The organism is Soonwooa buanensis (assembly GCF_900167905.1).
Lineage (GTDB): Bacteria > Bacteroidota > Bacteroidia > Flavobacteriales > Weeksellaceae > Soonwooa > Soonwooa buanensis.
The window spans coordinates 115,344-173,014 of the sequence record NZ_FUYZ01000005.1; the positions used below are offsets into that span (position 1 = coordinate 115,344).

The 57,671-nt window shown below is 35.0% G+C and carries 45 protein-coding genes, 1 tRNA gene and 1 pseudogene (2 of these 47 cut by a window edge); 32 read left to right on the top strand and 15 right to left on the bottom strand.

All coding sequences use genetic code 11. The features are described from left to right. From B5X62_RS08660 to B5X62_RS08705, 10 genes are all read left to right on the top strand, one after another. A protein-coding gene (locus tag B5X62_RS08660) for a glycosyltransferase family 117 protein (protein ID WP_079667037.1) crosses the window boundary here: on the top strand, window positions 1-2,093 show its 3' portion. 1,396 nt of this gene lie to the left of the window's left edge; the window shows 2,093 of its 3,489 coding nt (coding positions 1,397-3,489); its start codon lies beyond the left edge, outside the window; it ends in the stop codon at window positions 2,091-2,093. A gap of 70 nt (window positions 2,094-2,163) precedes the next feature. Beyond that, window positions 2,164-3,639, top strand: a complete 1,476-nt coding sequence (locus B5X62_RS08665) for a hypothetical protein (protein ID WP_079667038.1) — start codon at window positions 2,164-2,166, stop codon at window positions 3,637-3,639. Between the two features lie 192 nt (window positions 3,640-3,831). Next, on the top strand, window positions 3,832-4,359 hold the full coding sequence (locus tag B5X62_RS08670; RefSeq protein WP_079667039.1) for a DUF1697 domain-containing protein: 528 nt from the start codon (window positions 3,832-3,834) through the stop codon (window positions 4,357-4,359). A gap of 4 nt (window positions 4,360-4,363) precedes the next feature. Further along, window positions 4,364-5,173 carry a 3-deoxy-8-phosphooctulonate synthase gene (kdsA, locus tag B5X62_RS08675; RefSeq protein ID WP_079667040.1) on the top strand — a complete coding sequence of 270 codons (810 nt, stop codon included), beginning with the start codon at window positions 4,364-4,366 and terminating at the stop codon, window positions 5,171-5,173. A gap of 281 nt (window positions 5,174-5,454) precedes the next feature. After that, window positions 5,455-7,869: a TonB-dependent receptor plug domain-containing protein gene (locus B5X62_RS08680; protein WP_079667041.1), complete on the top strand. Its 2,415-nt coding sequence runs from the start codon at window positions 5,455-5,457 to the stop codon at window positions 7,867-7,869. Between the two features lie 525 nt (window positions 7,870-8,394). Next, a complete protein-coding gene (gene pepE / locus B5X62_RS08685; protein ID WP_079667042.1) occupies window positions 8,395-9,087 on the top strand; it encodes a dipeptidase PepE in 693 nt (230 codons plus the stop codon). Between the two features lie 12 nt (window positions 9,088-9,099). Beyond that, window positions 9,100-9,780: an XAC2610-related protein gene (locus B5X62_RS08690; RefSeq protein ID WP_079667043.1), complete on the top strand. Its 681-nt coding sequence runs from the start codon at window positions 9,100-9,102 to the stop codon at window positions 9,778-9,780. 5 nt (window positions 9,781-9,785) lie between these two features. Beyond that, a complete protein-coding gene (locus tag B5X62_RS08695) occupies window positions 9,786-10,373 on the top strand; it encodes an HD domain-containing protein (protein WP_079667044.1) in 588 nt (195 codons plus the stop codon). Between the two features lie 17 nt (window positions 10,374-10,390). Then, window positions 10,391-11,038, top strand: coding sequence for a hypothetical protein (locus B5X62_RS08700; RefSeq protein ID WP_079667045.1), 648 nt, complete (start codon window positions 10,391-10,393; stop codon window positions 11,036-11,038). Between the two features lie 2 nt (window positions 11,039-11,040). After that, the gene (locus B5X62_RS08705; protein WP_317041900.1) at window positions 11,041-11,565 is read left to right on the top strand and encodes a VOC family protein; all 525 of its coding nucleotides are present in this window, start codon (window positions 11,041-11,043) and stop codon (window positions 11,563-11,565) included. A gap of 23 nt (window positions 11,566-11,588) precedes the next feature. On the opposite strand, the gene B5X62_RS08710 is transcribed toward B5X62_RS08705, so the two are convergent. Continuing rightward, window positions 11,589-12,587: a hypothetical protein gene (locus B5X62_RS08710; RefSeq protein ID WP_144038342.1), complete on the bottom strand. Its 999-nt coding sequence runs from the start codon at window positions 12,585-12,587 to the stop codon at window positions 11,589-11,591. Window positions 12,588-12,805: 218 nt separating this feature from the next. On the opposite strand from B5X62_RS08710, the gene B5X62_RS08715 reads away from it, so the two are divergent. Next, a complete protein-coding gene (locus B5X62_RS08715) occupies window positions 12,806-13,945 on the top strand; it encodes a hypothetical protein (protein ID WP_079667047.1) in 1,140 nt (379 codons plus the stop codon). A gap of 75 nt (window positions 13,946-14,020) precedes the next feature. Here the strand turns inward: B5X62_RS08715 and B5X62_RS08720 are convergent, their stop codons facing one another. The 5 genes from B5X62_RS08720 to B5X62_RS08740 all read right to left on the bottom strand — a co-directional run bounded on the left by B5X62_RS08720 (window position 14,021) and on the right by B5X62_RS08740 (window position 23,582). Continuing rightward, a complete protein-coding gene (locus B5X62_RS08720) occupies window positions 14,021-16,168 on the bottom strand; it encodes an endonuclease MutS2 (protein ID WP_079667048.1) in 2,148 nt (715 codons plus the stop codon). 176 nt (window positions 16,169-16,344) lie between these two features. Further along, window positions 16,345-18,279, bottom strand: coding sequence for a M1 family metallopeptidase (locus B5X62_RS08725; protein WP_079667049.1), 1,935 nt, complete (start codon window positions 18,277-18,279; stop codon window positions 16,345-16,347). 51 nt (window positions 18,280-18,330) lie between these two features. After that, window positions 18,331-19,782 carry a D-alanyl-D-alanine carboxypeptidase/D-alanyl-D-alanine endopeptidase gene (gene dacB / locus B5X62_RS08730; protein WP_079667050.1) on the bottom strand — a complete coding sequence of 484 codons (1,452 nt, stop codon included), beginning with the start codon at window positions 19,780-19,782 and terminating at the stop codon, window positions 18,331-18,333. A gap of 152 nt (window positions 19,783-19,934) precedes the next feature. Next, complete coding sequence (priA, locus tag B5X62_RS08735) at window positions 19,935-22,382, bottom strand: replication restart helicase PriA (protein WP_079667051.1); 2,448 nt, start codon at window positions 22,380-22,382, stop codon at window positions 19,935-19,937. 291 nt (window positions 22,383-22,673) lie between these two features. After that, a complete protein-coding gene (locus B5X62_RS08740; RefSeq protein ID WP_079667052.1) occupies window positions 22,674-23,582 on the bottom strand; it encodes an AEC family transporter in 909 nt (302 codons plus the stop codon). A 781-nt stretch (window positions 23,583-24,363) separates the two neighbouring features. On the opposite strand from B5X62_RS08740, the gene B5X62_RS08750 reads away from it, so the two are divergent. The 3 genes from B5X62_RS08750 to B5X62_RS08760 all read left to right on the top strand — a co-directional run bounded on the left by B5X62_RS08750 (window position 24,364) and on the right by B5X62_RS08760 (window position 28,223). Beyond that, window positions 24,364-25,272, top strand: coding sequence for an ABC transporter ATP-binding protein (locus B5X62_RS08750; protein ID WP_079667054.1), 909 nt, complete (start codon window positions 24,364-24,366; stop codon window positions 25,270-25,272). 21 nt (window positions 25,273-25,293) lie between these two features. After that, the gene (locus B5X62_RS08755; protein ID WP_079667055.1) at window positions 25,294-26,607 is read left to right on the top strand and encodes an ABC transporter permease; all 1,314 of its coding nucleotides are present in this window, start codon (window positions 25,294-25,296) and stop codon (window positions 26,605-26,607) included. 170 nt (window positions 26,608-26,777) lie between these two features. Beyond that, the gene (locus B5X62_RS08760) at window positions 26,778-28,223 is read left to right on the top strand and encodes a hypothetical protein (protein WP_144038343.1); all 1,446 of its coding nucleotides are present in this window, start codon (window positions 26,778-26,780) and stop codon (window positions 28,221-28,223) included. Here the strand turns inward: B5X62_RS08760 and B5X62_RS08765 are convergent. The 4 genes from B5X62_RS08765 to dinB form a co-directional block, all read right to left on the bottom strand. Next, window positions 28,220-29,293: a GNAT family N-acetyltransferase gene (locus tag B5X62_RS08765; RefSeq protein WP_159447641.1), complete on the bottom strand. Its 1,074-nt coding sequence runs from the start codon at window positions 29,291-29,293 to the stop codon at window positions 28,220-28,222. The two genes, B5X62_RS08760 and B5X62_RS08765, sit on opposite strands and share 4 nt — an antisense overlap. 79 nt (window positions 29,294-29,372) lie before the next feature. Then, window positions 29,373-30,332: a polysaccharide deacetylase family protein gene (locus B5X62_RS08770; protein ID WP_221405225.1), complete on the bottom strand. Its 960-nt coding sequence runs from the start codon at window positions 30,330-30,332 to the stop codon at window positions 29,373-29,375. Between the two features lie 138 nt (window positions 30,333-30,470). Then, a complete protein-coding gene (locus tag B5X62_RS08775; RefSeq protein WP_079667059.1) occupies window positions 30,471-32,609 on the bottom strand; it encodes a S46 family peptidase in 2,139 nt (712 codons plus the stop codon). A 289-nt stretch (window positions 32,610-32,898) separates the two neighbouring features. Beyond that, window positions 32,899-34,050, bottom strand: coding sequence for a DNA polymerase IV (gene dinB / locus B5X62_RS08780; RefSeq protein WP_079667060.1), 1,152 nt, complete (start codon window positions 34,048-34,050; stop codon window positions 32,899-32,901). Window positions 34,051-34,081: 31 nt separating this feature from the next. Between dinB and B5X62_RS08785 the strand changes: the two genes are divergently transcribed. The 14 genes and pseudogenes from B5X62_RS08785 to B5X62_RS08845 all read left to right on the top strand — a co-directional run bounded on the left by B5X62_RS08785 (window position 34,082) and on the right by B5X62_RS08845 (window position 51,693). Then, window positions 34,082-34,264, top strand: coding sequence for a hypothetical protein (locus tag B5X62_RS08785; RefSeq protein ID WP_079667061.1), 183 nt, complete (start codon window positions 34,082-34,084; stop codon window positions 34,262-34,264). Window positions 34,265-34,426: 162 nt separating this feature from the next. Further along, window positions 34,427-34,573 carry a hypothetical protein gene (locus B5X62_RS15520; RefSeq protein ID WP_159447643.1) on the top strand — a complete coding sequence of 49 codons (147 nt, stop codon included), beginning with the start codon at window positions 34,427-34,429 and terminating at the stop codon, window positions 34,571-34,573. 438 nt (window positions 34,574-35,011) lie between these two features. Further along, entirely contained in the window at window positions 35,012-35,557 is a 546-nt protein-coding gene (locus B5X62_RS08790) for a YceI family protein (RefSeq protein WP_079667062.1), read from the top strand. A gap of 43 nt (window positions 35,558-35,600) precedes the next feature. After that, window positions 35,601-36,872: a hypothetical protein gene (locus B5X62_RS08795; protein WP_079667063.1), complete on the top strand. Its 1,272-nt coding sequence runs from the start codon at window positions 35,601-35,603 to the stop codon at window positions 36,870-36,872. Between the two features lie 78 nt (window positions 36,873-36,950). Beyond that, window positions 36,951-37,457, top strand: coding sequence for a YceI family protein (locus B5X62_RS08800; protein WP_079667064.1), 507 nt, complete (start codon window positions 36,951-36,953; stop codon window positions 37,455-37,457). Between the two features lie 542 nt (window positions 37,458-37,999). Next, window positions 38,000-41,056, top strand: a pseudogene (locus tag B5X62_RS08805) (DNA polymerase III subunit alpha). 101 nt (window positions 41,057-41,157) lie between these two features. Next, a complete protein-coding gene (locus B5X62_RS08810) occupies window positions 41,158-42,498 on the top strand; it encodes a sigma-54-dependent transcriptional regulator (RefSeq protein WP_079667065.1) in 1,341 nt (446 codons plus the stop codon). Window positions 42,499-42,930: 432 nt separating this feature from the next. Further along, window positions 42,931-43,008, top strand: coding sequence for a potassium-transporting ATPase subunit F (locus B5X62_RS15755; RefSeq protein ID WP_079667143.1), 78 nt, complete (start codon window positions 42,931-42,933; stop codon window positions 43,006-43,008). Between the two features lie 141 nt (window positions 43,009-43,149). Then, a complete protein-coding gene (gene kdpA, locus B5X62_RS08820; protein ID WP_079667066.1) occupies window positions 43,150-44,832 on the top strand; it encodes a potassium-transporting ATPase subunit KdpA in 1,683 nt (560 codons plus the stop codon). A 13-nt stretch (window positions 44,833-44,845) separates the two neighbouring features. Further along, window positions 44,846-46,960, top strand: coding sequence for a potassium-transporting ATPase subunit KdpB (gene kdpB, locus B5X62_RS08825; protein ID WP_079667067.1), 2,115 nt, complete (start codon window positions 44,846-44,848; stop codon window positions 46,958-46,960). A gap of 33 nt (window positions 46,961-46,993) precedes the next feature. Beyond that, a complete protein-coding gene (locus B5X62_RS08830; RefSeq protein WP_079667068.1) occupies window positions 46,994-47,554 on the top strand; it encodes a K(+)-transporting ATPase subunit C in 561 nt (186 codons plus the stop codon). A gap of 113 nt (window positions 47,555-47,667) precedes the next feature. Continuing rightward, window positions 47,668-48,750, top strand: a complete 1,083-nt coding sequence (locus B5X62_RS08835) for a porin (protein ID WP_079667144.1) — start codon at window positions 47,668-47,670, stop codon at window positions 48,748-48,750. Window positions 48,751-48,813: 63 nt separating this feature from the next. Continuing rightward, a complete protein-coding gene (locus B5X62_RS08840; protein ID WP_079667069.1) occupies window positions 48,814-49,938 on the top strand; it encodes a histidine kinase in 1,125 nt (374 codons plus the stop codon). A 24-nt stretch (window positions 49,939-49,962) separates the two neighbouring features. Continuing rightward, the gene (locus B5X62_RS08845; protein ID WP_079667070.1) at window positions 49,963-51,693 is read left to right on the top strand and encodes a sensor histidine kinase; all 1,731 of its coding nucleotides are present in this window, start codon (window positions 49,963-49,965) and stop codon (window positions 51,691-51,693) included. 65 nt (window positions 51,694-51,758) lie between these two features. Here B5X62_RS08845 and B5X62_RS08850 read toward each other — a convergent pair. Continuing rightward, a tRNA-Leu gene (locus B5X62_RS08850) sits at window positions 51,759-51,838 on the bottom strand. Between the two features lie 106 nt (window positions 51,839-51,944). After that, the gene (locus B5X62_RS08855; RefSeq protein WP_079667071.1) at window positions 51,945-52,709 is read right to left on the bottom strand and encodes an MBL fold metallo-hydrolase; all 765 of its coding nucleotides are present in this window, start codon (window positions 52,707-52,709) and stop codon (window positions 51,945-51,947) included. A 45-nt stretch (window positions 52,710-52,754) separates the two neighbouring features. Here B5X62_RS08855 and B5X62_RS08860 point away from each other — a divergent pair, with 45 nt between their 5' ends. From B5X62_RS08860 to B5X62_RS08875, 4 genes are all read left to right on the top strand, one after another. After that, window positions 52,755-54,182 (top strand): nicotinate-nucleotide adenylyltransferase, encoded by a 1,428-nt coding sequence (locus B5X62_RS08860; protein WP_079667072.1) that lies wholly within the window; start codon window positions 52,755-52,757, stop codon window positions 54,180-54,182. 11 nt (window positions 54,183-54,193) lie between these two features. Next, the gene (locus B5X62_RS08865; RefSeq protein WP_079667073.1) at window positions 54,194-54,643 is read left to right on the top strand and encodes a GAF domain-containing protein; all 450 of its coding nucleotides are present in this window, start codon (window positions 54,194-54,196) and stop codon (window positions 54,641-54,643) included. A 16-nt stretch (window positions 54,644-54,659) separates the two neighbouring features. After that, window positions 54,660-54,989, top strand: a complete 330-nt coding sequence (locus B5X62_RS15525) for a hypothetical protein (RefSeq protein WP_079667074.1) — start codon at window positions 54,660-54,662, stop codon at window positions 54,987-54,989. Between the two features lie 148 nt (window positions 54,990-55,137). Continuing rightward, the gene (locus tag B5X62_RS08875; RefSeq protein ID WP_079667075.1) at window positions 55,138-55,875 is read left to right on the top strand and encodes a hypothetical protein; all 738 of its coding nucleotides are present in this window, start codon (window positions 55,138-55,140) and stop codon (window positions 55,873-55,875) included. A gap of 17 nt (window positions 55,876-55,892) precedes the next feature. Here the strand turns inward: B5X62_RS08875 and B5X62_RS08880 are convergent, their stop codons facing one another. The 3 genes from B5X62_RS08880 to def all read right to left on the bottom strand — a co-directional run. Next, window positions 55,893-56,627 (bottom strand): ABC transporter substrate-binding protein, encoded by a 735-nt coding sequence (locus B5X62_RS08880; protein WP_079667076.1) that lies wholly within the window; start codon window positions 56,625-56,627, stop codon window positions 55,893-55,895. A gap of 129 nt (window positions 56,628-56,756) precedes the next feature. Continuing rightward, the gene (locus tag B5X62_RS08885; RefSeq protein WP_079667077.1) at window positions 56,757-57,299 is read right to left on the bottom strand and encodes a DUF5606 family protein; all 543 of its coding nucleotides are present in this window, start codon (window positions 57,297-57,299) and stop codon (window positions 56,757-56,759) included. A gap of 48 nt (window positions 57,300-57,347) precedes the next feature. After that, window positions 57,348-57,671, bottom strand: partial view of a peptide deformylase gene (gene def, locus B5X62_RS08890; RefSeq protein WP_079667078.1) — the 3' portion only. The gene runs 249 nt beyond the window's last position; only the last 324 of its 573 coding nucleotides appear in the window; the start codon falls outside the window, past its right edge — the gene reads right to left on this strand; the stop codon is at window positions 57,348-57,350.

The following is a 57,671-nucleotide window of genomic DNA, read 5'->3' on the forward strand; positions in this document are numbered from 1 at the left end:
ACGAGGCTAAACAGTTTGAATTAATTAATGTTCAGCGTCCAAGTTTAGCACAAAATTTAGATTATTTTATCACATTTCAAAACTATTATTATTTCGTTCGATATCTACTTTGGAACTTCTCAGGAAGACAAAATGACCTTGAAGGAAATATGCAAAACACGAATGGTAACTTCATAACAGGGATTTCTTTTATTGATAATAATCTTTGGGGTAATCAAAATGATATGCCTGCGAAATTCCGAAATACAAGTACAGTTTACTTTTTCATGTTGCCGTTATTACTAGGATTGTTAGGATTCTTCTTCCAACTTAATAGAGATTTTGGAAGATTTTATGCCATTTTATCCTTATTTATATTGACGAGTGTCGCGATTGTTTTCTACACAGGTGTTAAACCTTTCGAAGTTAGAGAACGTGACTATGCGATGGTTGGCGCTTTCTATGCCTTTGCGATTTGGATTGGTTTGGGAGCAGCAACGGTTTTCCATTTTGTACAACGAAAAGCGGATAGCAAAAATGTAAACTGGGCTCTAGGTGCGGTATTAATTGCAATTCCGTTAATGATGGGCTTCCAGAATTATAATTCGCATGACAGAAGTAAAAGAAGTGCGGCCTACGATTATTCTTATTCTTCTATTAAATCTTTACAGAAAAATGCATTATTGTTTGTATTTGGAGATAATGATACTTACCCAGTTTGGGGATTACAAGAAACGGAAGAGATGCGTCCAGATGTTAAAATCGTAAACTTTACATTGTTAGCAACGCCTTGGTATCTTGACCAAATGAAGCGTAAAACTTACGAAGCTGCGCCAGTTCCTTCAACATTTGTACACGAAGATTATAGAGATGGCGCGAATGACCAAGTCTATATGATGACCAAAAAAGATTGGGAGAATATTTTTGCTAATCTACACCAAGCGGGTGCGCCAGAAACGGAGTTTGCTGAATATAGAAAATTCTTAACGCAAGACTCGATGACGGTTAAAGAAGCAGTTAATTTCTTAAAGCAAAAATCTGAAAATAAAACCGAAATCTTAAAAATGATTTTCGGTGAAAATAGCAAAACAGAACGTTTTAATTTTATCCCAGTTTCTAAATTTGTATTGCCAGTTAATATTAATAATGCTGTTAAATCTGGTATTATTACTGCGGCTGAAGCGCCTTTAGCTGAAAAATCAATTACGATTAATTACAAGAAAAATAGCATGTTCAAAAACAATTTGATGTTGTTGGATATTCTTGCAAACTTTGATTGGAAACGCCCGCTTAACTTCTCAAATGGTGGCGTGTACGATTCTGAAAACGTATTCTTCCTTCAAGATTATCTTCAGTTGGATGGTTTCAGTTATCGTTTGGTTCCGATCAAAACGCCAGAATCTGACTCTGGTGAAATGGGAAGAGTTAATGCTGAGCAGATGTATAATGTTGTTAAAAATTATAAATGGGGTAATTTCAAAGATCTGAATGTTCATTTTGATGTTGCTGCATTAGAAAATATTTTAGGTTACAGATTGTCGACAAGTCGTGCTGCTGTTGCTTTGGCGCAAACTGGTCAAAAAGCAAAAGCCATCGAATTACTTAATCTTATTAGTAAAGAAATTCCTGAGTCAAAATACAATGATCCACGTTCTGTAAGTGCAATTGCTTATGCATACATTGTTGCTGGTGACGAACAGAAAGGTCTTAAAATGGCGGAGGCTATTAAGAAAGATATCTTTAAAGAATACGATTATTATTTAGGTTTAACGCCTCAGTTCCAAGCTTATTCGGCTAGACAAATGGGAGCAAAACCAATGGAATATGCGTATTTAGTGAATTCTATTTCGGAAGCTTATAATGTGATAGGTCAAAAAGACAAAGGTTATCAATACACGGTTAATGCTGTTTCAGTTATTGATAAACGATTTGATGCTTTTGTAAAAGAGTTACAAATGTTAGGAAAGGAGAAAGCTTTTAATAGATTGGACGAATCTCATAACATTACAAACTTCTATCAATATCTATTTGATGTGACCAATAAGTATGACACAACTTACGCCACAGAAAAAGAAGCACAAGTGACACAAGCTTTGATGAAAGTCGCGCAATAAAATTTATTGAAAATTAAAATAAATACAGGTCTTAAGTTTTCTTGAGGCCTGTTATTATAAAACACAAACAATGAATAAAAAATTACCCATTTATGCTTGTATCGCCATCGTGTTGATCAAGTTTTTGTTTCTTTTGACGCATCATATTCAGGAGGACGCGTTGATCACTTGGCGTGTCGCTCAGAATCTTTTGGACTACGGCGTTATAGGTTTTAATGGCGACGAAAAAATCTCATCTTCTACGACGCATACTTATGTTTTCGTCTCTTATTTTTTCAATTTGATTTTTGGGAAGGCGTATTTTATGTATCCGCTTCTCATTTTTAATTCAGTTTTGTTTACAATAGGAAGTTATTTTCTATCGAAAATGTTGTTAAAAGAATATTGGCAACAAGCGGTTTTTATTGTACTGTTTGGGATTTTGCCACCGTCGATTAAGATTTCAATTCTTGGGATGGAATATGGTATTCTTTTCTTTTTAGAAATGTCTTTGCTGTATTATGGATTTTATCAAAAAAAGAACTGGGCGTTATTGCTTTTTTCGCCGCTGATTTTGTTTACAAGGATTGATACGGTTATCTTTTTAGGAATCGTTTTTATAGTTGATTTAATTTGGAACAAAAAAATAAATTGGCGTTACATTTTAGGCGGAATAATCGGTGTTGGCGTTGTGTTAGCCTTTAACTGGTTTTACTTTGGAGAAGTTGTCAACAATACGATTACTGCGAAAAAATTGGCTTACGATAAAGAATTTTCAACGAGTCTTAGTTGGAAGTATTTCTTGATTAATTACGGCAACTATTGGGGAATGTTAAAGATGACGGCTAACTTTAATCCTTACACGATTTTGGTGTTGTTATTTGAGTTGTGCGCTTTCATTTATTTAGTGACAAAAAAGAATTCTCGTAACATTTTTTTGTGGATTATTTTTCTTTTTGCTTGGGCTAAACAAATTATTTTTATCTCTCAAAAATCTTATTTCGATTGGTATTATTGGGTGCCACAGATTTTGTTATTTGCGGTGATTATTGTATTTATTTTAGAACAAAAAACAAAACGAAATCTTTGGATGGCTTTGTTGCTTTTATTTTACATTGTTCCGATGCTTGCTTATCAAACCATACATTCTATCGCAACAGGAAATGGCGAATGGAATTACAGACGAAGCATTGGATTATTTTTGGACAAGTATGAAAAAGATAAAAACCAATGGATTTTCCTAGAGCCAGCTGGTTTTGTTCCTTATTATTCGCATCTTAAAACCATTGACGAAGTTGGTTTGGTTGATCGTGGCGTACAAACCGAAATGATAAAAGATAAAAAGAATTTTTGGTTTAATACCATTAAAAATAGACAACCAAAATATATTTTGGCTTACAAAGATATTTATCAAGATCCTGAATCTGAGTATTATAGACAGCATTATAAACTTTTAAAAGAGTTTAGAATTAAAGATCATCTTAAAAGTGATAATCCAATTTTGGAAAAAATTTATAAACTAAAACCTTCTGGTAGAGATTATAATTTGTACGAAAGAATTAAATAGTAATTGCGATTTATGAATTATGAATTATGAATTATGAATTATGAATTATGAATTATGAATTATGAATTATGAATTATGAATTATGAATTATGAATTATGAATTATGAATTATGAATTATGAATTATGAATTATGAATTAATTTTGTAAAACCTAAAACCTAAAACCTAAAACCTAAAACCTAAAACCTAAAGATGAAATTTTGTGCATTTCTTCGTGGCGTCAATGTCAACGGTACTTCCATGAAGATGAAAGACGTTTGCAACGTTTTTTCAAATTCGGGAATGCAGAATGTACAAAGCCTTTTAGCAAGTGGTAATATCCTTTTTGAACCTGAAAATGATGCTGAAACTTTAAAACCAATTTTAGAGAAAGCGATGTCTGAGGCTTTTAGTTACGAGGCTTTTTTGTTTGTCAGAAGTTTGGAGGAAATTAAATCTATTGCAGAAAATATACCTTTTGAAACTAAAGAAGATTTTCATAATTATGTTTTTATTTCGGATAAAAATACAACGAAAGACTTGCTAATTTTTTTCGAAAACGCTAATAATAAAGATCAAGAATCTGCCAAAATTGTCAAGGATGTGTTCTATTGGCAGACTCCGAAAGGAAATACTTTGCAATCCGACTTTGGCAAAATTTTGGGAAAGAAAAGTCTAAAGGATAAACTTACAAGTCGTAATTTTAACACCATTGAAAAAATTATAACAAAACTGAAATAATCTTATGATACAATATTTAGAAAACATAAAGCACAAAGATTCCAAAAACTTCTTTTTAATTGCTGGACCTTGTATTATCGAAGGTGAAGATATGGCGCTGCGTATTGCAGAAAAAGTGATTGAAATCACTGATAAATACAATATTCCTTACATTTTTAAAGGAAGTTTTAAAAAAGCGAATCGTAGTAGAGTAGACTCTTTCACAACAATTGGTGAAGAAAAATCTCTAGAAATTCTTAAAAAGGTTGGCGAAACTTTTAACATTCCAACAACAACAGACATCCACGAAAACGAACATGCCGCTTTGGCAGCGCAATATGTTGACGTGTTGCAGATTCCAGCATTTTTGGTGCGTCAGACCGATCTTTTGGTTGCAGCTGCTAAAACTGGAAAATGTGTAACACTTAAGAAAGGTCAATTTTTGTCACCAGAAGCGATGCAATTTGCAGTTCAGAAAATCACAGATTCTAACAACCCAAAAGTTGCCATTATCGAAAGAGGAAATTCTTTTGGATACACCGATTTAATTGTTGATTACCGCGGAATCCCGACCATGCAACAATATGCGCCAGTTATTTTGGATGTGACACATTCTTTGCAGCAACCTAACCAAAACTCGGGTGTTACAGGTGGACGACCAGAACTCATTGAGACGATCGCGAAAGCTGGTATTGCTGTGGGTGCAGATGGATTGTTTATTGAGACGCATCCAACACCAGAAACGGCGTTGTCCGACGGCGCAAATATGCTAAGGTTAGACAGATTAGAAGATCTTATGCAAAAATTGACACGCGTACGAGAAGCGATTATTTAAAAATAAAAAAGGAGTTTGAAAGTATCAAACTCCTTTTGTTTTAGTGGAAAAAATTTTACAACAATTAAAAATCTGAATGATTTTTTAATATAACAAAGCTAGGCTATTTGTATTTTGTACATAGTTTTTTGTGATTAAAAAATAATTAAAAATTTTAATGACATCTAAACAATCTTTTTAAGGCTTTACACGTTTTTAGATTTTAAATAATCAACATTAATCGTATATTTAACGACCAAAAAAACGAAGCATTGAAAAATTATATTTCCTTATTTCTTTTGATGACGCCTTTGGCTGTTTTCTCGCAAATTAACCTTAAAGTTTTGGATGAAGACGGCAACGCAGTTGGCCAAGCAAAAGTGACTTATAACAATCAAGAATACCAAACCGACAACAAAGGTTTTATTAAAATCCCTTTAGGAACCGAAGTTACAAGCTTATCGGTGGAGAAAGAAGATTTCAAATCTTTTACCAAACAAATTCCTCTAACGCCAAAAACGCAGAACCTTAACGTCTTGTTTATACCAGTTACAAAGGTTAATGAGATTAAAGAAGTTGTTTTCCAAAAGAAAATAAAACCAAAATCTAATGACCTTAGTTCTGTTGAAATTTCGCCAAGAGAAGCGCAAATTGTCGCTTCACTCTCTGGTGGTGTAGAAGGTTTGATCAAAACGCTTCCACAATTTAACTCCAATACCGAACTTAGTTCGCAATATATGGTGCGTGGTGGTAATTATGACGAAAACTTGATTTATATTAATGATATAGAAATCTATCGTCCATTCTTAATTAGAAACTCTTTACAAGAAGGGATGAGTATCATTAACCCAGATATGGTTGGTTCGCTTAACGTATCTGCGGGAGGTTTCGAAGCACGTTATGGCGACAAGATGTCATCGGTGCTTAACATCTATTATAGACAACCACGAGAATTGGAACTTTCTGGTGAGGCTTCTCTTATCGGTGGTCGATTAACTTTAGGCGGAACAACAAAGGATAAAAAATTGTCAGCTTTGATAAGTGGAAGATATCGAAATACGAATTTGGTTTTAAATACACTTAATGAAGACACGGATTTTAATCCGCAGTACATGGATTTTCAGTCGTATATCAACTACGATTTTAATGATAAACTAAAATTATCGTTTTTAGGATATTTTTCGAAAAACGATTACGAGATGATTCCAAAACAAAAAGAAGTTGAGTTTGGATCATTGTTTCAGCCAATTCGTTTGACTGTTGGTTACAATGGTAAAGAAGACGATCAGTACAAAAACATGATGGGAACTTTAAGCCTTAACTACAAGCCAACCAAACAATGGAATCTTGGTGTTGATGCTTTTGCTTATCAAAACCGTGAGCGCGAATATTACAGCATTGCTTCGGGGTATATGTTACAAGCATTCAACCCAGAAACTGGCGATCCAGAAGCGACTTACGATGCGGGCGGACAAATCGATCACGCTCGTAATGATCTTAAAGTTCGTACGATGGGGGCGCAGGCGAGAGCTCGTTTTTCACCAAATGTAAATACTGATTTTGAAGTTGGTGTTAAAGTCGAAAAAGAAAAACTACAAGACAACACTAACGAATGGCAATTGGTCGATTCTTTAGGTTACAGTACGCCGAGAGATTTTGTCCTTCCAGGAAATCTTGACGCTTCTGCTTTAAAGTTAAAATACCACATGGCTGGTGTTAACGATATCGATGCGACGAGATTATCAGCTTACGCCCAATATTCTCAAAAATTCAATTGGGGAGATAACAAAGTCTTTGTTAATGCAGGTGTGAGAGTACAAAATTGGAGTTTTAATAAAGAAACTTTGGTAAGTCCAAGAGCTCAGTTTGCGATCAAACCAAATTGGGATATGGATATGTTGTTCAAGTTGACGGGTGGTGTATATTACCAAGCGCCTTTCTATAAGGAAATTAAAGACCTTAATGGTGATTTTAACCCGAATATCAAAGCGCAACGCTCTTATCAAATTATCTTGAGCAACGACTACGAATTCCGTATCGGAACAGCTAAAGATTCAAAACCGTTTAAGTTAACGACTGAAGCTTACTATAAGAAATTTGATAACTTAATTCCTTATTATTTGGATAATGTGAGAATACGTTATTCTGGTAAAAATAATGCGGAAGGTTATGCTTATGGGTTGGATACAAGATTGTTTGGGGAGTTTGTTCCGGGTGTAGATTCTTGGATTTCTGCAAGTTATGCTCGTGTTTATGAAAATATTGAAAACAAAGGTTATATCCCAAGACCAACGGATCAAAGATTTAGATTTTCGTTGTTCTATCAAGATTATATGCCGAAGTTCCCGAGTATGCGTGTTAACTTGACCTTGACTTACGCAAGTGGATTGCCGTCTGGTACTCCAGTTACGTTCGATAGCAATGGACAACCAGATTATACTGCGGCTTATACTTTCCAAAAAACTTTGCCAGCTTACAAGCGTGTAGATATTGGACTTTCTAAAGTTTTTATCGACCAAAAAGACAACAAAGTGACTGGCGGATTCTGGGGTAATTTCCGAGAATTGACGTTGGGTGTACAGATTTTCAATGCGTTTAATATCAATAATACAGTTGCCAATCAATGGGTTAATGATGTTAACAGCACCGCTTATTATCCGGTTCCGGTTCGATTGACAGGACGATTCTTTAATGTAAAATTAGAGTTTAAACTATAAAAAAAATGCTTCGCGATTTTGCGAAGCATTTTTGTTTTAGGCTGTGTCCCTTCGCTCGGTAACTTCCGGCGCTTGCTACGCCGCGCCTCCAGTTCCTCACTTGGGTCGGGCTGTTCGCTATATCTTGACGAGCTCGCTCGGACGGCTCCGCTGCGCTCCGCCGCCTCACTCACCCGCAAGGATGCCGCTGCCATCCCTCACAGAAAGTGATAATAAGAAAATTTCCTCATCCAAATCAGAATCCCGAAATTTGTGTATAAATTAGGAATTAGGAATTAGGAATTAGGAATTAGGAATTAGGAGTTAGGAGTTAGGAGTTAGGAATTAGGAATTAGGAGTTCGTCGCTTCGAGTAGCGCAGCGTATCGAGAAGTTTTTAGATTTACGAATTAAGATTTACGAATTAAGATTTACGAATTAAGATTTACGAATTAAGATTTACGAATTAAGATTTACGAATTAAGATTTACGAATTAATTTTGCCATAAACCATAAACCATAAACCATAAACCGTAAACCAAAAAAAATGAATATAATATTAGCATCGACTTCCACATTATTTGGAGGACAATATTTAGAATACTTAAAACCAGAATTAGAAAAACTTTTCGCCGACGTTGACGAGATTTTATTTATCCCATTTGCGCGTCCAGGAGGCATTTCGCATGAAGAATACACGGCAAAAGCTGCAAGTTTTTTTTCGACAATTGGTAAAAAAGTCAGAGGACTTCATGAGTTCGAGGACAAAGCCGAAACCATTAACCAAGCAAAAGCTTACTTCACAGGCGGAGGAAATACTTTTCTATTGGTAAAGACATTACACGAAGAACATTTGATGTCAGTTTTAAAACAAAATGTAGAATCAGGAAAAGCTTACTTAGGATGCAGCGCAGGAAGCAATATTGGTGGTGTTAATATGAAAACCACCAACGATATGCCGATTGTGTATCCGCCAAGTTTCGATTGTATGGGATTGGTTCCATTTAATATCAATCCACATTATTTAGATCCAAATCCAGATTTGCACCATAATGGCGAAACCCGTGAAACAAGAATTTTGGAATTTCTAACGCAGAACGATCTTAAAGTTGTTGGCTTACGAGAAGGAAACTGGATTAGAAGAATCGACAACAGAATAACAGTTGAAGGCTCACAACTAACCCGAATATTCGAGCAAGGCAAAGAACCTTACGAAATCGAGTCGGGAAGCGAATTGTAAACACATAAAACGATGAAAAAAATAGTCTTTTTACCAGTCGTAGTTTTGGGACAATTTTATTTTGGACAATACAATTTTAACCTCAAAAATGCGAGCAGTCGTTTTGATGCTGAAATTTCGGTTCAGAACTGTGAAGGCGATACATGCAGTGGTGAAGGTACCGTAAACTTAATTGATAAAAAGACAAAAAAACATTTCCAGACTTTGACATCGGATAATTTATATTTTTATCTCAACAAGAATCAAAAACCAAGCGTCAATGTCATCGAAATGTATGGCGAACAAAGTCCACTTATTTTTGGAGATTTTAATTTTGATGGTTCCGAAGATGTTGCAATTAGGAACGGAAATGAAGGAAGTTATGGTGGACCATCTTATAATGTTTATGTTTATAATTTGACCAAAAAGCAGTTTGTCCTTAGTCAAGAATTAACCGATTTAACTTTTGAAAATCTTGGTATGTTTGAGACTGATAATGACCGTAAGCGTATTATAACTTATGCAAAATCGGGCTGTTGTTATCATATTAAAACCGAATATGAGGTTGTTCCAAAAAAAGGACTTTTAAAAGTATATGAGTTTGAAGAAGATGCAATGGGTGGGGAAATTGTAAAAGTTACGACCCGAAACCTCGTTAAAGGTAAATGGCAAACTAAAACTAAGACCTACAAAATCAATGATTATTACAAATAATAAAAATGAAATTACAGAAAGAAATAGACTTTATACTAGCTGTTGATGCGCTAAAAAATGTTAACCGAAGAAATTATAATGCTGACGACAGTCGTCGCGAAAACACCGCTGAACATAGCTGGCAGATTATCATTTTGGCACAGATTCTTTATCCTTACGCCAAGCAAAAAGAAAAAATTGATTTATTACGCGTGATCAGGATGTTGTCGATCCATGATTTGGTGGAGATTCATGCGGGAGATACGTTTATTTTTGATGAAGCTTTAATGGAAGGGAAATTCGAGCGCGAAAAAATTGCAGCACGCAAGATATTCGGGATTCTTAATGAAGATTTAGCTGAAGAATTTTATAATCTCTGGATAGAGTTTGAAGAAGAGAAAACGCCTGATGCTATTTTTGCTTGTTCTATCGATCGCATAATGCCATTTATCCTAAACTCTTATACAGAAGGGAAAAGCTGGACAGAAGCTGGTGTTACGTCGGAGCAAGCGCGCAAAATTATCGAAAATGCTGTGAAGCGTTCATCGGACGAAATGGGCGAAGTTTTCGATATTCTTATTGAAAAAAACATTGCCGAAGGACGATTGAAATAAAATTTAGAATAACTAGTATGGATGTTTTTGCAGAATTTGTCAAAAAAGATGGCGTTGAGTATCGTCAGAAAACTCTTTTAAAATTTGGAGAATCTAGCCAATTAATTGGAAGTATTGTTTTAATGAACCCAGGTAGTGCAAAACCAACAAATAAACTAATAAATAATGATTTTGTAGCTGATTTTTATGAGTCTACACATCAATACAAATTAGAAAATCCTTCGGAATGGCATCGTTTTTCAGTTGATCAAACAATGTTACGTATTGAAAGAATTTTTAATGGTTGGTATTTGGGATTAGAAAAACAATTAGATGGAGTAATTCAGTTGTTTAATTGTTATTATTTTCGAGATCCAAATCTTGAAAATGCAATTAAGAATTTTAGAAATTCCGATAATTGTTCTCAATTTGTATTTAATGAAATTAATTTTTTTTCTGAAAAACCAGTCTATTTTGGCTGGGGAAATGAAGGAAAAAATGGAGCTTTTAAATGTGTTGCAGAAAGAATTTTTGCAAATTATGATAAATCACTAACGCCGATTTATAATGATAATTTTGACGATAATTGCTTCTATCATCCGAGTTATATTAATCGATCTTATAAAAGAAATTTAGCTTCTCAAGATATTTTGACAAAATTTCATAACATAGTTTTTAAAATTTAAGCATGAAAAAAATACTATTTGCATTTTCTATTTTGGCAGCATTTTTCTTGGGTTTTGGTTTTAAAACTTTAACCGATACAAGCTGGAAGTCAGATAAAGATTTGAAACGTGTAACAGGCATTGGTGGGATTTTCTTTAAAGCTAAAGACCCGAAAGCGCTTCGACAATGGTACAGCGATCATCTCGGACTTAGTGTCAACGATTATGGCTCGGTCTTCGAGTGGTATCAAGGCGCGGACAATTCTAAAAAAGGCTTTACGCAATGGAGTCCTTTTAATGAAAAAACTAAGTATTTTCAACCATCAGAAAAAGAATTTATGATTAATTATCGCGTGCAAAATCTAGAAAAATTAGTCGACGTTCTTAAACAAGAAAATGTTACTATTCTTGATAAAATTGAAATCTACGATTACGGAAAATTCGTACATATTATGGATATCGAAGGTAACAAAATTGAGCTTTGGGAACCCAACGACATCGAATATGAAAAAATGGGAAACAGCATGAATTATAAAACCACAAAGTAAAGTTGTGGTTTTTATTCTTGGCTTTATTCATTTAACTTCATTTTGCAAGTCGCATCAAAATACCACGCAATCATGAGATAAATTATTAAAAAAATAGGATAAGTAAAAACTGCTAAAAGTATGTAACCTTGCTTCATATGTTCCTCGTTAATAACCCAAAGTATTAGATCGTGTCCGAATATAAAAACGAAGAAACAAAGTGTTATAACAAGTAAAGAACCTAAAATTACGCTATAATTAAACTTTTTTGGTCTACGTTTTCTAGTATTTTTTATCCATTTAAAATGAAGAAAAGCTAAGATTAAAAACGAAATACATGTCAAACCAATTGGTTGGATAAAAAGTAGAATTTTCCCCAATATAGAAAGTTTCGTTGAGAAATTTATTTCCAAATCGTCAAGCACAATCTTATCAATCTTGAGCTGATAGTTGCCGTTTTTCAAATCTTGGAGAGCGCCTTGGTTAACACTTCGGATTTCCGTGTCGTTGGGCATATTGATGTTGACTTCAATTGGACCAAAGCTTTTCCAAAATTTTGACGGATATAGTGCGTATTCAATTTTAAATTCTCGCAAAATTCCAAAAACGTTGTACTCCGGATATCCATTATATTCTATAATTATTTCGTTTTCGCCAGCTTCAAGATTTGCAACAAAACTAATAGCGTCATCTGGCGGAATATAATAGGTGTTTGCCTGATCGAATTTCAATTCGTACAATCCATCACCGTCTTTGTCTTTAAAATTTTCTGGAAATTTCTTGATTTTAGAAGCTGTAATTGTCGTTCCATTAACGCTGATATTTTCTGAATTCATCATATTAATACCAACAAAAACCAAATCTAATTTTTCTTTTTTTGGAGATGAAATCTTGTAAGTTATTTTGTAGTTTATTAAATAAGATTTGATGTAATCTGAGTGGTCCTTCGTAAGTTTTAAGTCAATTTTTTCCTTAATAACAGTACAATCCTTACTTCCAAATAAAGTCGAGGTCGTCGTGCCATCAACAGTAGGTTTCGCCATATTTGCAGACAAAAAAATGTGAGAAATGAAGAATATTAAAAAGTAAAACTTGGATTGTGTCATCGATTTTGTATCTGTTTTAAAAATAAAAATATATTTCTAGTTTTTAAAATTTCAGATCAAATTTTTTTAAATCTTTTCATTTTTATGGTGAAATTTTTAAGTTAAAACGGTTGATTTTTTTATATTTAAAAAAGGAAAAAATAAAAACACTAAAAATGAAATTATTCCGAGTTAGTTTTCTAACAATTTGTCTCCTAAGTTCTTGCTCTGATAAAGCGCAAAAGCCAGCAGTCTCAACTGAAAAAATTGTAAAACCTACGACAACTTTAGAGAAAATTCCGTCGCAAGAAGAGATCGCGAAAATGCTTCAATTAAAGAAAGTTGAGAAAAATGTGACGTTTGATAAAGATAAATTTACCTTGCCTTTTAATATTAAAATGAAAGCCAAGAACCGTGCAGAATCTCTGTTTTTGTGGCAACTTGGCGATTTGGAATTAAATAGCGAAAGTGATAATTTTTTCAGTTTTGGTTTTGAAGATGAGCTAGAGTATAAATTTAATAATCTCGATCAAGGTGCGATGAATCTTGTGTGGACAGACAAGCAAGATGCGGTGACGATTGCAAAGGTTAAAGAGCAGTTAAAAGATGTTGATGCTATTTATTATTCTGATAACGAAAGTATTATCTATCGCGAAAGAGGTTCGGTTAACAGTGTTTATTTCAAATATTTAAAAGATAAAAAAGCCTTTGCTTTATTCTTTTCGTCGAATGATCATTTTTCGTTTGAGCTGGAAATTCCTCAAAAATTAGAGCTTGCAATAAGTCAATTATCTTTGGCTAAAAACTTTTTTAAGTCAGAAGCTACAATTTTGCCGAAAGATTGGGAAGCTTATGAAAAAAGCTTGAATAGTCTAGATTTAGAAACGATTAAAGAAACAAAATCAGAACTCGCAAAAAACTTAGAGTCTGCTAAAGAAAAGCAGTTTTCTAAATTAAAATTAATGTCCATGGAAGTGATGCCAATTGTTACAGATGCTACAAAAGCTTGGGCTACACTTCAAAATTATTATTCTAAAAAGATAAAAGATGTCGACGAAAACATTTTTCCAAATGCTGAATACTATTCGTTTGCAAAATATAAAAGTTTTAGAGTAGAATATTCGGATGCGGATGCGATGATTTTGGAATTGACAGACGCTTTTGATCATGTCGCTTATGCTGCCATTTTGAAAACTAAAATCCAAAATAAAGAAGTGCTTCTAGCCACACAAAATATCTCCAATTGGGTTAACGATCGACATTCTAAAGAAATGGCTTATTTTTATTTAGCGATGTTTCGACATTTTTCGAAATAGAGTTATTATTGAGTTTAAAAAATGCAAGACTGAATATTTCAATCTTGCATTTTTTTATTTATTTAAAACGAAAAATTAAATTCTCTCCAACTCATCAGCGCTAATCACTGTTTTGAAAGTTCCGTAATTAACGGTGATTTTATTCTTATTAATCATTTCGATGGTTCCGACGCTGGTGCTTCCCGAGATGCGAACACGTTGACCAATTTTCAACCAAAGCGCACGTTCTTTTTGACGCTTTTCTTCAATTTTCTCGTTGGTTTCAGCAATTTTTTCAATGACTTCTTCTTTTTTCAGTTGTTGTGTAATTTTACGTTTTACAACTTGCAGACGTTTGGATTCATCTTTGTCGGCACCAACTTTTCGGAATTTTTCTTGTTCCAAAAGTTTAACAAAATCTTTAACCACATCTTTACGCGATTTTCCTTTGGTATAGCTGTCTATAAAGGCTTCAACTTTGTTTCCGAATTGCAATTTGCGATGCTCGTCTTCATACAATTTTTGAAAATTGAAAAGCTTTTGTTGCAATTGTTCATTCAGTTTGTGAAGATTATCACGTTTGTCTTCAACAGATTCTTTTCGAGTTGTAAGATCAGATTTTAGTTTTTCGACTTCATATTTTTCTTGCTGAAGTTTTACAATTGTTTTGTCAAGATTAACGATGTCGTGCTCAACTTTCTTTTTTGCATTATGAATTATGAATCTCGGAATTCTATTTTTCTCCGCAACTTCAAAAGTAAACGAACTTCCTGCTTGTCCGATTTCTAATTTGTACATCGGCTCCAAAGTTTCTTCATCGAAAAGCATTGCTGCATTCATCGCGTGTGGAAGTTGTTCTACAACCAATTTGATGTTGGTGTAGTGCGTTGTGATAATCGCGTAACTTCCTTTTTCGTAGAAAAACTCTAGAAAAGCTTCCGCCAAAGCGCCTCCCAATTCTGGATCGGATCCTGTCCCGAATTCGTCGATTAACAATAAAGTATTGTCGTTGGCTTCGCGAATGATACTCGCCATTTTTTTGAGTCGAGAAGAGTAAGTCGAAAGATGATTTTCAATTGATTGGTTGTCGCCGATGTCCGTCATTAATTTATCAAAGAAAAACATCTCCGACTTTGGATGGACAGGAACCAAAATCCCCGTCTGAATCATCAATTGAAGCAAACCTAAAGTTTTTAACGTAATCGATTTTCCGCCAGCATTTGGACCAGAAATACAGATAATTCTATTTTTTTCTGAAAGTTCTAAAGTCTGCGAAAAAATCTCTTTGTTTTCGGCTTTGTTTCTTAACCAAAGTAAAGGATGGAAAGCATTAATCAGTTTTAAGCTTTTGTGACGATTGATTTTTGGTAAAACACCATTTATCATTTTTGCAAATCTAGCTTTTGCACGGATGATGTCGAGGTCAAAAATATAAGTTTGATAATCCTCTAATTGTGGCTGAAATTCTGCAAGTTCGGCAGTTAGTTTTCGAAGAATTCTGTCAATTTCTTTTTTTTCTTCTTCTTCATTTTCTCGAAGACGGAACTGATGTTTAACAACACTTTCTGGCTGGATGTAAGTGATGGATCCCGTTTTGGAAACACCTAATGTACGTCCTGCAACTCTTTTTTTGTAACCAGATTTAACTGCCAAAACGCGTTGGTCATCGATAATACTTTCACGAATGTCATCTAAAAAATCACCTTGCGCAAGCGAAGATAATGCACGATTAAAATTCTCCTGAATGGCTTTTCTAGCATGTTGAATTTCGCCTCGAATTGTTTTTAAATCCGATGATGCATCACTTTTAACTTCTCCAAAACGATTAAAAACCTTTGCGATTTTATCAATGATTTCTTTTCTAAAATCTAAATCTTTAACATCATTATTAAGATTTGGAAAAACGTCGATCAACTTTGGAAAGTAACTTTGAAGCTTGCCAACTTGCTCTGTTAAGTTTTTGATTTTGATAAAAGCATGATTTTCTAATCGATAATTCTCGATGTGCATCACTTTTAACGCATCTTCGATATCTTCATACTCATCAAAAGGAATAGCATTTTCGCTTTCGTAAGAACTTAAGAATTCGGATGTTTTTTTTAATGATAATTCGGCTTCATCAATAGACATTGGTTGAAGCTCGAGGATTTTTTCGGATATTTTGGGAGAGTAGGCGAGTGGCGCGATTTCGGCCAACAAGCGCGGAAACTCTAATTCTTGTAAATTTTCTTGACTGACTTGCACACGACAAAGATAAGAAATTGAAGTTTTAGTTTGCTGTTTAAGAGACCGATGGAATTTGGAAATTTATAATATTAGACAATTAGTTTACTCAATCTAAAAAAGGAACGTTACAATCAACGCTCCTTTTTTATTTTTGATAAAATTTTTTAAACATCTACATGTTATTTTGTAGTAGTTTATTTTTTAATAACCTTAAAACTTTTTGAAGTCGAATCCACCATATTTAATTTCACGATATAAGTACCAGCAATCAATTCTGATAAATCAAGTGTCTTGGTACTTTGATAAGATTTGACTTTGTGTCCTACAGCATCAAAAACTTCAATCGTTGCAATTTGTTCAACAGTTTTGATATTTAAAATTGCTTTAGTAGGATTTGGATAAACTTGGTTTTTTAAATTTTTAAAGTCTTCAACAGCTAAAGAATTATCTCTAATAACACTTGGGTTAGGTGTTAAGATTTGATGTTCTGGATCAAACGAAATTGAGGTTACTGCAAAGCCAACATCTTTGGTGAAATATTGATTATTGATCGTATTATCTAATGTAATAAGGGTTGATTGTCCATTAGCACCCATCACTTTAATAGGTAAAGGCATCTCATAGTAATTGACAGAATTATGGCTTTGCGTTTGGGAAATCTTAAATGTTACATTAGTTGTACCAGGCTTCCAACGTACGGTATAAGTTGGATAGCCTTCGCCATATACCCAATCATTAAAAAATTCTGTGAGATTTTCTCCAGTAAAAGTATTGACAAAAGTAACGAAGTCCGAAGTTTTTGCATAAGTATTTGCAAATTGCGGTGCCGTTGTATAAGCTTTCAAGAGATTATAAAACTTCTGCTCTCCAAGTTTCCATTTTAACATTCTTAAGACAAAACCTCCTTTTGCGTAGGTTAATCTTCCATCAAAAATTCTGTTCGAACTTGGTTCCGGATCTTGGATATATACACTACCAGTAGGATACATCGATATATAATCAATTTGATTTTTTAGATAATTCTGAAAGTCGCTAGAAGTCATCAATAATTTTTCATAGACAAGATGTTCTCCAAAATTTGCAAAACCTTCGTTAAGCCAAATGTCATTCCATGTGGCACAAGTTACTTTATCACCAAACCATTGATGCGCCAACTCATGCGCTATTAAGCCTTTCGAAAAATAGCCCATACTACTCATCGTGGTATGCTCCATTCCACCTCCAGCATTGAATTGCATATGTCCATACTTTTCGCTTCGGAAAGGATAAGGTCCAAAATGTTCTTCAAACTTTGCCATACAAGTTTTAGTCCATTGGATATTACTCATCTCAGAAGGGTTGTTATTGGTAGCTGGATAAATGTAATTAACAAACGGAAAAGCGTCCGATCCAGTCCCGAAAGTATCATTTAGTTTGACATAATTCGTAATACCTAATGCTACCAAATAAGCAGGCGTTGGAATATTAGTTTTCCAATAAGTCAATTTTTTGCCTCCACTGAGAGAAGTTTCTGATTGCAAAACGCCATTTGCCGCGACATTATATTGAGACGGTGTTGTAATTTTAATATCGATTTTTTCAATCTTGTCATTAAGACTTTGCTTAGTTGGCCACCATTCTTTTGCACCAAAAGGCTCTGATAATGTTGCTAAGATTGGGACTCCATTTTGCATCTGCGATGAAAAAGCATCATCGGAATCATCAGGTACACCACTGTAAGAAATAGATAAAGAGTCTAAAGTTGCAGCAGGAATACTTGCGGGAAAATTAATTTTCAATTCCTTGGTTGATAATTGCTGGTAAGTCAAATTCTGATTATGATATTTAACTTCACTCACATTAAGATTATTCGACAAATCAAAATAAATTGTTGATGACGGGCTTAACATTTTAAAATGTGACGTCACCTTTCCTTTAACAAATTGTTGCGCTGGATCAAGATCCAATTCCATACGGATGTAACGAAGATCGTAATTAAGCGTATTTGGATTTTCATTTTCGTTAAAAAGCATTGCTTTAGACGCTCTTTTACGTTCACTCTCAATCAGTTTATCTTGTTCGTTTCTGCTTTGTGCTAAACTCAAAACCGAAATCATAGATAAAATTAAAATGGTAAATTTTGTTTTCATATAAAAAAAATACTCGCAATGTTGCGAGTATTAAAATTATAAAATATTGTGTTACAAATCTAAAGTAGGATCCAAAAGTTGCTCCATCCTATCTTTGACTTGTGCAACAGACCCAGTGTAATTGTTGATTAACAGTGAGAAAACTAATGTTTTTCCACTTCTAGTTTTTATGTAACCTGCAAGAGTTTTTACACGACTTAAAGTTCCTGTTTTAGCAAAAATCTGTCCATTCGAGTTCGTTAAAAACATCTTTTTTAGCGTCCCAGACTGTCCTGCAATAGGAAGAGATTCAAAATAGTCTTTATAATAAGGCTCTTTCATCAATCCAGTCAAAAACTTAACCTGCGCAATTGGCGTCACGAGATTGCTACGAGAATAACCGCTACCATCAACATAGTTAAGACCATTGGTATCGAACGATTTTCCTTCAAGATGCGTACGGACAACTTGCTTTCCAGCTTCTGCGACTTGATCTCCAGAAACATAAAATCCTAAACATTTTAACAAAGCTTCCGACAAGGCATTATCACTATGTTGGTTGGTATAATGTACAATCTCCGAAAGCATCGGCGACTTGTAATTGCTAAGTATTTCTCTTGGTTCAGGCGTTGGATCGACAAATCTTGCTGTCACTTTTCCACGAACTGCAATACCAGATTTTAACATCGATGCTCTTAAAGAATTTGCAAGCGTCGTTGGTGGATCCGCTAATTTTGTTGTTAATCCTCCACCTTCAAATTTGTCGGCATATACCATTTTGTTATTATATGGCGACATATAGAAGTAACGTTTTTCGTTGTTAAAAGGATTATTTTGTTTAACAATAAATTTCTCATTTCTTGGATTAATATCTCTTGTCGTCCCAACAGGCAAATAGTAGTTATTATGGTCTAACCAAACGATATTAGATGGCAAATCCGTTTTGTTTTCTTTAAAAACGCCAGTTTCTACTATAATCTCGCCATTTACTTTTTTTATTCCCTTATCGCGAATAGCATTCATAAATTGCGAAACCAGACCTGAAGCCGATGTAGAACCAACGCGCAAAGCTCCAAAAGAAGGGTCACCACTTCCAATAATGTAAAGATTACCATCTAACACGCCATTTTCATCGATATTTCCTGAAAACTCCAACTGCGTATTCCATCTGAAGTTTCCTCCAAAATAAGAATAAGCCGTTTCTGTGGTTAATAATTTGGTCGTCGAAGCAGGAATTAATGGTGTTGTTTCGTTGTAAGATGTTATAATCTTGTTGCTTTTGGGATCGTACACAACAAATCCCCAATTTGCAGTTCTTAGAACAGGATCCGAAAACATTCTGTTGATGTTAACTTCAATATTCTCTTTAGGAGATAACAAAGATTTTTCGGGAGAAATCTCTTTCGCCAAAAGACCTGGTTGCTCATAAAATTGAGGAATTGAAGATACTGCAGATGTCTGTGCAAAAATGCTAATGGAAAAACCTAAACTAAGTACGCTAATGTATTTCTTAAATTTATTCATTCTCAAACATTTAGATAAAAAAGTTGAAAATTTGACAATTCTATATTTATCAAATAAAATCAACCTTTCTCAAAACGAAGTAAAGTTAGACATTATTGCTTCCGTCGATGCTCTTACACGTTATAAAAGCTTTTAAACTTTGTTAAACTTTGTTAAAAATCAACGTAAACTAGCTTTTTAATACTTTTATAAGCAGAGATTTCTTCGAATTCTTCAAAGCTTTGGCGGATGTAATCTTTAAATATTAAATAGTTTTTACCGCGAGGAAGTTTTAGCAAAATTTGAAATTGATACATATTATTCAAACGTGCTATAGAAGCAGGTTCGGGACCCAAAATGCAATCTTCGGGCAAGTATTTTCTAAGGATTGAACCTAAAAACTGAGACGCACGATTCACTTTGTCTTCTCGGCGGTGTTTTAGTTCTATCATTATCAATTTCGTAAATGGCGGATAATGGAATTTTTTGCGCTCAGTCAGAAAATATTCGTAAATCCCTTGAATATCATTTCGTTGAATCAATTCAAAAACAGGATTTTGAGGATTATAAGTTTGAATTAAAACTTTTCCTTGTCCAGAAACCCGACCAGCACGTCCAGAAACCTGCGTCATCAACTGATAAGCTCTTTCTTCCGCCCGAAAATCTTGAACATACATTAAAGAATCCGCTCTCGGAATGGCAACTAATTCGATGTGGTCAAAATCCAAACCTTTGGAAATCATTTGCGTTCCAACGATGATGTCAGTTTCGCGGTCTTCTATTTTTTCGTATAATTTTTCGTAGGCAAATTTCTTGCGCATCGAATCTACATCCATTCTATCGACCTCAGCTTCTGGGAAAAGTTTTTGCAATTCCTCATGAATTTGCTCTACGCCAACACCTCTTTCATTCAGATTTTCGGAATGGCATTTCGGACAAGTTTTCGGTTTCGAAGCACGTTGACCGCAATAATGGCATTTCATCTCGTTCGAATATTTATGATAGGTCATCACAACATCACAATTCGAACAATAATTAACGTAACCACAAGACTCGCATTCCACAACATTGGCATAACCACGGCGGTTGTGAAGAACAATAGTCTGATTTTTATGTTCTAAATTTTGTCTGATATTTTCCAATAAATGAAACGAAAAATCTCCCGAAACATTCTTAGAATCTTGAGCTTCTTTAAAATTAATAAGTTCAAACTTCGGTAAATCTACTTTCCCGAATCTTTCACCTAAAAAAACGTATTCTAATTTATCTTTTCGAGCAGCAAAGTAGCTTTCAACAGACGGCGTCGCAGAACCCAAAATAACGTTCGCTTTATATTTTTGACCTAAAATCTGTGCAGCATCTTTCGCATTAAAAAACGGCGAAACTTCCCTAGGACGATAAGCAGAATCGTGCTCTTCATCAACAATTATTAAACCTAAATTTTGATAAGGCAAAAACAACGCATTTCGCGTTCCGATAAGGATTTTAAGTTCATCGTTCTTTACTTTTCGCCACACTTCTACTCTTTCGAAATCGGTCAATTTTTGATGATAAAACCCAAGCGCGCTGCCATACTTTTTCTCTAAACGCTGCGTAATTTGTTTGGTTAAAGCAATCTCGGGAAGCAAAAACAAAACTTTTCTACCCTCGTTGATGCATTCCTCAATTTTCTCTAAATAAATGTGCGTTTTTCCTGAAGATGTTACGCCATGCAAGAGCACATTTTTGTTTTCAGAAAAGGCTTTATCCACCAAAACCAAAGCTTGTTTTTGAGCAGATGTCAACTCTTCTAAATCTTCGGTATCGCCGTCGTAGTAATCGATTCTATCTTTTTGAAGAAAATATTCTTCAACCCAATTTTTATCAATTAAAGATTTGATGTGTGAATGAGCAAAAAATCCATCATCAAACAATTCCGATTTTTTTATCGGAGAATCTGGATTTTCGGTTTGTTTATCCAAAATCGCCAAAAACAAATCTTTTTGTTTTGGCGCTCTTTTCAGTTGTGAAAGGATTTCGGTAAGTTCAAAATTCTTTAAAACCTCATCTTTTATCCTCACATAAGCCACTTCCTTGGCTCGGTATTTTTCCGCAACTTGCTCATCAATTTCAATATATTGCAAATCGATAAGCGAATTGATGGTTTTAATAATGTCTTTTTTTGGAATAAAAGCCTCGATATCCGTTAAATTGATCAATTGTCGAACTTCCAAAGCTTGAATTAAGTACATTTCGTTAACATCCAAATTTTGAAAATCGACAACGGCATTGGGTTTTAATTTAAGATAAGTTTCGCTCTCCAATTTTAAGGAAGACGGAAATGCAAAACGGTAAATTTCGCCCAAATTGCAGAGATAATAATCGGAAAGCCAGTTCCAAAACTCAATTTGTTGAATGGGAAGAATCGGCTTTTGGTCGAGAATATTAATAATGTCTTTCGGGACAAAAGTTTCGGGTTCATTTTGATGCAAATCCCAAACGATTCCTGTATAAATTTTCTTACCACCAAATTGCACCAAAACCCGCATTCCGAGCTGAATTTCGTCCAACAATTCATCAGGCACTTTATACGTAAAAGAACCTGCGAGATTGAGCGGTAAAATAACTTGGGCGTAATGCAAAATCTGAATTAAAGCGTAAAAATAGAGATTTTTTACCGCAAAAGAAACAAAAGAATTTTATAAACGTAATGCTGTAAAGGTTTTTAATTAATAGATACAGCTATCGTACTATATTTTCACAGCAGAAGAGATAAAAATTTTTTCTTAATGCAAAAGAACACAAAGGATTTTATAAAAGTTAAGCATATAACATGACAAAAATTTAAAAAATAATTTAGAAATTGCTTTGTTTAACTTTGCGTTTTACTAAACTTTCGTAGCTTTTGTGGTAAAAAAAACTATGACTTTGTTTTAGAAAAATAAACCAATCAACTCATACCACATCGCCGAGGTGAAAAAGCCAACAATAATACTGATTCCGATGATTAAATTGGTGAGTTTTGTGTTGAGTCGGAATTGTTCTGCAATAATACTGGATGTTACCAAAGTTGGCATTGCTGCCTCGAAAATACTGATTTTAGCAACATAGCCTTTAATTCCGAAAATTAAAGCCAATCCAAAAACGATCGCTGGAGCTAAAATAAGTTTGTACAACATCGAGGTGGAAATCTGAGGCATTAATTTTTTCCAACCATTAAATTTCAATTGAAGTCCTACAGAAAATAATGCTAATGGTCCAACCGTTGCTGCCAATTTATCGAAAAACGGTTCTGCAAAACTTAAATCTACAAATTGAGAAATCACCAAAGCACCGATACAGCCAAGGAAAGGCGGAAATGTAAATAATCTTTTCAGGATAAATTTTGCGTTGATATTTCCAGATTTGCTTCCACCTTTTAAAGCGGAAATAATTCCAAGAGTCGATAATGCCAAAAACATCGTTTGGTCGCAAATAATGGCGATACTCAGCAAACTTTCGCCATAAAAAGCAGAAATCAACGGAAAACCGATGAAAGACGTATTACTGTAGCCGCTTGCTAAATCCAAAGTGCTCTGCGAACGACGAGAATAGCCTTTGTATTTGCAATAATATTTCATGAAAATGCCGCTTCCAACTGCAATTAACAAAGTTGAAAAAATCGGAAAAAGCATTTCCGTTGACCATTGAACTTTCGGTAAATATTTAAACGAAACTGCTGGCAATGCCAAATACAAAATCCAAGTATTGATGCCTTTGTGTGCATCGGGATGTATCGATTTTGTTGCTTTGAAAAGCATTCCCGCAATAATGCATACCGCAATCAAAACAAAATTTACCATTTTCTGAACTGAGATTTAAGATTTGAAGTTGCAAAGTTACAATGCCTGAAAAAACTAGAAAAAAGTCTTTACAAATAATTGAAAAAATGTGTCGAAAGTCAGGTTTTAGATGCTAGAATCAAGAACCGATATTCAAGAATAAAGAATAAAGAATAAAGAATAAAGAATAAAGAGCCGCAAACCAAGAGCAATGTATCAGGAGCCGAGAACCGAGAACCGAGAATCAAGAATCAAGAATCAAGAAACAAGAAACAAGAAACAAGAAACAAGACTCGAGAATCAAGAGCAGAGAACCCAAAAGTTAATTTTAGTGGTTTTATTAATAATTCATAACCTAAGATTTTTTGCTTTGTTGAGAATGGCCCTTTCTTTTTTTTGACATTGGCTACACCGAATCTTTGATCTCCAACGGAGGAGGAACTTCTGCAACACAAGATCTCAAATTGACTGCGTTGTAGCATTAGTATATTTTTAAATGGAAGTTTTGTAAGTGTTGCTTTATCTTTAAATTTTTTTTTCAAACTTAAAGCATAACTCTAGGGTTTTGAAAGCTTATTTTTTCTAAAGAATTCTGTAACATTTCAGGAAAGTTTATACTAATTTTATAGATTCAAAAAAAATCAATAAAAAAGGAGAATCTTTCTACGGATGAGAAATCCTAGCCACGATGGAAGCGGCATCCTTTGGGTTGGAGTGAGGCGGCGGAGCACAGCGGAGCCGACCGAGCGACAAGCCCAAAGATATAGCGGACAGCGTGATAAAGCTCCTAAAAAATAAAATTATGCTAAGAGCAGAACACATCAAAAAAACTTACAACGCCGGAAAAAAAGTTGCTTTGCAAGATTTCAGCATCAATGTTCCTACCGCGAGTATTTATGGACTTTTGGGCCCTAATGGCGCCGGAAAAACTTCTTTTATCCGTATCATTAATCAAATTACACAACCAGACGAAGGTCAAGTTTGGATCAACGATCAACCGCTTAATCCCGAGCACATCAAACAAATTGGCTATATGCCCGAAGAGCGTGGACTTTATAAAAATATGACGGTCGGCGACCAACTTTTATATTTTGGTGAGCTGAAAGGTATGACGCGTCAAGATGCTTTGGAACAAGCAAAATACTGGTTTGCGCAATTGGAAATCGACCAATGGTGGAAGAAAAAGTTAAGCGAACTTTCTAAAGGTATGGCGCAAAAAATTCAGTTTGTGGTAACGGTTTTGCACCGCCCAAAATTGTTGATTTTGGATGAGCCATTTTCTGGTTTTGACCCTGTTAATGCTAATTTGATAAAAGATCAAATCCTAAAACTTAAAGAAAACGGAACCACGATTATTCTATCGACACACCGCATGGAAAGTGTTGAAGAGATGTGCGATTATGTTGCGCTAATCAACAATTCTCGCAAAGTATTGGACGGAAAAGTTTTTGATGTTAGAGAGCAGTTTAAGCAAAATATTTTTGCAGTGACTTTATCAGATTTCGACAATTCAAAATTCGAAAACTTCCGCAATCTGCATCAATTGCAAGATGTTAAAGAAGAAAATGCGTTGGTATCTTTTGATTTTGAAAATGTTGAAAACAGAAATCTTTTGCTTCAAGATCTGATGAATATCGGTAACGTGAGAAGCTTCAACGAAAAAATACCAAGCATGAACGAAGTTTTCATCAACGCTGTGAAATCTAATTAATCTGCACTAATTTTTGACTAAATGAAAAACATTATACTTATCACCAAAAGAGAATACTTGACGCAGGTTAAGAAAAAATCTTTTATTATTCTTACGATTTTGGCGCCGCTCCTAATGATTGGTTTTGGCGTTTTGGTCGCTTTTATGTTCAAAGCTAACGAGTCCGAATATCACTTTAATGTGATCGACAAAAGTGGTATTTTTACAAAACAACTAAAATCGACAAAAGACATTACTTATACTTTCGTACCCGAATCTACTGAACGTGCGCTGACAAGTACTTTGAAAGATATGGAAGGTATTGACGGATTGCTGATTATTCCGCAAGTTCAGAATCAAAATTTTAACTCGTTGGAAACTTCGACCAAACTTTTGACGAACAAAAAAATCGGAATGGACACCAAATCTTCAATAAACAGTGATCTAAGCGACATTCTAAAAAAAGAAAAAATCAAACAACTTGGACTTTCCGAAACGCAAATTGTTGATCTTAATTCTGGTTTCAAAATCACAACGCAAAATATTGCCGAAAATAACAAACCTGACAACGACATGGCTTTCAGCATCAAAACTGGACTAAGCATGGTTTTGGTGTACGCCACTTTTATGTTCATCATCATCTATGGTGTTCGTGTGATGCGTAGCGTTTTGGAAGAAAAAAACAACCGCGTTGTCGAGATTATCATTTCGTCGGTTAAACCCTTCGAATTGATGATGGGGAAAATAATTGGTGTAACATTAGTGGCTTTGACGCAGTTCATCATTTGGATTGCGATGTTTGTCACATCGGCACTTTTCCTTAACACAGGCTTTACCGCAATGCAAGGCAATGTACAAGGACAAGCTGGCGAAGCGATGGGCAAAATGGACATCCAACAGATTATCGGACAAGTGTCACACACATTATTGGACATGAATTTCGGATTGATAATCGCCGTCTTCATCGTGTTTTTCCTTTGCGGATATATCTTCTACAGCTCGATGTACGCCGCAATTGGTTCGGCTGTTGACAACGAAACCGAAACACAACAATTTACTTTATTTGCGATAATGCCACTAATGTTGGGCATGTACGGAAGTTTCACGATTTTCAATAATCCAGATGGACCTTTAGGTTTTTGGTTATCGATTATTCCGTTCACGTCGCCAGTTGCGATGGTTGCAAGAATTCCGTTTGGCGTTCCGATGTGGCAGATTTTATTATCAATTTCGCTGCTTATCGCTTCTACTCTATTCATGGTTTTTGTTGCGGCAAAAATCTACCGAATCGGAATTTTGATGTACGGAAACAAAGCCACAGCCAAAGAACTTTGGAAGTGGATTCGTACTAAATAATATTTTGGGCGTGCCCTCAAACATAAGAGGGCCGGCCAAATCTATGTGATTTTAATTAGGGATTTATTAAAAAGATTAAAAATTAATTAAATTAATAAATCGTTGTATTGTTTTTAAATCTTATAAGAAATTAGTATTAAATTCGTTTTTACTACATAGCGGAATTGCATGTGAAAAAGTGGATTTTTTCTAAACTGTTTTTAACGATGCTTTTGTTGATTTTACAAAAAGTAGAAGCGCAACAAAACCTATTATTTTCAAATGATATCTATAGCGGGATTAGTGCAAGCTCGCTCTCGCCAACACAAACTTACATCAACCCAAATCCTTGGGATATCCAAATATTTTCTGAAGATATTAATGTTTACAATGATTACGCTTATGTTTCAAAGGGGAATTTATTGGGGTTAACAAAAGGAGAGATTGTCGCTGCTGATCCTAAAAACGGAATAACAGGCGCTAGTCAAGCCCACGTTTTCGATTATTACAATAAGGACTTAGCGAATCTTTTCTTCAATTCCGATGTATTGGGACCGTCATTTTCTTTTAAATCAAAAATTGGTGAAACCGATTTTAATATTGGACTTTTTACAAGATTGAGAACCCAAACCTCAGTTGTAGATTTTGACAATTATTTTAGATTTCAGAATCAAAATTTATCACGACCAATAGACTATGCTGTCAGTCCATTCAAAACTAGTTTTATGAATTGGGGCGAATTGGGATTAAATTTCGCAACAGAAATTTTTCGTCAGTCAGATTACAAGTGGGTTTTGGGTATTAACCTAAAATACGAAATGGGTTTTGATGCTTATAATCTTCAGAATAATAAGGATTTACATCTAAGTACAGAAGTTAATGCGGAAGATCATGACCAGACAACGGCTACCAGTTACGACATCGCTGCAAGCTACGTAAGTAACTATAATTTCGAAACCAAAAAATATGATTTTAAGCAGCAGGGAAGTGGTTTAGGCTTAGATCTAGGCTTAAGTTTTATTAATAAATTTTCTGATTCCGAGGCTTATGATCTTAAGGTTGATTTTAATATTTTGGATGTTGGTTATGTTAAATTTAATGGTGAAAATCATGTATTTATCGGCGAAACAAAAGTTTTGCTGGACGATAATCCTAATTTTGATAACACCAAGTTCGAGTCGATTAAGCAGTATTTAAGATTGTTAAGCAACGAAGTTTATGGCGATCCAAATAAATCTCATATTTCTGACGGTTTCAAAATCGGGTTACCAACGAGTATTCATTTAGCTCTGAGTAAAAATATAAGACCGAATCACTATTTGAGTTTTAATTGGATACAACGCACACCAATTTTTGAAAACAGTCTTAAAAGAATTAATGCACTTTCAGCAACTTATTCAGTTCAAAAAACTGCAATTGCCTATGGTTTTTCAACCTCTTTTTATGATTATAAAAATTTGCAGTTTGGCGCCTATCTACGTCTTGGTCCACTTATATTGGGAAGCGAAAATATTTTTCCGCTCTTGTTTAATCATAAAAAATTACATGCTGCCAACTTTTTTATAGGATTAAAATTGTATCCATTTTGGGACAACGACTTTAAAAGACATCGTCGTGCGAAATGTAATTGTGATTAAGTAAAACTAAAATCGCCATCGCCATCCGCAAATTCGTAATGGAAGTCGGCGCCAAGCTCTTGTTTTAGCGTTTTGGTGATAAGGTAGTTTCTTTTAAAATATCGTTTGTACAAAGCTTTTACCGATTGTCCTTTTGCTAATTCTTCATTAAGTTGATCGTCATAGATTGTCATCATTTTCACTTTGTAATTTTTGATAATTGCAGGAAGTGAAATTGCAATTTTCGAAATATCATCCGCAAAATAATAAAGAACTTTAAGATGCGAATTTCGGATTGAGCATAAAAAACAAGTTGTCAAAATTTCATTTTCGTAAAGCTTTACCCAAAACATTTGATAGGAAGTCGAATAAGATGAAAACAAATAATTCGCTTGCTCTTTTTGAGTTGAAAGCCAAGGATATTTAAGGATCCACTCGAACTCTTTTGAGCTTCGATGTAACGGATTTTTAGTTTGTTTATCAATAAAGTTTTTTAATTCGTCATCCCAATGGTAAGCGATAGAATAACTTAATTTTGATGATTTAGAAAGATACGGAATGACTGGATTTATTAATTTGTCAAATCTTAAAATCCATTTTTTGTTTCGATTAAAAACTTCTTTTTTGGCTGGAAGAATTTCCGCAAGATTGGATTTAAAATAATATCGAACCGCTTGTTTAGGTTCAAGATCATCAAAAAGCCCAATTTTTTTGTAAAGTCCATGCGCACTATCCGTGAATTCGGTGATCATCATTCTTCCATTGTAAGCAGCTTCGGCTGCATACAGAAGTTTTTGCGCAATCTGTTTGCCACGATGTTTTTCGCTGACATACAAAGTCGAAAACCATCCGAAATGAAAAACTTCGCCGTTTGGTTTTGCGATGTCATCTGGCAAAATCCCAAGATAACCCGTAAGTTCTTCGCCTTCGTAGGCTAAAAATAATAAAGTATCGTCGTCAGTTGCGCGAGGATTTGCGATGTGCGAGACTTCGCGAAGTTCAGAAATTGGCGCAAACTCAAACTTTTTAAAGGCTTGCGAAGTTGTAAATCCTTTAAGTTGCTTTTTGTTAAGTCCGACAATTTCTATCACAGTTTTCAATTTTAAACAAATATAACAAACTTGATTTTTAAAACGAAACTAATCATCGCAAAAGGCTGATGATTTCTAATTAAATTCGGTGTTTTCCAATTAATTTTAGCAAGTTGTAATAGATGATTTCGTTTTTGATGACTTGCTTTGCAGAATAATTTTCAACTTCAAGCGGAATCCGTTGCAAGTTTTTGAAACGCGAATCGAGCTTAAGTCCAGCTGCACCAAAAGTATATTGAAGTCGAGGATTAGCTTTTGATAGCTTTTCGAAAAAATCATTTTTTACACCAAAGTCCGTGAATGGAAAAGCAAACGAATCATTATTTAATCCTAATTTTTCTAGAATATCCAAAGCTTTTTGCGTGTTGTCAAGTTGCGCATCAAGATTTAATTCGTGATACAAAGGATGATCCCAGCCGTGCGCCGAAATTCCAAAGCCGTCTTGTTTTAATTTTAATAATTCGTTAGTCGTGAGATAAACTTTATTTTGTGCTAAATAAGTCTTAAAATCGATGTTCAAAAAAGCTGCAAGCTCATCCAGAAGATGTTGATTTTCAAATTTAATGGAAAGAAGATTTTGTTTAATATTTGATAAATCAGGATTTAATTTTAAACTTTTAAAACCTAAAACTTGTTGTTGAAGATCTTTATTTTCTTCAATCTCTGAAATTAAAAGACTGGCTTTACAACGCCACATGAGGTCTTTGTTATCAATAAATTTTGGATTGATAAAGTTGGTCGCGTAGATGCCTTTTTGTTTTAAAATAGGAGCGATGACATCATGAAAGTCAGAATAACCATCATCAAAAGTTAACAATAATTTTGGCTTTCCCGATTTATTTTTAGTTGGTTTTCTTTCTAAAAAAGTGTCCCAATCGATAAAGTCAAAAACCTTGGAAAGTTCATCCAAATCTTTAATAAAATCTTTCGAACTACGATAGGGGAAAAGGTATTGGGCGTGTTTTAGCTTTTCATCACTTACGCTGTGATAGACGATAACCACATCTCGGTAAGGAAGATACGTTGTAAGTTTCTCCAAAGAAAAAGAAGCCAAGAAAGTTGAAGCCGATTTGTAAAAGATAGATTTTGCGCTCACTATAAAAAAAACATTGTCAAAGCTTTCGCCTTGACAATGTTAAGAAAATATTATTTAATACTTGTAATCGTATTTTAAAAACTATTTAATAATCTTCATTTCGTTAAGAAGCCATTTGGCATCCGCAAATTTATCAACGATAAACAAGATGTATTTGGTGTCCACCATAATATTGCGACTGAATTTCGGATCGTAGTTGATGTCACTCATCGTACCTTCCCATTGTCTGTCAAAGTTAAGACCAACCAAGTTACCATACGCATCCAAAGCTGGAGAACCCGAGTTACCGCCTGTTGTGTGATTGGTTGCTGTGAAGTTAACCGGAACGTCGCCAGTTTTGTCCTTGTAGATTCCGTAATCTTTAGCATTGTAAAGACTGATTAGTTTTTTAGGAACATCAAATTCGTAATCTCCAGGAACATATTTTTCCATAACGCCAGCTAGATTGGTTTTGTAACCGTAGCTAACCGCATCGCGAGGATTAGATCCTTTTACTTTTCCGTAAGTTACACGTAGCGTTGAGTTAGCATCTGGGAAGAATTTTCTGTCTTTATCCGTTGCCATTTGTTGCGCCATAAAGGTCTTTTGCAAGGCATCGATGTCCGCTTGTAGACTTGTAACTTTGCTATGTGTTGTGCTAACATAAGCGCCTTTAATATTGTTCCAAAGCTGGATTAAAGGATCGTTTTTCAAAGCTTTAACAAGACTCGCTTGGTCAGCAAATACTTTGTTGATATCACTATAAGTTGTTGCACCGTTTACATTGGCTTGTCCTGTAATAATCGAGTTTTTAGCATAGTTTTCCAAAACCGCAACATTCGCTTTTGCATCTTTAAACTTTTCTAAACCGCTTGGTAAAAACTGAGGTGCAGATTTAGTAGCATACAAAGCCAAAACCTGAGCCGTTACTTTTGCATCTAAGTCACTTTCATAATCTTTGTAGATTTCTGACAATCTAGTTTTAAAACCGTCCAAAGACTTCGCATTGAAAGTTCCGTTGTCAACAGCTTCAACATAACTAGAGAACAAACTTGCCAAAGCTAGTGTCTCAGCATTTCGTGGTAATTCAGAATAATAAGCTCTGTTAAGTGCGTAAGGCGCTTGCTCGTTGTAAGCTTTGTTTAATCCGTCAATTGTTGCTTTTATTTGAGGATTTTTCGAGATCAAAGACTGTTCGTATTGTTGTTTTTTACCAACTGCATTTGATTTTTTAAGACCTTCAACCTCGCCGATCCATTTTTTCCAAGAGTTAGCGATACGAGCGTATTTAGACGAATATTTAATTCTTGTTGCATTGTCCGTTCTCATTTTTTCGTCAAGAACTTTCAAGGTTACATCACGCACCGAAATCATTGCTGGATCGGTTTCGTTCATGATTTTTTCCACCGCAATAGCAGGAAGATATTCCGTAGTTCTTCCTGGGAAACCAAATACAAACGTGAAATCATTTTCTTGTTTGTCTTTGATAGAAATAGGCAAGAAGTGTTTTGGTTTGTAAGGCACGTTATCTTTAGAATATTCCGCAGGCTTGTTATTTTTGTCAGCATAGATTCTGAACATCGAGAAATCGCCTGTGTGACGTGGCCAAACCCAGTTGTCAGTATCGCTTCCGAATTTACCAATACTTTGTGGTGGTGCACCAACTAGACGGATGTCTTTGTAGGTTTCGATAACATAAGCATAATATTTGTTACCGTAATACATTGATTTTACAGTAACTTTTTGATAATTTTCAACTTTTTGAGAAGCGATGTAGGCCTCTGTATTTTGTTTTACTTTCGCATCAAGAGCAGCGCCAGTTAGTCCGTCTGTCCCAGCTAAAATCTGTGGTGTCACTTCTTTGATGTCCGCGATGAAATCTACAGTTACGCCAGGATTTGGAAGTTCACCTTCCATATTTTTAGCCCAAAAACCATTCGTTAAAAGATCATTTTCTACCGTTGAGTGTGACTGAATATTATCGTAACCACAATGGTGATTGGTCAATAATAAACCTTGTCCCGAGATAACTTCGGCCGTACATCCACCATCAAACTGTACCACAGCATCTTTGATGCTCGCTTTACTAGGGTCAAAAATGTCTTTTGCAGAGATTTTCATACCCAAATCTTTCATTTCCTTTTCATTAAGTTCTGTTGGCATCCACATACCGCCGTATTGTTGAGCAAAAGCCATTGCGGCAGGTAGTAAGATTGCTGATAATAGAAGTTTACTTTTCATTTCTTAGCATTAAAATTGAGCCAATTTACGCATTTTTATCGGAACGGGATTTTATATACTTTGAAAACTAAATTGTTTTTTTAGGAGCTAATCCCGCTAGGGTTTATATTGAGCGTAGTCGAAATGCTATATCTTTCGTCTTTTCGCTCAATAAGCATTGTAGATTATGCTAAATAAAACAAAAAAGAAATTTTATTATAAAACATTAAAAGTTAAATGTTTTTAATTAAAAAATGGCATTTGTTTTATCCAGATTGACTCTAAACAAGAAGTTTCAATCATTGAAAATTTACACTTTCAACACATTAAAACCCGCCGCTCGACCGACTGCATTGGAGCCAAACCTATTTTTGAGATAATCCATGCTTTGATAGAGGTTGATTAGCTCTTCGGTGTCTTCAAATAAATCCATTTGATGTTGACCGTGAACAAGATTCGTAAATCGGAGTCCGACCAATCGCAAACGCATTCTTCGGGTATATAATTTCTCGAAAAGATCCAACGCAACTCGCGACAAAGTATGATCTACAGCCGTATAAGCAACTCTGCACTGCTTGGTTTCGGTGTCGAAATTGGCATATCGAATTTTTAAAGTTACTGTGGAAGTCAACCATTTTTCTTTCCGAAGTTGATACGCTAGTTGCTCCGCCATTCCAGCAATCAAACCTTTTAGAGCGACAATATCCATGGTATCGTTGGTGAATGTTCGTTCTGTGGAAATCGATTTTCTTTCAGAATAAGGAATGACGGGATTTTCATCAATTCCGTTGGCTTTTTTCCAAAGTTCGGTACCGTTTTTACCAATCATCTGTTGAAGCATATGAACAGGCATTTCCGACAAAGTTTGTATCGTTCTAATCCCGATTCTTGATAATAATTGAAACGTAACATTTCCCACCATCGGAATTTTCTTGATGGATAGCGGATTTAAAAATGGTTTCACAAGCGCTTCTTTAATCTCCAATTTCCCTAAAGGTTTGGCTTCACCAGTCCCAATTTTAGAAACGGTTTTGTTCGTAGATAATGCAAAACTGATGGGCAAACCAGCTTCTTTTTTTACCGCTTCAGCAATTTCTGTCGTCCATTGATAGCACCCGAAAAACTTGTCCATTCCAGATAAATCGAGATAAAATTCATCAATACTCGCTTTCTCCATCACAGGAACTTTTTCTTGAATAATTTCGGTTACAAGATGTGATAAATTAGAGTACAATTCGTGATCGCCACGGATAATTTTTGCATCGGGACACAGCTTCAGTGCCATACGAATGGGCATCGCAGAACGAACCCCAAATTTACGCGCTTCGTAAGAGCAAGACGCCACCACACCACGATCGCCACCGCCGATTATCAAAGGGATACCATTAAGTTCAGAATTGTTCCGTCTCTCGCATGATACAAAAAAAGTGTCCAAATCCATATGTACAATTGCACGATCCATTTTACAAAATTAGTATGTTTTATATCAATAAATGAAATATTTAACGATACAAATTGTAACAATATTGATTTTGTCCGATAGCATGCACTTTTTGAGAAGTCAACAAGAAATTTCGCAGCAAAAAGTAGCCGATTCGTTGCTCATTACCCGTGTTCGATATGCAAAATATGAAGATTTTATTCAGGCTGTGATGAATATTTTTAAAATTATGTAAAGTATTTATTCTTGAAATTGGATAAAAGTTGTAATTGATTAAAGCTCTTATAAAAACTCTAAGTTTAGATTTAATTATTTTAAAACATATTCATTTATTTAAAACAAATACAAAATAAGAATGATTTTTGCATCGATATTTAGTACATCAAAACTTTATATTATGAAAAATCTAAAAAATAAACCTCCAATATTTGTTATTGTTTTGTTTGTAGTTATTGTATTAATGATAATTGGATACTTTGCGATAGCCGCACTTTTCCCAGATATCTTTAACAATCTTAACGAAACCAATCAAATCAATAAATAAATTACAAAGCCTATTTGTTTAAAAATAGGCTTTTTTATTTTTAAAATGTGAGATTAGAAATAGATAATAGTTTTATCACTATTCATTTAGATAATGTCATTGATTTCATGATGGATATTCAATTCTATTAATTTACAATTTTTCTTGTCAAAATAGAGTTCTCAAACCTTGATTTTTATCACTCAAAAGTCCTATTCATCGACTATTAAATATTTTTTCTTCAATTAACATCCATATTTCTTTGTATTTCTACATACAATCATTTAATACATATTAAAAAAACACAAAAAAGTTAAATTTAATGCAAAAACAATAAAAACTAACAACTGTTAGGATTTTTATCATATCAAAATATTTTAACACAAAATACAATGTTTATAAATTTGTAATACAAAATAACGAAAGATTATTCAATAATAAATATATAAACTTAAAGATATGAAAACTACTTACAAGAAAATTGGAATTTTAGTTGGAGCATTAATGTTTGGGCTTTCTATCAATTTAGTAAATGCACAAAAAATAAGTCAACAATCTTCAAATGTAAAAATAGATGGCACTTCGACTTTGCATAAATGGGATATGACTTCCACTCAATCGACCTTTTCAGGCGATGTTAAAGGCAACAAAATCGAAGATGTAAAATTTGTACTGAAAGCAACTAGCCTAAAAAGTAAAGATTCTTCTTTAGACAAAAACGCCTACAAGGCACTTAATACAGACAAATATCCTGACATTGTCTTTACAACAAGTAGTTTACCAACTAGCGGAAGTGCAACCGTGCAAGGTAATATGACCATCAGCAATGTCACCAAAAATATTAGCATTCCTGTTAATGTTACTAAAAGTGGGAATTCTTACAACATTAAAGGAAGTACAAAATTGAAAATGACAACTTTCGGGATTAAACCTCCTAGTGTGATGATGGGAACTATAAAATCGGGCGATGAGATCAATATCAATTTCAATATTAGTACAAAATAAGAACTAAGTCAACACATTTTTTAACAATATTAAATAAGAAACTATGAAATTAAATATACTTAAAACAACAGCTTTAGCAGCCATTTTCTTCAGTGGATTAGGACATGCGCAAGAACAAAAATTTGATAACTTTTCACCAAGAGATCAACATGGCGTTAACCAATTCGAAAGTCCAAAAGACTCTGTGACAACGTTTGAAAAACTAAAGGTAAGAGTTGGCGGTGCCTTCGCACTACAATTCCAAGGGGTTAAACATGAGAGCGGTGCAGATCAAAATAATCCAGCTACAAAATTGTATAACATCGGGAACAACTTTAACTTACCAACAGCCAATTTGGATATCGATGTTGCTTTATATGATGGTGTTAATTTGCACTTGAGAACGTTCTTGTCGTCTCGCCACCACAACGAAACTTATGTAAAAGGTGGTTATTTACAAATTGACAAATTAGACTTTATTAAAAAGGATTTTCTTGGAGATTTTATGAAATATGCAACTATTAAAGTTGGACAAGATGAGATCAATTACGGTGATGCGCATTTTAGAAGAAGTGACAACGCATACACAATCCGAAATCCATTTGTAGGAAATTATCTAATGGACGCCTATGCAACAATGGTTTTTGCAGAAGTTTATTATCAAAGAAATGGCTTTTTAGGAATGGCGGGTGTTACCAACGGGCGACTTAACCAAAATGCTACAGGCGGAACAAGTCCTTCTGTCTACGCAAAAATTGGTTATGACAAGCAAGTTAACAATGATCTTAGAGTTCGTTTGACAGGTTCGGTTTACAATGCGGCGCAAACACAGAGATTAGATTTCTATGACGGTGACAGAGCTGGATCTAGATATTATTATGTGATGGAAAATGCCGCGGCTACATCTTCTGCTAATTTCAGATCTGGACAGGTTATCCCAGATTTTAAGAACAAAGTAACTAGCGTCATGATTAACCCTTTTGTTAAATACCAAGGTTTAGAATTCTTCGGAATCTTTGAAAATGCTTCTGGAAGAAACTTTACAGAGGTTGACAGAAGAACATGGAACCAATACGGCGCAGAACTTTTGTATCGATTCGGAAACAACGAGAACCTTTATGTGGGCGGTCGTTACAACATGGTTAAAGGTGAAATGGCAGACAAAAGCAACGTAGAAGTTAAAAGATACAACGTTGGTGGTGGCTGGTTTATGACTAAAAATATCATGGCGAAAGCAGAATATGTTAATCAAAAATACGATGGATATTCTCCAGCAAATATTTTGTACGACGGAAAATTCAATGGCGTAGTCCTAGAAGCGGCTATTTCATTCTAAATAATTGATAGTTAATATTGTTTGTGTTAGAGGGAAGATTATTTCTCGGACATCTTCCCTCTTTTAATTTTTATTAAAATGAAACGCTTATACATTTTTTCTTTTGCTGTTTTTGGTGCTTTGATGATGTTTGGACAGCAAAATTTTATTGAAATAAATGGCAAAACCAACATCAATAGCTTCAAATGTGTTAATGATATTTCTAATGATAGCAATAGCATCAATTTTAGCAAAGCACAACTTCCCGAACTCGAAATTAAAGTCAATGGATTCGATTGTAAAAACCGAGTGATGACCAACGATTTCAAAAAGACACTTTCTGAGAAGCAATATCCGACTATGTATGTTAAGTTTTTGAACTTTTCTAAAACCAGTAACAATCAATATTTAGCGAATGTTGAAGTCAAAATAATGAACAAAACTCAGAAGTATCAAATTAATTTTTCAAACCAAAATGGGAGGTTAAACGGCAAAAGAAATGTAAAATTCAGTGACTTCCAAATCACACCTCCAAAGAAGATGGGCGGCGTTGTGGTTGTCAAAGACGAGTTGTCATTGCAATTTTGTTTAGATGCCAAAATCTAGTAAAAGCACACTTTATATAAATTCTACGTTTTTTTATTTGGGGTTGTCGAAAGGCAACTCCTTTTTGTTTGAAATGATAATTTTTTATTTAAAACTTTGTTGCTTTGAGTGGCACAACATGGTCATATAAGCAAAAAAAATAACTGAAATTACAACTTATATAAGTAAAGTTATATTGTATAAGACTTGCTCTTATTCTTTAATGTTTTTTATCTGATGTACTATCTTATCTTACTTTTTTCCATAACTTTGATTTTAAGATTTTTTAAGATTTTTGATGAAAATGTTTTACAATTTTGGGTATCTGTTGCTTTGTTTAAATACTTTGTTAGTTAGTTTTCTAAGGGACTAAAAACATGAAAAAAATTTGTAAAGAATAGGTTAGTAAAAAAAGTTCTCGATACGCTTCGCTACTCGAACTGACGCAATATCTAACTTTATTAATAAAGCGATATATATTGTGGTTTTCGGGTTTTCGGTTTAATGTTTTACGTCACGAATCTCGAATCTCGAATCTCAAATTTCAAACCTCAAATCCTCCCATGTTCATCAACTGTCATTCATATCACAGCCTGCGTTACGGCACTTTATCCATCGACGATTTGGTGGAGCAAGCGGCATATTTTGGTTTAAAAGAATTGGTGTTAACCGACATTAATACCGTAACGGGAATCTACGATTTCAAGAAGAAATGTGAGGAAAATGGTATTAAACCTATCGTTGGTGTAGAAATCAGAAAAGATAATAAATTACTGTACATCTGCATTGCAAAGGAGTTTTCAGGGATTGGTGAAATCAATAAAATGTTGACCAATTATAATTGTCACGACATCGATTTACCAATACAAAATCCAGATTTCAAGCAGGTTTTTGTAGTTTATCCTTTAGAAAATATCCCCGAAAAACTTTTAGAAAACGAGTTTATTGGCATTCGAGAAGAAGAACTCAATTTTTTAATCCGCCCTGAATTAAAGGATTTACAACACAAAATGCTCGTTTGGCAGCCTGTGACGGTGAGTTCGCAAAAAGAATTCAATCTTCATAAGATTTTACGTGCTATTGAACTTAATACGTTAATTGCAAAACTCAATGATAAGGATTGTTGTAAAGCTAACGAGCGTTTCAAAGCTTTATCACAGCTAAAAGATGAATTTAAATTTCATCCTCAATTAATAGAGAATACCGAAAATTTAGTGAAACAATGCAGTTTTGAGTTTGATTTTGAAAAGGTTAAGAACAAAAGTTCCTATACAAAATCCAAGAAAGAAGATGTAGAACTTCTTAAAAAACTAGCCTATTCTGGTTTGGAAAAACGCTATGGGTTGAACCATGAAGTCGCCAAAAAAAGAGTTGAAAAAGAGCTGAAAGTTATCGATGAACTTAATTTTTGTGCTTATTTTCTCATCACTTGGGATATTGTTCAGTATAGTAATAAGATGGGTTTTATGCATGTTGGACGCGGAAGTGGCGCCAACTCTATCGTCAGTTATTGTTTGGGAATCACGGATATTTGTCCGCTCGAATTGGATTTGTATTTTGAGCGATTTTTAAATTTAAACCGAAAATCTCCGCCCGATTTCGATATCGATTGGAGTTGGCAAGATCGGGATACGATTTTAGAATATATTTTTAATCGTTATGGTCGCGATCATGTTGCTTTTTGCGGAACGAATGTAGAGTTTAAATACCGCTCGATTTTTCGGGAAGTGGGGAAAGCATTTGGTTTGCCCAAAGAAGAACTCGATGCATTGGCGAAAAATCCAATGGCGACGCATGATAAAAATGATGTGGTGAAAATGGTTCATAAATATGGATTATTGCTGGAAAAATTCCCGAACCAGCGCAGTATGCACGCTTGTGGAATTTTGATTTCCGAGGAGCCGATTACGAATTTCACCGCGTTGGAAATGCCGCCGAAAGGTTTTCCGATTGTTCAGTTTGACATGAATGTTGCCGAAGATATTAAGCTCGAAAAACTCGATATTTTGTCGCAACGTGGCTTAGGAACGATTAATGACACTGTAAAACTCATTAAAGAAATCCGCGGAATCGACGTTGATATTCGCGACACGAGTTTATCTAAAGATGAAGCAAAAACCAACGAATATTTGCAGATTGGAAAAACCATCGGCTGTTTTTACATCGAATCTCCTGCGATGCGTGGTTTGCTGCGCCGTTTGAAGTGCAATAATTACAAGGTTTTGGTTGCGGCTTCCTCCATTATTCGTCCTGGTGTGGCGCAAAGTGGAATGATGCGGGAGTATATTTTTCGACATAATAATCCCGATAAGTTTGAGTTTTTTCATCCCGAATTTGAAAAGCATTTAAAGGAAACCTACGGAATCATGGTCTATCAGGAAGATGTGATTAAAATTGCACAGTATTTTGGAGGTTTAACTTTGGCGGACGGCGATATTCTGCGAAGAGCGATGAGTGGCAAAAGTCGTTCTATCCAAAAACTTCAAGAAGTAAAAAATAATTTTTTCAAATCTTGTAAAGAAAAAGGGCATTCCGAAAAACTGACTGCAGAAGCCTATCGACAGATAGAATCTTTTGCAGGATATTCGTTTTGTAAGGCGCATTCCGCGTCGTATGCGGTCGAAAGTTATCAAAGTTTGTATCTTAAAGTTTATTATCCGCTGGAATTTATGGTTTCGGTGATTAACAATCAAGGAGGTTTTTACCGTACCGAAGTTTATGTTCACGAAGCTAAAATGTCGGGTGGAATCATTAGAAATCCTTGTGTTAATACGAGTTGTTTTCAAACGGTTTTAAAAGGAAAAGAAATTTATTTAGGTTTTATGCTTTTAGATGGGCTAGAATCTAAAATTGCACATGGAATTGCCGAAGAACGCAATAAAAATGGAGATTTTAAATCTTTACACGATTTTATTCGTTGAATTCCCGTTGGTTTGGAAACGATACAAATCCTAATTTTTATTGATGCTTTCAGGTTTACAGGAAAACAAAAAAACGAATTGCTCGTCGAGGCGAGATTGCTTTTAGTCAATTTTAAACCAGAAAATAGAGGTTTGATGCTTATTGAAGAACCAATCCAAGAATATCGGCTTCCACAACTGAAAAGAGAGCCTTTTGAAGATGCTTTTGATGAATTCGAATTGATTGGTTTTACCGTTTCTTGTACACCTTTTGACTTGTTGCAAACCAAATTTCGAGGTGATATTTTTGTGAAAGATTTACTTCAAAATCATAAAAAACAAGTGCGAATGTTGGCATATCTTATTTCGCGAAAACACGTTCCCACAAAGAAAGGAACGATGTATTTCGGAACTTGGATTGACGTAAATGGTGATTATTTCGATACCGCGCATTTTCCTGATAGTTTAAAAGAATACGATTTTCAAGGTGGCGGTTGTTATTTACTTTTGGGAACTGTGGAAGTCGATTTTCATTTTCCGACGATTACAATTCACAAAATGGCGAAAATGCCGATGATTCCTGATCCGCGCTATCATTCCACAGAAGAAAAGCGCTTTGAAGTTCTGCAAAATCTAAAAGAAGACATCAGCATGACGCACCGAAAACCGTACCCACAAGAGCACGAAATTGGCTTGCCGAGACAGAGGTTCGAAAAATAATAATTGTTTGTTAAGATTTGTTTTGGGCATTGCGAACTCTATATTTCAAAGTAGCAATAAAATCAAATTTTATTCTTTTACCTTTGTCTTTTATTTTATCAATGGCAGCAGTACTTATCATCGACGACGAAGAAAAAATCAGAACTTTATTAGCCCGAATTTTGGGTCTTGAAGATTTTGATGTTATCACTGTTTCTAATCTGAAAGCAGCCTCCAAGCGTTTAGAACTAGAAGATATTGATGTTGTGGTTTGCGATGTCAAATTGCCGGACGGCAGCGGCGTCGATTTTTCTAAATTGGTAAAAAGCCAATATCCAGCGATTGAAGTTATTTTGTTGACCGCGTTTGGAAACATTCCAGACGGTGTCCAAGCGATTAAAAATGGTGCATTCGACTATATTACTAAAGGCGATGACAATAACAAAATTATTCCATTGGTTTACAAAGCTGCCGAAAAAGTTAAGCTCAATCGTCGCGTTCTTCAACTTGAAAAACAGTTAGGAAATCAACAATCATTTGACAGTATTGTTGGCGATTCGAAGTCGCTGAAGTTGGCAATAGATTCAGCAAAGAAAGTCGCAACAACGGACGCAACAGTTTTGTTGACTGGCGAAACAGGAACGGGAAAAGAAGTTTTTGCACAAGCCATTCATAATGCTAGTTTACGAAGTAAGCAGAATTTTATTGCGGTCAATTGTTCGGCGTTTAGCAAAGAACTTTTAGAAAATGAATTGTTTGGACACAAAGCTGGTGCTTTTACTGGCGCAACTAAAGATGCAAAAGGTATTTTTGAAGAAGCCAATAACGGAACGGTTTTCCTTGACGAGATTGGTGAAATGCCGCTCGATTTACAAGCCAAATTATTGCGAGTTCTAGAATCTGGCGAGTTTTTGAAAGTCGGTGATACCAAACCAATAAAGGTGAATGTACGGATTATTGCAGCGACCAATCGCAACTTGCAACAAGAAATTGATGCTGCTAATTTCCGAGAAGATTTGTTTTACAGGATTGCGGTTTTCCAAATTTCGTTGCCGTCTTTACGCGACCGAGTTGCCGATATTCCTGCATTAGCACGGTTTTTCTTATCTAAATTTTCCGTTAAATCTTCCAAACATATTGCGTCGATTTCACCAGAATATTTGGAGGCTTTGCAAAAACACAACTGGAAGGGTAATATACGTGAGCTTCGCAATATCATCGAACGAAGTGTTATTTTAACCGACGGTTCCGAACTTTTGTTAGAAAGCCTTCCTTTGGATTTCATTGTTAATTCGGCTTCTGCTAAGGATAATGATTTGTCTGAGTTTTCGATGGCGAATATAGAAAAGCAACATATCCAAAAGATTTTGAAATTTACCAAAGGTAACAAAGCCGAAGCGGCGCGCCTCATGGAAATCGGAATTGCAACTTTGTACCGAAAAATAGAAGAGTACCAACTCTAAAAAATAGTATCGTTTTGAGAAGAAGCCTATCATTTTGATAGGCTTTTTTTGTGTTTGGAATTAAGCTTTTATTTGATAATGCTTTGATAATTAATATTTTAAATATTTTATTTCTAAAATGGATTATGTTTTGGCATTAGTGTTTTCGAACAAATAAAATAAATATATGAGAACAAAAGCTCAAAAAATTCATTTAGTAAGACGAACACAGTTTCATCATTACGGTATAAAACCCAAACATATTGTTTTGGGAATTGCAATCTTCGGATTTGTCGCATGTGCCATCGCTCAATTTTTATCATGATTAAATTTTCCACTCATGCTTACAATTATTCTAGTCCTTGCAGGAATTATGTGTTTTGCAATTTTTTATAAAGCCATTGACTTTTTCGAAAAAATGTAATTACAGATCAAAATTCAAAATTTATAAAAATGACATTACTATTTATTATCGCAATCATGGTGTTTATCTACATCATCTATGTATTGCTAAAACCGGAAAAATTCTAAAAAATGAAACCCGAAATCAAAAAGCAAATTCACAATTTTTTTATTGTATTAATGATGTGGGCATTTGTTGTTGCCATAATATACTTGGCTTTGATTCGGCTAAAGCAGATTTAATAATTCTATAAAATATTTTTTTCAGAAATGAATACAGAAATACTAGGCGTTATAGCCATGTTTACGCTAACAATGCTGCTGGCTTTTCCGCTAGGGAAATACATTGCCAGAGTATATGGCGGAGAAAGTAAAAGTGGAAATCGGATTTTCGGTCCACTAGAAAAACTAATTTTTAAAGTTGCAGGTGTTAATCCTAATGCAGAAATGACGTGGCAAAAACACCTTCAAGCCTTAATAACAATCAATTTGGTTTGGTTTCTATTAGGTATGGTTATTTTGATGACACAAGGTAGCTTGCCTCTTAATCCTGATCATAATCCTAGCATGTCTGCAGATTTAGCATTTAATACAATTATCTCTTTCATGGTTAACTGTAATCTTCAGCATTATTCTGGAGAAACGGGCATGTCGTATTTGGGACAAATGTGGTTGATGTTTTTACAATTCGTAAGTGCGGGTGTTGGTATGGCTGCTGCTGCAGTTGTTTTCCGCGCATTTAGAGACAAAACAACAACGCAACTCGGTAATTTTTACAACTTCTTTGTGAAATCTTGTACACGTATTCTTTTACCAATGTCTATAGTTGTTGCAAGTATTTTGGCTTTCCAAGGTACACCAATGACTTTTGAAGGTAAAGACGCAATTGTTAATTTCCAAGGTGATAAAGTCGAAGTTTCTCGTGGTCCTGCTGCAGCTTTTATCGCTATTAAACATTTAGGAACCAATGGTGGAGGATTTTTCGGAGTTAATAGTATTCATCCTTTAGAAAACCCAACTTATATAAGTAATATGACGGAGATGATTGCGCAGTTCATAATTCCTGTGGCAATGGTTTTCGCTTTTGGATTCTTTATTAAACGTCGAAAATTGTCTTGGATGATCTATGGTGTAATGACTGTTGGTTTTCTTGCATTAGCTGTACCAAATATCATTACGGAGATGAATGGGAATCCAATGATTTCGTCCATGGGGATTGATAATGCACTAGGTGCGATGGAAGGTAAAGAATCCCGAATTGGTGCGGCGGCATCAGGCTTCTGGAGTATTGTAACGACAGTTATCTCGACAGGATCTATTAATGCAATGCAAGACAGTTCGATGCCTTTATCTGGGATGAATGAGCTGTTAGCAATGATGATTAATGCTTTCTACGGTGGCGTTGGTATTCTTAACTTTTTCGTCTTTATTATTTTGGCTGTTTTCATCAGCGGATTAATGGTAGGTAGAACGCCTGAATTTTTGGGTAAAAAAATTGAAGCGCGCGAAATGAAAATCGCTATGATGATAGCACTTTTACATCCTTTCTTAATTCTTGTTGGTACAGCTTTAACAGCGGCAATGCCAAGTGAAGGCGCAGCAACGCTTAATAATCCAGGTTTCCACGGATTTAGCGAAATGTTGTACGAATTTACTTCCGCATCAGCTAATAACGGAAGTGGTTTCGAAGGACTTGGTGATAACACGCCTTGGTGGAATATCTCGACAGGATTTGTATTAATCCTTAGCCGTTATCTTCCAATTATCGGTCCTGTTGCCATCGCTGGATTATTGGCTGAGAAACGCTTTATCCCAGAAAGTGCAGGTACTTTAAAAACCGACACCGCAACTTTTGGATTAATGGTTTTTGCCGTTATCATCATCATTGCAGCACTTGCATTTTTCCCATCACTTGCCTTGGGACCAATCGCTGAATATTTTTCTATAAAATAAATTTTAACAGAAAATGAAATCTCAAAATAAATCATTGTTTCAAAAAGATATGGTGCAAACAGCACTCGCAGAATCTTTTGTGAAACTAAACCCTAAAACAATGTTCCGTAATCCAATTATGTTTTTGGTAGAAATAGGGACAGTTATTATGCTCTGCGTTAGTATTTGGACGCTACTTGGCGAAAAATCACAAGGCAGTTTTGCATACAATTTTGCAGTTTTTTTAATCTTATTTGTGACTTTGCTTTTTGCAAATTTTGCTGAAGCTATCGCAGAAGCCAGAGGAAAAGCACAAGCGGATAGTCTTAGAAAAACAAGAGAAGAAACGCCCGCAAAAAAACTAAATATCGGAAACGGTGAATTTTCGCGTGAAAAATCTGATCAATATCCGATTACGGTTATCAACTCATCAACTTTAAAGAAAGGCGATATTTTCCTTTGCGAAGCGGGCGATATTATTCCTGCCGATGGCGAAATTATCGAAGGTTTGGCAACGATTGACGAAAGTGCCATTACTGGCGAAAGTGCGCCTGTCATTCGTGAGGCTGGCGGTGACAAAAGTAGTGTGACTGGCGGAACTAAAGTTTTGTCTGACCAAATTAAAGTGGTTGCAACAACCGAACAAGGCGAAAGTTTTTTGGACAAAATGATTGCATTGGTAGAAGGTGCAGCACGTCAAAAAACACCTAACGAAATTGCTTTAACAATCTTATTGGCTGGCTTTACATTAGTGTTTATCATCGTTACAGTAACGCTAAAACCTTTTGCAGATTACGCACAAGCGCCAATTACGATTGCAGCATTTATCTCATTATTTGTTTGTCTTATTCCGACAACGATTGGTGGATTGCTTTCTGCGATTGGGATTGCGGGGATGGACAGAGCTTTGCGTGCCAATGTTATTACTAAAAGTGGTAAAGCTGTAGAAACGGCTGGTGATATCGATGTTTTACTTTTGGATAAAACCGGAACGATCACGATCGGAAATCGTAAAGCGACTAACTTTTTTGCAGCACAAGGAGTAGAAAGTCAACATTTTCTAAATGTTATCGCTTTAAGTTCATTAACGGACGAAACGCCAGAAGGTAAGTCGATTGTGGAGTTGGCAGCACAACAGGACGAAGGACAATGGACAACGGACAGCGAGAAAATCGCGTATAACAACCGCGGAACAATGTTGAATTATGCCTTGTCTAAAATTCAATTTATAAAATTCACGGCAGAGACGAGAAGTTCTGGACTGGATTTCGAAAATCAAAGAATTAGAAAAGGTGCTTTTGATGCTATTAAAAATTTAGTGGAAAAAGCTGGAAATACAGTTCCAAAAGAGATTGCTGAAGAAGTAACCCGAATCTCGACTAACGGTGGAACGCCTTTAGTTTTGGCAGAAAATGAGAAAGTATTAGGCGTTATCGAACTTCAAGATATTATCAAGCCAGGCATCCAAGAGCGTTTCGAAAGACTTCGCAAAATGGGAATTAAAACCGTGATGGTTACTGGTGACAATCCCTTAACTGCGAAATATATTGCAGAGAAAGCTGGTGTAGACGACTTTATCGCAGAAGCAAAACCTGAGGATAAAATGAATTACATCAAAAAAGAACAATCCGAAGGAAGATTGGTAGCGATGATGGGCGACGGTACCAACGATGCACCAGCCTTGGCACAAGCTGATGTCGGCGTCGCGATGAACAGTGGAACGCAAGCAGCCAAAGAAGCCGGAAACATGGTCGATTTGGATAATGATCCAACGAAGTTGATCGAGATTGTAGAAATCGGAAAACAGCTTTTGATGACGCGTGGAACGCTGACCACATTTAGTATTGCGAATGATGTTGCCAAATATTTTGCCATTATTCCAGCGCTTTTTATTGCCGCAATTCCAGCTTTGCAAGGACTTAATATCATGCGATTGCATTCGCCAGAGTCAGCTATTCTTTCTGCGATTATTTTCAATGCGATTATTATCCCGATTTTAATTCCGTTGGCGTTGAAAGGTGTTGCATACAAACCAATTGGAGCTTCGGCTTTATTAAGAAGAAATCTATTTATCTACGGACTTGGTGGTATTATCGTCCCGTTTATAGGGATTAAAATCATCGATATTCTACTGTCATTCTTCTTTTAATCATTGACTTGTTTTTATTTAAAATTTAAAAAAATGAAAAATAATATATTACCAGCCTTGCGTATGAGTTTAGTTTTGATACTTGTTTTGGCTGTTGCTTATCCAGCTTTGATGTGGGGAATTGCCCAGTTGAGTCCTAACCAAGGAAAAGGTGAAATTGTAACTTATCAAGGCAAAAAATACTACTCGAATGTGGGACAAAAATTTGATAATGACAACTACTTTTGGTCGAGACCATCAGCTGTAGATTACAACGCAGCAGGTTCTGGCGCTAGTAACAAAGGCGCAACCAATCCAGAATATCTTAAAGAAGTAGAGGCGAGAATTGCGAATTTTCAGAAACACAATCCTGGTATTGCAAAACAAGAGATCCCAGTGGATATGATTACAGCGAGTGGATCAGGTCTAGATCCTCATATTTCTGTAAAAGCTGCAGAGGTACAAGCTAAAAGAATTGCAAGTCTTCGTCAACTTTCTGAAACTAAAGTTTTAGATCTAATAAAAACTGAAACCGAAAAACCTGCATTAGGACTTTTTGGACCAGAAAAAATTAATGTGTTGAAGCTCAATATTGCGCTAGATCAATTACACTAAAAAATGATTGACGGATGACTATTATTCGTCAATTTCTAAAGAATCCATATTTATTAATTTATATTTTGTTTTTCGGCAAGTTGTAAGGCTTGCCGGAAAATTTCTTCAAAACAATGAAAAAACTTTTCTTCGGCATTATGACATTATTTACTACAATGTCTTATGCACAAATCGATTCTTTGAAACAAGAATCTCCTTTAAAAATCAGTGGATATGCTGATATCTATTATAGCTACGATTTCGGAAATCCAAGTCATCACAATCGTCCCAATTTTATGTACGCATTTCAGCGTCATAATGAAGTTAATCTTAATATCGGTATGATAAAAGCGTCATATAACAAAGAGAATGTACGAGCTAACATCGCTTTGGGGACTGGTACTTACATGAATGCGAATTATGCTGCAGAGTCAGGTGTACTTAAAAATATATACGAAGCTAACATTGGAGTTAAGGTATCAAAATCCAAAGATATTTGGTTAGATGCTGGGGTTTTACCTTCTCATATCGGTTGGGAAAGTGCTATTGGAACCGATTGTTGGACTTTAACAAGAAGTATTGCTGCCGAAAATTCGCCTTATTTTGAGACTGGTGCGCGCGTATCTTACACCTCGGATAACGGCAAATTGTATCTTGCCGGATTGGTGCTTAATGGTTGGCAAAGGATCCAAAAAGTAGATGGCAATAACTCCATTTCCTTTGGTCATCAATTGACTTATAAATTCAATGATAAAATAAGTATTAATAGTAGCTCTTTCATTGGTAATGATAAAACAGATAGCCTTCGCCAGATGCGTTATTTTCATGACCTTTATGCCAATTTTCAATTAAACGAAAAATGGGCATTATTAGCTGGATTCGACATTGGTGTAGAACAGAAAGAAAAAGCTAGTAGCCAATATAATTGCTGGTATTCGCCTGTGATGATGGCGCATTTTACACCCAATGAAAAAAGCAGACTAAGTGCAAGGTTAGAATATTATAATGATAAAAATGGTGTGATGATTCCTACGGAAACTAAAAATGGATTTCAAACTTTTGGATATTCAATCAATTACGATTACAAAATCTTAGATAATGTAATGTGGCGTATTGAAGCCCGTGGCTTATCGTCGAAAGATAGAATTTTTGAAAAAGATAACCAGTTGGTTCCTAACAACTATTTTGTAACGACATCTCTGGCAGTCAGTTTTTAATGGAAATAATCGTTTTACTTAATTTTAAGTAACTTATACTATTCGATTAGAATTAAACATAACATGGAGGAAACACGCAAATCTGCAGAAGAATTTCTAGATCTCATTAAAAAATCTCGCCGTGGAAAATTCAAAATCTACATCGGGATGAGTGCTGGCGTTGGAAAAACCTACCGTATGCTTCAAGAGGCGCATAGTCTTTTAGCTAACAATATTGATGTCAAAATTGCGTACATCGAGACTCATAATCGTAAAGAAACCCATGCATTACTCGAAGGTCTTCCGATGATTGCGCGTCGCAAATTATTCTATAAAGGCAAAGAATTGGAAGAGTTGGATGTTGCAACGGTAATCAATATGCATCCCGAAGTGGTTATTGTTGATGAGTTGGCGCATACCAATATCGAAGGTAGCAAAAACGAAAAACGCTGGCAAGATGTGATGGATATTTTGGATGCTGGTATTAACGTGATAAGCGCGGTTAATATTCAACATATCGAAAGTCTTAATGAAGAAGTTCGGCAGATTACAGGTGTAGAGGTTAAAGAAAGAATTCCTGATAGTGTTTTAGCGCAGGCTGATGAGGTTGTTAATATCGATTTAACTGCCGAAGAGTTGATTAGTCGATTGACTCAGGGCAAGATTTATGATCAAACCAAAATTCAGTCTGCGTTAACTAACTTTTTTAAATCCGAACATATTCTGCAACTTCGCGAATTAGCGCTGAAAGAAGTCGCATCGCAAGTACAAAGAAAAGTTGAAACAGAAGTTGTACTACCAAAAAATACTAAGAAAGAAAAATTTTTGGCTTGTATAAGTTCCAACGAAAAAACCGCGAAAAATGTTATTAGAAAAACGGCTCGTTTAGCAAATTATTATAACAGCAAATGGTTTGTACTGTATGTGCAAATTCCGAAAGAAAGTGCTGACAAAATAGCTTTGGATAAGCAACGACATTTAATTAATAATTTTAAATTAGCGACAGAATTGGGCGCCGAAATTATAAAAGTGGAGGCTTCTAATGTAACCAAAAGTATTATCGAACAATGTGACCAGCGCAAGATTACAACTGTATGCATCGGGAAACCAAGGCTTAAACTTTGGAAAATCGTGTTGGCAACCGATACTTTTAATAGTCTTCTTAACCGTTTAGAAAAAGAAAAAATAGATTTGGTAATTCTTAGCTAATATACCACAGATACGCAATTTGAGATGAAAATAAAAACAAAATTAACCTTTGGTGTAGGTTTCCTTTTTTTGATGATTATTGTACTTTCTGTCGTTAGTGGATGGTACATCAATCAGTTAAAACGCGACACCAATAATATATTGATGGCCAATTACAATACCTTGTTGTATTCTCGTAATATGTTGCTGACTTTGGAAGATGTTAAGTCCGATCCAATGGCATTTTCGACCTTTCAAAAACACCTCCAGAAACAACAAAAAAATGTAACAGAACTTGGCGAAAAAGAAGCTACCGAAAATGTTGCTAGCCATTTTGAATTATTAAAAACAGAGCCAGAAAATCAGCAGATTATTTCCTCTATTAGGAAAGATATTGCAGAACTAATGCGGCTTAACATGGAAGCTATCGAACATAAAAGTAGCATCGCAGACACAACAGCGTACAATGCAATTACAGTCGTATCGGTGGTTGGGACTTTGTGTTTTCTTTTAGCATTTATTTTATTAATTAATTTACCAGCTAATATTGCAAATCCAATCCAAGAATTGTCGAACAGTATTAAGCAAATTGCAAATCAAAATTACAAAGAACGTGTCCATTTTGAGAGCCACAGCGAATTTGGAGAGTTAGCGCGATCTTTTAACATTATGGCAGAAAAAATTCAGGCTTATTCTGAAAGTAAACTCGATCGTATCATCAAAGGAAAACGTCGTATAGAAACACTTATCGACAATATGCACGATCCTGTCATCGGAATTGATGAACATAAAATCGTCCTTTTTGTAAATGATGAAGCCTTAAAAATTTCGGGTTTAAAAAAAGAACAACTTGTCGGAAAACAAATTCAGGATGTCGCTATTAATAACGATTTAATTCGTGAAATGATTAAAGAAATTATTGCTGGGACTCCTATTAATCCTAACGAAGAGCCGATGAAAATCTATGCAGATGCTAAAGAAAGTTATTTTGAAAAAGAAGTTATCGACATCAACATTATACCAACAGGAGAGAGCGATTCGCAGTTTATCGGTCAGGTTATTATGCTTAAAAATATTACGCCTTTCAAAGAATTAGATTTGGCTAAAACCAACTTTATGGGGACGGTTTCGCATGAGTTCAAAACGCCGATTTCTTCCATTAAAATGGGATTGCAACTTTTAGAAAATAATAGGATTGGCGAATTAAATTCTGAACAAAAAAATCTTGTTGACGGCATCAAAGAAGATACCGAACGTTTATTAAAAATTACATCTGAGTTGCTCAACATTACGCAAGTCGAAAGTGGTGTAATGCAACTGAATATCAAAAAATCCAGCGTTGCAGAAATTGTTGATTATGCGGTGATGGCAAATAAAGCGGCTGCCGAACAAAAGCAAATCGATATCCAAGTTAAGCTTTCCGATGATGCGGACTTTGTAACGGCAGACAGCGAAAAAACCTCGTGGGTTCTTAATAATCTTTTATCAAATGCGATACGTTATTCGCATGAAAATTCGAAAGTGACGGTTGAAGTTTATCCTGAAAATGACAAAATTTTGTTTGCTGTTAAAGATCAAGGTCGCGGCATCGAAAAGGAATATCAAGAGAAAATCTTCGATCGCTATTTCCGAATCCCAGGAACTCGAAAAGAAGGAACAGGTCTCGGACTTACCATCAGCAAACAATTTGTTGAAGCCCAAGGTGGAACAATCTTCGTAGAAAGTGAAATAGGTGAGGGCAGTCGTTTTTGGTTTAAATTAAATTCTTATACTTAGAACTTATAAAAGAGTTTTAAGTTTAAAAACAAAAAAAAGCAAACATTTAAAATGCTTGCTTTTAGTACTCGGAGTGGGAATCGAACCCACACTCCTAGGAACACGAGTTTGAGTCGTGCGCGTCTACCAATTCCGCCATCCGAGCGTTGTATTGAGGTGTGCAAATATACAAATATTTCGTTTTACTAAAAATGTTTTCCGTGTTTTTTTAATCTGGAGATTCTATTTGTTTGAAAATCAATTTCAAAAATTTAAAATTCTATTTCCAAACCATCATAAGCAGGTTGGATATGTGAAGGAAGTTCGGCTACCAAATCATCATGAAATCCTAAAAGATGAGAAATATGTGTCAAATATGTCATTTTTGGTTTTAATTCTTTCACTAATTCTAAAACTTCTGGTAAGATAAAATGCGAATGATGCGGTTGTTCCTTACGAAGACAGTTAATAATGAAAAAATCAAGATTTTTAAGCTTTTCTTTTTCGATATCAGAAATGTGACTAGCATCTGTTACATAAGCCATATTTCGAAGTTTGTAACCTAAAATAGGTAACGCAGAATGCATCACATCAATACTTGTAATCGCTTCTCCGAAAACTTCGAAATGCTCAGTCGCTCTTTCGATAGTAAATGATGGCGAACCTGGATACTTTTCTTCTGCAAAAGCATACGGAAATCGGAATTTAATTTCTTTACCAACGCGCTCTTGACAATAGAGTGGCATTTCCATTTTATTTTTAAAAATGAGAGGGCGTAGATCGTCCAATCCGATAACATGGTCATTATGTTCATGCGTTATAAGTACGGCGTCCACTTGTTCTTCGTGATTAGCAAGCATCTGTTGGCGAAAATCTGGACCGCAATCGATAAGGATTTTCTTGTCATTATCAAGTGTGATAATAACTGACGCGCGAAGGCGTTTATCCTTAGGATTTGTCGATAAACAGACAGGATGATGACTGCCTATAATAGGGATTCCTTGGGAAGTTCCGGTGCCTAAAAATTTAAGCCGCATTCGTTAGATTTGGATTTATTTTGGTAAATTTACAAAAAATTCTACATGTCTGTTATTCATCAAAAATTAACACCAAAACAAAAAGCTTTAGCAATTAATTTAGATAGTTCAATTTACGGAACTTTTGCGGAAATTGGAGCGGGACAAGAGACAGTAAGATATTTTTTCCGTGCTGGGGCGGCATCACAAACAATCGCAAAAGCCATGTCGGCTTACGATAAAGACTTTAGTGATGCTATTTATGGAAAAGAAACTAAAAACCGCTACGTAACCCAAAATCGTCTTCGCAAGATGCTTCGCTATGAAGTAGGCTTGGTGGAAGAGCGTATTTCTCGAGACAATAATCCAGGGAAAAAATTCTTTTCCTATGCTAACACTGTAACAACCATCAATTTTGATAAAACCATGAAAGGTCATGGTTGGGTGGGTATTCGTTATCAATTGTCAGAAAATGAAGACTATAACGAAATCGTTATCCATGTCAAATTTAATGACAATGATGCGACTTTGCAACAAGAGACTTTGGGTGCTTTGGGCGTTAACTTGATATACGGTGCATTTTATTATGCTGACAATCCGAGAAGATTGATCGATTCGCTTTATGACGAATTGTCGACAGACCGCGTGGAGATCGATATGATTGACTTTAGTGGACCATGTTTCGAATATGTTGATAATCGATTGATGAGTTTGCAATTGGTGAAAAAAGGCATGACTGATGCGGTTATTTTTAATTCTGAAGGTAACAATATGCTGCCAGCAGATATTCTGTACAAGAAAAATATTTTCGCAGTTAGAGGAAGCTTTAGACCAGTTACAAAAGTGAACATCGATATGTTTGTCAATGGACTCGATATGTTCCTAAAAGACGTTGGTTGTACCAATGAAGATACGCAAGTCCTTTTCGAAATTACCATCGCAAATCTACGTGCAGACGGCGATATTGACGAAAGAGATTTCCTTGATAGGGTGGATGTTTTGGCTAAGTTAGGTTATACGATTATGATTTCTAACTTTTCAGAATATTACAGAATGGTGGATTATTTCTCAGCCTATACCAATCAGAATATTGGTGTAGCGATGGGCGTTAACAACCTTTTGGATGTTTTTGATGAAGAGTATTACAAAAACTTATCAGGCGGAATTTTGGAAGCTTTTGGTAAATTTTTCAAAAAAGATATGCGTGTGTATCTTTATCCGTACAAAGATGCTACAACAGGCGATTTGCTTACTTCTGAGAATTTAAAAGTCCAGTCAAATCTAAAAGAACTTTACAAATATTTTAAACTAAATAAGAGAATTGTTGACATCAAAGATTACAATCCTCAGTTTTTAGAAATCTATTCGAGAGACGTTCTCAAAAAAATCAATTGTCACGAATGCGGCTGGGAAGAGCAGTTGCCAAAAGGTGTTGCCGAAATCATTAAAGACCGAGGAATGTTTGGTTACAAAGAGGTAAGTCTTATCGATTAATATTATTGAAAATGAACGAATTAAAAAAACGTGCAAGCCTAATTCTAGACGCGCCAGATACAGATACAAATTCTAAATTATTAAAAATCTGTCAACTTCTTGATCAAGAGGTTGAATATTACAATTGGACAGGTTTCTATTTTAGAAATGGTGAAAAAGAAGAATTGATTTTAGGACCTTATGTTGGTGCAGAAACTGATCATACGGTGATTCCGTTTGGGAAAGGGATTTGTGGGCAAGTTGCCGTTTCTGGAGAGACTTTCGTGGTCCCAGATGTGCATACACAAGACAATTATCTGTCATGTTCGATTGATACAAAATCCGAAATTGTTGTTCCGATTTTTAAAAACGGAAAAAACATTGGCCAAATCGACATCGACAGTCACAAGATTGATCCTTTCACAAAGGCTGATGAAGAGGTTTTGCAGTGGATTTGTGAGAAAGTTGCCGAGATTATTTAATCAATATTTTTGAGGGATGGATTTACAAATTGCCATCAATATCGAGACTTCTAAGTTTTATGCAATTATAGAATATTTGCAAAAAAGTTCTTGGAAGTTAGTTTGTGAATACAGTCATTTGGCTTTTGATAAAGGCGTTGATTTCGATTTTTATCAGTTTAAAAAAGATCAAGAAGAAATCTTATTCGCTTGGTCTAATTGGTTTGAAGGTGAAATAAAATCTTCGCCTCAGATTCTGGAAAATCTTTCGAAGGAATTTGATTTTAAACTCAACTTTGGCGAAGCAGAATATCTCAACAATGACAACATTATCGAAGAAATGAAATCTGTACTAAGTTTTCATTGATTTAATCTTACAAAAAAATAAAAAGGCTAACTGAAAAAGTTAGCCTTTTGTTTTGGGAATTGTTCAAAAAATATTTATTTACCAAATACTTGTAAAACTATTTTTCCGTTGTATTATTAACAAAATCACAATACTCAAATTATTTATTATGAAACTAAAATCTCAACTCTTTTTACCAGTTTTTTTATTACTTGTTTTAAGTTCTTGCTCGACCAAATATGTGACGCCAGGCGGCGATGTCAAAATTTCGGAATTGGCGGATGAAGATATTTCTAAAGTTTTGTCTAACAAACCAACCGCAGAATTTCCCGTAACGATCGCCGTTGCAAGAATCCAAGCACCGAGATATTCTAATTATCGTTATTCTCAAAATGAAAATCAAGCCAATAATGGAAATTTTACGATGATATTGACACGAGATGCAAACGAGGAAAAGCAAATTCAAGAGATTGGAAAATTGCAAGGCATCAAACAGATTTCGCCATTCAACAGATTGTTGCTACCTTATAACTATAGAACGATAAAAGATTTGCGTTTGGCTGCTGCAAAAATGAAAGCGCAAATGTTGTTGGTCTATACTTTTGATACAGAGTTTTCGGTGGATGCAAAGAATTTTGGACCTCAAAATGTTTTTGCTTTGGGCTATCTTAAAAACAAGGAAGTAAAAGTGAGAACGACTTCTTCTGCAGCTTTGTTTGATGTGCAGACAGAGTATTTATACGGTTTGGCAGAAGCAACGGATGAAGTAGAAAAAAAATCTAATATTTGGAAAGAAAATCAAGATGTAGATAATCTGAGAATAGAATCCGAAAACAAATCGTTTGAAAAACTATCAAAAGAAATTGCAAAAATGTGGGACGGAATTTACTTGGAGTATAAAAAGTAGTTTGATTTAAATCCTCTCTACTTACTTTTTAAAATCTCCGAAACCAAGTTTTGGTAATAATCTCCGATGTGCGCAATTCGGGTGCCGTACCAAGAAAAAGCTTCGCCGTCTACGATTTTAATGATTTTGTTGGGATAAATTTTCTGAAGTTCTTCGACGTGTTTTTCTTTAAAAGGATAAGGTTCTGAAGACAGAAAAATAACATCTGCTTCCGCTAAATCTGTTAGTTCAAAACTCGGGTAACGTTTTTGATTGGCAAAGAAATTTTCGAAACCGATGTCTTGTAAAATATGATGAATAAAAGTGTCTCGACCAATGCTCATATAAGGATCTTTCCAAATAAGATAAGCGACTTTTAGTTTGACTTTTGGTTTGTCAAAATTAAATTGCTCCTGAATTTTAAGATTAAAATGTTGAGCAATTTCTTTTTTGTTAAATAAATTTCCGAGGTTTTTTAGCAAATAATAATTGTCTTCCAAAGTTTCGACGTGTGTGACAATCACTTTGTGCGTTTGCATCAATTCTTCGACTTGCTCTTTAACGTTTTCCTCTTTGTTGGCGAGGATAATGTCGGGATTTAGAGATTTTATCTTTTCAATATTAATGTTTTTGGTTCCGCCAATTATCGCAACATCTTGGACTTTGTTTTTGGGATGAATACAGAATTTGGTTCTGCCAACAACTTCTTCAGAAGTCAATCCAAAATCAAACAAAATCTCTGTCAACGACGGCACCAAGGACACAATTTTCATAACTCAATATTAAAAAGAAACTCCATCAAAAATAAACTTTTTGATGGAGTTTTTATTGTTTTAATTAAAATTGTGACAATTCTTTACATAAAACTCTCAACGAATTTTACCCGAATTGACGATTTATAATTAATCTTCTTTTTTAGTAGTCTTTTTAGCTGCTGGTTTTTTAGCTGGCTTTTCTTCAGCATCTTCAGTTTTTTCAGCTGCTTTTTTAGTCGTTTTTTTAGCTGGTTTTTCCTCAGCTACTGGCGCTTCTTCTACAACTTCCTCCACTTTTACAAAGCTTTCTGGTGTAATGTAACCCGCTTTTTGCAAAAGGTTATACCATTGCGCTAATTTTTTGATATCAGACTCGTATACTCTTTCTGTATCGTAGTTAGGAAGCGATTCTTCCATAAAAGTCTTAAGCTCGTCACTTTTTGACTTGTGGTTAATCGTTTGTTTGAAATCGTATTTTTTAGCAATATTTTCAAATACTTCAAATAACGGAACTTCTTTATCAAAAGTGAACATCGCGATATTATCTAGTAAGCTAACTTGGCTAGAGTTTGAGATGCTAACTTTCTTTTTAGTTGTGATATCTTCAACAATAAATCCGTTTCTTAATTGAGAAACTAATTTGAAAAGTCCTGGTTTTCCTGAGATTGAAATTATTTTTTCTAACTGCATTGTTTCAATGTTTAGTCGTTGTTTATTTTTTTTCTTATTTATTTTAAATTATTTCGGGAAGCGCATTTTGTAGTTAACGCCTACATCGCCGTTAGCGATTTTTTGTAGTTTTCCTTTTACCAATTTCTTTTTTAGTGCGCTTAGGTGATCCGTGAAAAGTATGCCATCGATGTGGTCGTACTCATGTTGAATAACGCGCGCACGAATATCCGAAAAAGTATCGATATGTTTCACAAAATTTTCATCAAAATATTCAATTTTGATAGTTTCTTTGCGTTTTACATCTTCTCTAACTTCTGGAATCGATAGACAACCTTCGTTGAATTTCCATTCTTCACCGCTTTCTTCAAGGATTTGCGCATTGATAAATAC

Excerpts from the sequence above, each read along its gene's own strand:
- B5X62_RS08665 (WP_079667038.1), top strand. The coding sequence starts at position 2,164 with ATGAATAAAAAATTACCCATTTATGCTTGTATCGCCATCGTGTTGATC.
- B5X62_RS08670 (WP_079667039.1), top strand. The coding sequence starts at position 3,832 with ATGAAATTTTGTGCATTTCTTCGTGGCGTCAATGTCAACGGTACTTCC.
- kdsA (WP_079667040.1), top strand. The coding sequence starts at position 4,364 with ATGATACAATATTTAGAAAACATAAAGCACAAAGATTCCAAAAACTTC.
- B5X62_RS08680 (WP_079667041.1), top strand. The coding sequence starts at position 5,455 with ATGACGCCTTTGGCTGTTTTCTCGCAAATTAACCTTAAAGTTTTGGAT.
- pepE (WP_079667042.1), top strand. The coding sequence starts at position 8,395 with ATGAATATAATATTAGCATCGACTTCCACATTATTTGGAGGACAATAT.
- B5X62_RS08690 (WP_079667043.1), top strand. The coding sequence starts at position 9,100 with ATGAAAAAAATAGTCTTTTTACCAGTCGTAGTTTTGGGACAATTTTAT.
- B5X62_RS08695 (WP_079667044.1), top strand. The coding sequence starts at position 9,786 with ATGAAATTACAGAAAGAAATAGACTTTATACTAGCTGTTGATGCGCTA.
- B5X62_RS08700 (WP_079667045.1), top strand. The coding sequence starts at position 10,391 with ATGGATGTTTTTGCAGAATTTGTCAAAAAAGATGGCGTTGAGTATCGT.
- B5X62_RS08705 (WP_317041900.1), top strand. The coding sequence starts at position 11,041 with ATGAAAAAAATACTATTTGCATTTTCTATTTTGGCAGCATTTTTCTTG.
- B5X62_RS08710 (WP_144038342.1), bottom strand. The coding sequence starts at position 12,587 with ATGGCGAAACCTACTGTTGATGGCACGACGACCTCGACTTTATTTGGA.
- B5X62_RS08715 (WP_079667047.1), top strand. The coding sequence starts at position 12,806 with ATGAAATTATTCCGAGTTAGTTTTCTAACAATTTGTCTCCTAAGTTCT.
- B5X62_RS08725 (WP_079667049.1), bottom strand. The coding sequence starts at position 18,279 with ATGAAAACAAAATTTACCATTTTAATTTTATCTATGATTTCGGTTTTG.
- dacB (WP_079667050.1), bottom strand. The coding sequence starts at position 19,782 with ATGAATAAATTTAAGAAATACATTAGCGTACTTAGTTTAGGTTTTTCC.
- B5X62_RS08740 (WP_079667052.1), bottom strand. The coding sequence starts at position 23,582 with ATGGTAAATTTTGTTTTGATTGCGGTATGCATTATTGCGGGAATGCTT.
- B5X62_RS08750 (WP_079667054.1), top strand. The coding sequence starts at position 24,364 with ATGCTAAGAGCAGAACACATCAAAAAAACTTACAACGCCGGAAAAAAA.
- B5X62_RS08755 (WP_079667055.1), top strand. The coding sequence starts at position 25,294 with ATGAAAAACATTATACTTATCACCAAAAGAGAATACTTGACGCAGGTT.
- B5X62_RS08775 (WP_079667059.1), bottom strand. The coding sequence starts at position 32,609 with ATGAAAAGTAAACTTCTATTATCAGCAATCTTACTACCTGCCGCAATG.
- dinB (WP_079667060.1), bottom strand. The coding sequence starts at position 34,050 with ATGGATCGTGCAATTGTACATATGGATTTGGACACTTTTTTTGTATCA.
- B5X62_RS08785 (WP_079667061.1), top strand. The coding sequence starts at position 34,082 with ATGAAATATTTAACGATACAAATTGTAACAATATTGATTTTGTCCGAT.
- B5X62_RS15520 (WP_159447643.1), top strand. The coding sequence starts at position 34,427 with ATGAAAAATCTAAAAAATAAACCTCCAATATTTGTTATTGTTTTGTTT.
- B5X62_RS08790 (WP_079667062.1), top strand. The coding sequence starts at position 35,012 with ATGAAAACTACTTACAAGAAAATTGGAATTTTAGTTGGAGCATTAATG.
- B5X62_RS08795 (WP_079667063.1), top strand. The coding sequence starts at position 35,601 with ATGAAATTAAATATACTTAAAACAACAGCTTTAGCAGCCATTTTCTTC.
- B5X62_RS08800 (WP_079667064.1), top strand. The coding sequence starts at position 36,951 with ATGAAACGCTTATACATTTTTTCTTTTGCTGTTTTTGGTGCTTTGATG.
- B5X62_RS08810 (WP_079667065.1), top strand. The coding sequence starts at position 41,158 with ATGGCAGCAGTACTTATCATCGACGACGAAGAAAAAATCAGAACTTTA.
- B5X62_RS15755 (WP_079667143.1), top strand. The coding sequence starts at position 42,931 with ATGACATTACTATTTATTATCGCAATCATGGTGTTTATCTACATCATC.
- kdpA (WP_079667066.1), top strand. The coding sequence starts at position 43,150 with ATGAATACAGAAATACTAGGCGTTATAGCCATGTTTACGCTAACAATG.
- kdpB (WP_079667067.1), top strand. The coding sequence starts at position 44,846 with ATGAAATCTCAAAATAAATCATTGTTTCAAAAAGATATGGTGCAAACA.
- B5X62_RS08830 (WP_079667068.1), top strand. The coding sequence starts at position 46,994 with ATGAAAAATAATATATTACCAGCCTTGCGTATGAGTTTAGTTTTGATA.
- B5X62_RS08835 (WP_079667144.1), top strand. The coding sequence starts at position 47,668 with ATGAAAAAACTTTTCTTCGGCATTATGACATTATTTACTACAATGTCT.
- B5X62_RS08840 (WP_079667069.1), top strand. The coding sequence starts at position 48,814 with ATGGAGGAAACACGCAAATCTGCAGAAGAATTTCTAGATCTCATTAAA.
- B5X62_RS08845 (WP_079667070.1), top strand. The coding sequence starts at position 49,963 with ATGAAAATAAAAACAAAATTAACCTTTGGTGTAGGTTTCCTTTTTTTG.
- B5X62_RS08855 (WP_079667071.1), bottom strand. The coding sequence starts at position 52,709 with ATGCGGCTTAAATTTTTAGGCACCGGAACTTCCCAAGGAATCCCTATT.
- B5X62_RS08860 (WP_079667072.1), top strand. The coding sequence starts at position 52,755 with ATGTCTGTTATTCATCAAAAATTAACACCAAAACAAAAAGCTTTAGCA.
- B5X62_RS08865 (WP_079667073.1), top strand. The coding sequence starts at position 54,194 with ATGAACGAATTAAAAAAACGTGCAAGCCTAATTCTAGACGCGCCAGAT.
- B5X62_RS15525 (WP_079667074.1), top strand. The coding sequence starts at position 54,660 with ATGGATTTACAAATTGCCATCAATATCGAGACTTCTAAGTTTTATGCA.
- B5X62_RS08875 (WP_079667075.1), top strand. The coding sequence starts at position 55,138 with ATGAAACTAAAATCTCAACTCTTTTTACCAGTTTTTTTATTACTTGTT.
- B5X62_RS08880 (WP_079667076.1), bottom strand. The coding sequence starts at position 56,627 with ATGAAAATTGTGTCCTTGGTGCCGTCGTTGACAGAGATTTTGTTTGAT.
- B5X62_RS08885 (WP_079667077.1), bottom strand. The coding sequence starts at position 57,299 with ATGCAGTTAGAAAAAATAATTTCAATCTCAGGAAAACCAGGACTTTTC.